At 59.3% G+C, this 53,858-nt stretch carries 40 protein-coding genes and 5 pseudogenes; 24 read left to right on the top strand and 21 right to left on the bottom strand.

Annotation, left to right across the window (positions count from 1 at the left end; genetic code table 11):
• Positions 1-183: 183 nt before the first annotated feature.
• Both metK and AC0L2R_RS28810 read right to left on the bottom strand, forming a co-directional pair.
• On the bottom strand, positions 184-1,359 hold the full coding sequence (gene metK / locus AC0L2R_RS28815) for a methionine adenosyltransferase (protein ID WP_065010977.1): 1,176 nt from the start codon (positions 1,357-1,359) through the stop codon (positions 184-186).
• A gap of 54 nt (positions 1,360-1,413) precedes the next feature.
• A complete protein-coding gene (locus AC0L2R_RS28810) occupies positions 1,414-2,751 on the bottom strand; it encodes a serine hydroxymethyltransferase (RefSeq protein ID WP_473512914.1) in 1,338 nt (445 codons plus the stop codon).
• Positions 2,752-2,853: 102 nt separating this feature from the next.
• Here AC0L2R_RS28810 and AC0L2R_RS28805 point away from each other — a divergent pair, with 102 nt between their 5' ends.
• From AC0L2R_RS28805 to AC0L2R_RS28795, 3 genes and pseudogenes are all read left to right on the top strand, one after another.
• Positions 2,854-3,036 carry a hypothetical protein gene (locus tag AC0L2R_RS28805; RefSeq protein WP_065010976.1) on the top strand — a complete coding sequence of 61 codons (183 nt, stop codon included), beginning with the start codon at positions 2,854-2,856 and terminating at the stop codon, positions 3,034-3,036.
• 669 nt (positions 3,037-3,705) lie between these two features.
• Positions 3,706-4,323 (top strand): annotated as a pseudogene (locus AC0L2R_RS28800) (type IV toxin-antitoxin system AbiEi family antitoxin domain-containing protein).
• Positions 4,316-4,952 (top strand): annotated as a pseudogene (locus AC0L2R_RS28795) (nucleotidyl transferase AbiEii/AbiGii toxin family protein); the annotation flags it as partial. The pseudogenes AC0L2R_RS28800 and AC0L2R_RS28795, both read left to right, overlap by 8 nt.
• Here AC0L2R_RS28795 and AC0L2R_RS28790 read toward each other — a convergent pair.
• The 5 genes and pseudogenes from AC0L2R_RS28790 to AC0L2R_RS28770 all read right to left on the bottom strand — a co-directional run.
• Positions 4,952-5,143 (bottom strand): annotated as a pseudogene (locus AC0L2R_RS28790) (DUF5131 family protein); the annotation flags it as partial. The pseudogenes AC0L2R_RS28795 and AC0L2R_RS28790 overlap by 1 nt on opposite strands.
• A 47-nt stretch (positions 5,144-5,190) precedes the next feature.
• The gene (locus AC0L2R_RS28785) at positions 5,191-5,622 is read right to left on the bottom strand and encodes a PIN domain-containing protein (RefSeq protein ID WP_065010975.1); all 432 of its coding nucleotides are present in this window, start codon (positions 5,620-5,622) and stop codon (positions 5,191-5,193) included.
• Positions 5,619-5,918: a hypothetical protein gene (locus AC0L2R_RS28780; protein WP_082982646.1), complete on the bottom strand. Its 300-nt coding sequence runs from the start codon at positions 5,916-5,918 to the stop codon at positions 5,619-5,621. The genes AC0L2R_RS28785 and AC0L2R_RS28780 overlap by 4 nt, the downstream gene beginning before the upstream one ends.
• 272 nt (positions 5,919-6,190) lie before the next feature.
• Positions 6,191-6,325 (bottom strand): hypothetical protein, encoded by a 135-nt coding sequence (locus AC0L2R_RS28775; RefSeq protein WP_473512908.1) that lies wholly within the window; start codon positions 6,323-6,325, stop codon positions 6,191-6,193.
• A 205-nt stretch (positions 6,326-6,530) separates the two neighbouring features.
• Complete coding sequence (locus tag AC0L2R_RS28770) at positions 6,531-7,439, bottom strand: BRCT domain-containing protein (protein ID WP_473512907.1); 909 nt, start codon at positions 7,437-7,439, stop codon at positions 6,531-6,533.
• A 619-nt stretch (positions 7,440-8,058) separates the two neighbouring features.
• Between AC0L2R_RS28770 and AC0L2R_RS28765 the strand changes: the two genes are divergently transcribed.
• On the top strand, positions 8,059-8,352 hold the full coding sequence (locus AC0L2R_RS28765; RefSeq protein ID WP_065010972.1) for a hypothetical protein: 294 nt from the start codon (positions 8,059-8,061) through the stop codon (positions 8,350-8,352).
• On the opposite strand, the gene AC0L2R_RS28760 is transcribed toward AC0L2R_RS28765, so the two are convergent.
• Both AC0L2R_RS28760 and AC0L2R_RS28755 read right to left on the bottom strand, forming a co-directional pair.
• Complete coding sequence (locus tag AC0L2R_RS28760; RefSeq protein WP_245430183.1) at positions 8,295-8,849, bottom strand: hypothetical protein; 555 nt, start codon at positions 8,847-8,849, stop codon at positions 8,295-8,297. The genes AC0L2R_RS28765 and AC0L2R_RS28760 overlap by 58 nt on opposite strands.
• 282 nt (positions 8,850-9,131) lie before the next feature.
• Positions 9,132-9,653, bottom strand: a complete 522-nt coding sequence (locus AC0L2R_RS28755; protein ID WP_141246647.1) for a helix-turn-helix domain-containing protein — start codon at positions 9,651-9,653, stop codon at positions 9,132-9,134.
• 720 nt (positions 9,654-10,373) lie between these two features.
• Between AC0L2R_RS28755 and AC0L2R_RS28750 the strand changes: the two genes are divergently transcribed.
• The 3 genes from AC0L2R_RS28750 to AC0L2R_RS28740 all read left to right on the top strand — a co-directional run bounded on the left by AC0L2R_RS28750 (position 10,374) and on the right by AC0L2R_RS28740 (position 12,399).
• A complete protein-coding gene (locus tag AC0L2R_RS28750; protein ID WP_245430182.1) occupies positions 10,374-10,667 on the top strand; it encodes a hypothetical protein in 294 nt (97 codons plus the stop codon).
• Positions 10,668-10,775: 108 nt separating this feature from the next.
• Positions 10,776-11,372, top strand: a complete 597-nt coding sequence (locus AC0L2R_RS28745) for a DUF6088 family protein (protein ID WP_065010967.1) — start codon at positions 10,776-10,778, stop codon at positions 11,370-11,372.
• Positions 11,362-12,399: a nucleotidyl transferase AbiEii/AbiGii toxin family protein gene (locus tag AC0L2R_RS28740; RefSeq protein WP_065010966.1), complete on the top strand. Its 1,038-nt coding sequence runs from the start codon at positions 11,362-11,364 to the stop codon at positions 12,397-12,399. The genes AC0L2R_RS28745 and AC0L2R_RS28740 overlap by 11 nt, the downstream gene beginning before the upstream one ends.
• Positions 12,400-12,769: 370 nt before the next feature.
• On the opposite strand, the gene AC0L2R_RS28735 is transcribed toward AC0L2R_RS28740, so the two are convergent.
• Both AC0L2R_RS28735 and AC0L2R_RS28730 read right to left on the bottom strand, forming a co-directional pair.
• Positions 12,770-13,288: a (2Fe-2S)-binding protein gene (locus AC0L2R_RS28735; protein ID WP_082982644.1), complete on the bottom strand. Its 519-nt coding sequence runs from the start codon at positions 13,286-13,288 to the stop codon at positions 12,770-12,772.
• Positions 13,289-13,311: 23 nt separating this feature from the next.
• Positions 13,312-16,140 carry a xanthine dehydrogenase family protein molybdopterin-binding subunit gene (locus AC0L2R_RS28730; protein ID WP_473512904.1) on the bottom strand — a complete coding sequence of 943 codons (2,829 nt, stop codon included), beginning with the start codon at positions 16,138-16,140 and terminating at the stop codon, positions 13,312-13,314.
• 2,682 nt (positions 16,141-18,822) lie between these two features.
• Here AC0L2R_RS28730 and AC0L2R_RS28725 point away from each other — a divergent pair.
• From AC0L2R_RS28725 to AC0L2R_RS28710, 4 genes and pseudogenes are all read left to right on the top strand, one after another.
• A complete protein-coding gene (locus tag AC0L2R_RS28725; protein WP_473512903.1) occupies positions 18,823-19,683 on the top strand; it encodes a hypothetical protein in 861 nt (286 codons plus the stop codon).
• 247 nt (positions 19,684-19,930) lie between these two features.
• Positions 19,931-21,676, top strand: coding sequence for a type IV secretion system ATPase VirD4 (gene virD4, locus AC0L2R_RS28720; protein WP_065010962.1), 1,746 nt, complete (start codon positions 19,931-19,933; stop codon positions 21,674-21,676).
• A 51-nt stretch (positions 21,677-21,727) separates the two neighbouring features.
• The gene (locus tag AC0L2R_RS28715; protein ID WP_473512901.1) at positions 21,728-25,186 is read left to right on the top strand and encodes a Ulp1 family isopeptidase; all 3,459 of its coding nucleotides are present in this window, start codon (positions 21,728-21,730) and stop codon (positions 25,184-25,186) included.
• A 127-nt stretch (positions 25,187-25,313) separates the two neighbouring features.
• Positions 25,314-25,831: pseudogene (locus AC0L2R_RS28710) on the top strand (IS66 family transposase); the annotation flags it as partial.
• A gap of 291 nt (positions 25,832-26,122) precedes the next feature.
• Here AC0L2R_RS28710 and AC0L2R_RS28705 read toward each other — a convergent pair.
• Positions 26,123-27,232, bottom strand: a pseudogene (locus AC0L2R_RS28705) (IS110 family RNA-guided transposase).
• A gap of 148 nt (positions 27,233-27,380) precedes the next feature.
• Positions 27,381-28,106 (bottom strand): two-component system response regulator VirG, encoded by a 726-nt coding sequence (virG, locus tag AC0L2R_RS28700; RefSeq protein WP_082982151.1) that lies wholly within the window; start codon positions 28,104-28,106, stop codon positions 27,381-27,383.
• Between the two features lie 1,300 nt (positions 28,107-29,406).
• Here virG and AC0L2R_RS28695 point away from each other — a divergent pair.
• The 11 genes from AC0L2R_RS28695 to virB11 all read left to right on the top strand — a co-directional run bounded on the left by AC0L2R_RS28695 (position 29,407) and on the right by virB11 (position 38,842).
• Positions 29,407-30,189: a type IV secretion system lytic transglycosylase VirB1 gene (locus tag AC0L2R_RS28695; RefSeq protein WP_065006391.1), complete on the top strand. Its 783-nt coding sequence runs from the start codon at positions 29,407-29,409 to the stop codon at positions 30,187-30,189.
• A 74-nt stretch (positions 30,190-30,263) separates the two neighbouring features.
• Positions 30,264-30,569: a pilin major subunit VirB2 gene (gene virB2, locus AC0L2R_RS28690; protein ID WP_404927828.1), complete on the top strand. Its 306-nt coding sequence runs from the start codon at positions 30,264-30,266 to the stop codon at positions 30,567-30,569.
• Entirely contained in the window at positions 30,569-30,895 is a 327-nt protein-coding gene (locus AC0L2R_RS28685; RefSeq protein ID WP_065006389.1) for a type IV secretion system protein VirB3, read from the top strand. Before virB2 ends, AC0L2R_RS28685 begins: the two co-directional genes overlap by 1 nt.
• The gene (gene virB4, locus AC0L2R_RS28680; RefSeq protein WP_473512899.1) at positions 30,895-33,264 is read left to right on the top strand and encodes a type IV secretion/conjugal transfer ATPase VirB4; all 2,370 of its coding nucleotides are present in this window, start codon (positions 30,895-30,897) and stop codon (positions 33,262-33,264) included. The genes AC0L2R_RS28685 and virB4 overlap by 1 nt, the downstream gene beginning before the upstream one ends.
• Before the next feature lie 13 nt (positions 33,265-33,277).
• The gene (locus AC0L2R_RS28675; protein WP_065010587.1) at positions 33,278-33,961 is read left to right on the top strand and encodes a TrbJ/VirB5 family protein; all 684 of its coding nucleotides are present in this window, start codon (positions 33,278-33,280) and stop codon (positions 33,959-33,961) included.
• Between the two features lie 58 nt (positions 33,962-34,019).
• Entirely contained in the window at positions 34,020-34,907 is an 888-nt protein-coding gene (locus AC0L2R_RS28670; protein WP_065010588.1) for a type IV secretion system protein, read from the top strand.
• A gap of 25 nt (positions 34,908-34,932) precedes the next feature.
• Positions 34,933-35,091, top strand: a complete 159-nt coding sequence (locus AC0L2R_RS28665; protein WP_082982598.1) for a type IV secretion system lipoprotein VirB7 — start codon at positions 34,933-34,935, stop codon at positions 35,089-35,091.
• Positions 35,088-35,801, top strand: coding sequence for a type IV secretion system protein VirB8 (locus tag AC0L2R_RS28660; protein ID WP_065010589.1), 714 nt, complete (start codon positions 35,088-35,090; stop codon positions 35,799-35,801). Before AC0L2R_RS28665 ends, AC0L2R_RS28660 begins: the two co-directional genes overlap by 4 nt.
• Entirely contained in the window at positions 35,798-36,679 is an 882-nt protein-coding gene (locus tag AC0L2R_RS28655) for a TrbG/VirB9 family P-type conjugative transfer protein (protein ID WP_473512898.1), read from the top strand. Before AC0L2R_RS28660 ends, AC0L2R_RS28655 begins: the two co-directional genes overlap by 4 nt.
• Entirely contained in the window at positions 36,676-37,818 is a 1,143-nt protein-coding gene (gene virB10, locus AC0L2R_RS28650) for a type IV secretion system protein VirB10 (protein WP_473512897.1), read from the top strand. The genes AC0L2R_RS28655 and virB10 overlap by 4 nt, the downstream gene beginning before the upstream one ends.
• A complete protein-coding gene (gene virB11, locus AC0L2R_RS28645) occupies positions 37,802-38,842 on the top strand; it encodes a P-type DNA transfer ATPase VirB11 (RefSeq protein WP_065010592.1) in 1,041 nt (346 codons plus the stop codon). Before virB10 ends, virB11 begins: the two co-directional genes overlap by 17 nt.
• A gap of 117 nt (positions 38,843-38,959) precedes the next feature.
• Here the strand turns inward: virB11 and AC0L2R_RS28640 are convergent, their stop codons facing one another.
• Both AC0L2R_RS28640 and AC0L2R_RS28635 read right to left on the bottom strand, forming a co-directional pair.
• Entirely contained in the window at positions 38,960-41,479 is a 2,520-nt protein-coding gene (locus AC0L2R_RS28640; protein WP_473512895.1) for a two-component system VirA-like sensor kinase, read from the bottom strand.
• Between the two features lie 1,058 nt (positions 41,480-42,537).
• A complete protein-coding gene (locus AC0L2R_RS28635; RefSeq protein WP_065010595.1) occupies positions 42,538-43,692 on the bottom strand; it encodes a porin in 1,155 nt (384 codons plus the stop codon).
• Positions 43,693-44,586: 894 nt separating this feature from the next.
• Between AC0L2R_RS28635 and AC0L2R_RS28630 the strand changes: the two genes are divergently transcribed.
• A complete protein-coding gene (locus AC0L2R_RS28630) occupies positions 44,587-44,919 on the top strand; it encodes a helix-turn-helix domain-containing protein (protein ID WP_065010596.1) in 333 nt (110 codons plus the stop codon).
• Positions 44,916-46,208, top strand: a complete 1,293-nt coding sequence (locus AC0L2R_RS28625; protein ID WP_473512894.1) for a type II toxin-antitoxin system HipA family toxin — start codon at positions 44,916-44,918, stop codon at positions 46,206-46,208. Before AC0L2R_RS28630 ends, AC0L2R_RS28625 begins: the two co-directional genes overlap by 4 nt.
• Positions 46,209-46,687: 479 nt before the next feature.
• Here AC0L2R_RS28625 and AC0L2R_RS28620 read toward each other — a convergent pair whose 3' ends face one another.
• The 6 genes from AC0L2R_RS28620 to bioB all read right to left on the bottom strand — a co-directional run bounded on the left by AC0L2R_RS28620 (position 46,688) and on the right by bioB (position 53,643).
• Positions 46,688-48,334, bottom strand: coding sequence for an MFS transporter (locus tag AC0L2R_RS28620; RefSeq protein ID WP_473512892.1), 1,647 nt, complete (start codon positions 48,332-48,334; stop codon positions 46,688-46,690).
• Positions 48,335-48,661: 327 nt separating this feature from the next.
• The gene (locus AC0L2R_RS28615) at positions 48,662-49,645 is read right to left on the bottom strand and encodes a beta-ketoacyl-ACP synthase III (RefSeq protein ID WP_473512891.1); all 984 of its coding nucleotides are present in this window, start codon (positions 49,643-49,645) and stop codon (positions 48,662-48,664) included.
• Positions 49,642-50,907, bottom strand: coding sequence for an adenosylmethionine--8-amino-7-oxononanoate transaminase (locus AC0L2R_RS28610; RefSeq protein WP_473512890.1), 1,266 nt, complete (start codon positions 50,905-50,907; stop codon positions 49,642-49,644). The genes AC0L2R_RS28615 and AC0L2R_RS28610 overlap by 4 nt, the downstream gene beginning before the upstream one ends.
• Positions 50,907-51,542 carry a dethiobiotin synthase gene (gene bioD / locus AC0L2R_RS28605; RefSeq protein WP_473512889.1) on the bottom strand — a complete coding sequence of 212 codons (636 nt, stop codon included), beginning with the start codon at positions 51,540-51,542 and terminating at the stop codon, positions 50,907-50,909. The genes AC0L2R_RS28610 and bioD overlap by 1 nt, the downstream gene beginning before the upstream one ends.
• On the bottom strand, positions 51,539-52,678 hold the full coding sequence (locus tag AC0L2R_RS28600; protein WP_473512888.1) for an 8-amino-7-oxononanoate synthase: 1,140 nt from the start codon (positions 52,676-52,678) through the stop codon (positions 51,539-51,541). Before AC0L2R_RS28600 ends, bioD begins: the two co-directional genes overlap by 4 nt.
• Positions 52,675-53,643 carry a biotin synthase BioB gene (bioB, locus tag AC0L2R_RS28595; protein WP_473512913.1) on the bottom strand — a complete coding sequence of 323 codons (969 nt, stop codon included), beginning with the start codon at positions 53,641-53,643 and terminating at the stop codon, positions 52,675-52,677. The genes AC0L2R_RS28600 and bioB overlap by 4 nt, the downstream gene beginning before the upstream one ends.
• Positions 53,644-53,858: the final 215 nt, after the last annotated feature.

The raw sequence follows: 53,858 nt of genomic DNA, 5'->3' as shown, positions 1-53,858 counted from the left end.
CAAGGAATGCCTCGTCGCACTGGGCGATGATGTCGACAATGGCATTACCGATACAAAGCACGTCATAGTTCGGCATCTATTCATATCTCCGCCAAAAACCCACCCTCTGCCGCGCCGGGCGCGGGCGGGTTTTTGCAGGTGTGGAATGGAGTTGCCGTATGCCGCTGCATCCAACTCGGCGCATCACGCTGCTGCCGGTCCTGCCTCACGCAGCAGGTCCTCAGCTCTGTCCGTCCTTTCCCACGTGAACTCCGGCTCTTCGCGGCCGAAGTGTCCGTATGTCGCGGTCTTGCGGTATATTGGGCGTAAGAGATCAAGCATCTTGATGATGCCTTTCGGTCGGAGATTGAAAAGCTCAAGAACGACGCGCTCGATCCTTTTTTCGTCGATCTTTGCGGTTCCGAAGGTATTGATCAGGATAGACACCGGCGCGGCCACACCGATCGCGTAGGCAAGCTGAACCTCGCAGACATCCGCAAGGCCGCTTGCAACGACATTTTTTGCGACGTACCGCGCCGCATAGGCGGCCGAGCGATCAACCTTGGACGGGTCCTTGCCCGAAAAGGCGCCGCCGCCGTGACGCCCCATCCCACCGTAGGAATCGACGATGATCTTGCGTCCGGTGAGCCCGCAGTCGCCGCGCGGCCCACCGACCACGAACCGGCCTGTTGGATTGACCAGGAACCTTATCCCCGTCGTATCCAAGTCGTGGGGCAAGACCGGCCTTATGATCTCCTCAATGACGCCTTCGCGGACTGTGGCTTGTGAGACCTCCTCGTCATGCTGCGTCGACAGGACTATGGTATCAAGCGCTACCGGGCGCAAACCCTCATAACGGACGGACACTTGAGATTTAACGTCCGGGCGAAGCCAGCCAAGGCGTCCGGTTTGGCGCACCTCTGCCTGTTTTTTTGTCAATTCGTGAGCGAGTTGGATTGGCAACGGCATCAATGTTTCGGTCTCGTTGCACGCGTACCCGAACATGAGACCCTGATCCCCCGCTCCCTGCTCGAGATCCTGCCCTCGTCCCTCGTCGACGCCCTGGCTGATGTCAGGCGACTGCTCGGTCAAGGCCAAGATCACGGCGCAACGCCGGCCGTCAAAGCCGATCGCATCGTCGTCATATCCAATGTCCAAGATGATATCGCGGGCAACTTGGCTGTAGTCGATCTGCGCGTCGCTGGTGATCTCGCCAGCCAGAACGACCATCCCTGACTTCACCAACGCTTCACAAGCAACACGAGCCGTAGGATCCTTGCGGAGGATCGCATCGAGGACGCCATCTGAGATATTGTCGGCCATCTTGTCGGGATGTCCCGCGCCGACGGATTCGGAAGAGAACACGAATTGTCTGGTCATGGAATGTCCTCGCTTCAAACGTTGGAATTGGATGTGACAGTTGATCTGGCCGTCTTACCTGTCGGAGATGCCAGGCACGTCGAACGCAGCGCAGAAGTCGGCAACGTCTCTGCGCACCCTGGCATGCACGTCCGAATCATCGGGCTGGCGACAGACCAGGTCGATGAAAGCGGCAATCTGCACCATTTCCGCCTCGCGCATGCCCACAGACGTCACTGCTGGCGTGCCTAAGCGTATGCCGCTGGTGAGCGCGGGATGGCGCCGGTCGCCCGGCACCATGTTGAAATTCGTAATGATGCCCGCTTGCGACAAGCGCTCGGCATAGGCTTTCCCGGATAGCGGCCGGTCCCGAAGATCAAGGATCAGCATGTGATTGTCAGTGCCCCCCGTGACGAGCTCATAACCTCGCTGTAGAAGCGCCTGGGCCAGCGCCTTGGCATTTTTGACGATCTGCTGACCGTACACACGGAAGGACGGCTTCCCTGCTTCGTGCAGAGCGACAGCTAGCGCGGCAATCGTATTCATGTGCGGTCCGCCCTGGAGGAGAGGGAACACGGCACGGTCTATGCGTTTGGCCAGATTGTGTTTGCTCTTGGAATGATAGAGCGCCTGATAGCGGTCCTCATTCCTTGACAATATGAAGCCACCGCGGGGGCCGCGGATCGACTTGTGAGAGGTGCTGGTGACCACATCGCAATGGCCAACAGGATTCGGATGCACTCCTGCGACAACGAGGCCGGTGATGTGGGCGATGTCGGCCACGAGATAGGAGTTCACCTCGGAAGCAATTTCGGCCATTGCCTCATAGTCAAAGATACGCGGATAAGCAGTTCCGCCGACCCAAATGAGCTTCGGTCGTTCCCGTTTGGCCGTCTCGCGCAAGCGGTCATGGTCAATCTGCTGCGTCTTGTCGTGCAGCCCGTACGGAACTCGCTGATAGTCAGTGCCGGAGAAGTTGACGACCCAACCGTGAGTCAGATGCCCGCCGCCGGGGAGCGTCAAGCCCATCATCTTGTCTCCCGGACACAACAGCGCTCGACAGACAGCCTGATTGGCCGGCGAGCCGGAATAAGGCTGCACGTTGGCGTGTTCACAGCCGAATAGCGCCTTCAATCGCTCGATGGCGAGGTTCTCAAGCTCATCGACGATCTCGTTTCCGGCGTAGTAGCGCGCGCCGGGATATCCCTCGGCATACTTGTTGGTGAAAATAGACCCGGTCGCTTCCAACACCGCCGAGGACGCGAAGTTCTCGGAGGCGATAAGTTTGAGGGTCGTCCGCTCCTGGCGCTCCTGTCTTAAAAGCAGCTCGTGAACGCGAGAATCTACGGCAGCCAGGTGAGGCCACCCGTAAGTGTCAGGCTCCGCGATGGCGCCGCCAGTCGAATTGTTCATATCAGCTTCGTGCTCCATTGGGACTAAGTTTCAGGACAAGCAGGCGGCCACCTTGGACCGCGCCCCCTGTATCGCCTCCAGGCGCTGTAGGTCTTGTGTGTGATGGCCATCGCCGTGGGGCAGGAGATCAACCAGCAATTGAACCAAGCCGCCGTCCGAGCCTCCTGCTTCGAGGTGGTACGAAGGCCAGGGGCGCTGTTCGTTGCCGAGAAGAAAGCCGGCTCTGGCGAGCTGGCGGACGTGTGCGACCACGTGCTCGCGAGACAGACTCAGAACTTCTGCTAGCTCGCAGACGGTTAGGTCCGCATGCGCACAAAGTCCCAGGATTCGAAGTCGATCAAGATGAGCCGCGGCCTTTAGGCGCATGACCAGTGTCACCATCGGCCGGCACTCCTTGTATTGACTTCGTCCATTTGGCGTCCTCCCACTAATTTCAGAGGCAATCTTGCCGTCCGGCGAGGTCAATACGCCCGACCGCATCGCAGATCGTTTCCGATACGCCACGGTCTCGACCCGCGGCCCAAATGACAGGCTCAACGTACATATTCTCAGCGGTTTAGAGTGCTAAAAGTCCGCGATTTTCTTTGAAGGATCTGTTGCGACACGTGCATACCGGCTAGGATGCGCCCCAGCACAACGGCGGCTGCGCGGTAAGGCCGGCTTGCGAAGATGCGGCGAACGGCCGAGGCCTTCATGCGCTGGTCCCCGCGCGATGGGCAGGACGCTCAGCATCGACGGGGATGAAAAATCCATGTTGTCCATGGCTCCGATCTCTATCCCGATGGCCACATCCCAGGGAAACCAATATCCTGCTCGAAGTCGCCGCCGTCCACGGCGAACTCAAAGCATGGCTGCGGCGCAAGGCTCAATGCAGCTGACGATTGGCTTCATTGATTCTCAACAAGTGATACAAATCCTCGGACTGTAACCCCTTAGTCCCGAGATTTCGTATCAATGCCAGAGCCCGCTCCCCAGCGCCAAATCGCCCACGCACTTCTGACAGTGCGCGGAATCGCGCGTCTCGCGGAGCTGCGCAACGCCGGCGTAACAGCGGCCACGATGAGTCGCATGGAACGGGATGGGGAGGTGCTCCGGCTCGCACGCGGCCTCTACCAGCTCTCCGATGCGCCGCTCGACGCCAATCATAGCCTAGCCGAGGCTGCCAAGCGCGTACCCAAAGGCGTTGTCTGCCTTGTGTCAGCCCTGGCATTCCACCAGCTGACCGATTAGCTTCCGAGACAGGTATGGCTGGCCATCGGCCAGAAGGACTGGGCTCCCAAACCCAACGGCACACCCATTCGCATCGTGCGTTTTACCGAAAGTCTGCTCAACGACAGCGTCGAAACTCATGTTGTCGAGGGCGTGACCGTAAAGGTCTTTGGGGTTGTCACAACAATCGCGGACTGTTTCCGATATCGCAACAAGATCGGCCTGTCGGTGGCGATCGAGGGCCTCCAGGAAGCGCTTCGCCAGCGCAAGGCCACGCCCGGCGAAATTGCCAGGCAGTCCGAGCGTGGCGGTGTCGCCACGGTCATCCGGCCGTATATCGAGGCGCTGACTGCCAATGGCTAAAGAGATCAAGAACATCGGCGCCTCGGTGCGCGCACGTCTGCTGCAACTCGCCAAGGTAAGTGGCCAGAGCTTCGATCTGGTTCTGACCCGCTTCGCCCTCGAGCGGCTGCTTTTCCGGCTTAGCCAGTCACCCCACGCCGACCGTTTCGTGCTGAAGGCGCGATGCTGATGATGAGCTGGTTCGATGATCCGCACCGCGGCACCCGCGACCTTGACCTGCTGGATTTTGGCGATCCGAGCGCGGAGCCAATGCTGGCGACCTTTCGGGAGGTCCTGGCGCAGGACGCCGGCGATGGCGTCGAGTTCGACGCTGACGCACTCCGGGTCGACCGCATACGCGAGGAGCTGGAGTATGGTGGGCTCAGGCTGCGGACGACGGCCTCGATCAGCGGCGCCCGGGTCAGCCTGACGATCGACATCGGCTTTGGCGATGCGCTGGAGCCTGGTGCCGAAGAGCTGGACTATCCTTCCATGCTCGACTTCCCATGCCCCGGCTGCGGGCTTATGCGCGGGAAACTGTCATTGCCGAGAAATATCAGGCGATGGTGGCGCTGGGGCGGGCGAATAGCAGGATGAAGGACTTCTACGACATCTGGATTCTCAGCCGGTCCTTCACCTTCGACGACGACGCCTCGCGGTCTTCCCGCACCACGCCATTCCACACCGTGCGCTTTCCCGTTTTACGGGTAAGCCCCGCATATTTCGCGATGCCCATGGCCTCAAGCCGTCTGGCCATCTCCATTGCATAACAATGGGTGCAGCCTGCCGTAACGATCGAGCACCCTGCGACCGGGTTCCAAGTGGAGTCTGTCCACTCTATCTGAGTTCAGTCATCTTACCCTCCCGAGCATTTCTTGACCCGCCGCATCAGACCGCTCCGCGTATCGGATTGACGACCTCGAGCCCGGCAAAGTCTTTTTCGTTATCCGTTACCAGCACGCACTCGTTCGCTCCGGCGACAGCGGCGATGATCATGTCGAGCCCGCTGCGCGGCTTGCCGGCCGCTTTTCCTCCTGCCATCAGCCGCGCCCAGATCAGCCCGGCTTTGTCGTCGAACGAGAGGATGCGGCCCGCAAACAGCGCCGGCGGCCCCTCAGGCCCAGAGAACCACTTTTCAAGTGCGTCGCGTTTTTTCCCGCGCGGCTTCTCCAGAACCCCGCGAAGAATTTCCGCAACGGTCAGCGAAGCGATAAACAAATCCTCGTCACGCTGTCTCGACATCCATGCCAGGAGCGATTCCGACGGCTGCGATTTGACGACATTGCTGATGATGTTGGTATCGAGGAGGTAGCCTGTCACAGGTCGATCTTCCGTCCCTCTTCATGGGGGCGGGAAAGATCGAGGTCAGCTCCCACCAGCGGCGAACGACGCAATGCGGCGAGGATCCCGCCAGGCTTGGGTGGCTCGCCCGCGATGGTCTGGCTGACAGCAGCGCGCAGGCTAGAGGCATCCGGCCCATCTTCGGCCAGGCGGCGAGCCAAAGATCGAATGAGGTCGCGATCAGCATCGCGGCCAAGCACTTCGAAGCGCGCCAAGCCGCGCTCGCTGAGGCGAGATCGATAGTTTTGAATGGCGCGTTTTTGCGAGCTGCCCATAGTTGCCTCCGACATATTTCCAGTAATATAACCAGAACGCAGGGTTTGATCAAGGGGCGGGCAGTCCGGGCGGTGCTCCCTTGCGGTTGGATGGCATCGGTCCAGGATGCGTGATATATGTTGCGCGACGGTATTTAACGAGCGTCAAGCAGCCGCCGGGAGGCCGCGAGGTGCAAAATCGTCCAACTGGTCCCGATAGTTTACGAAACTTCAAAATTCTCTCGTTGCCAGAAAACATTTGGCAGTGAAAGGGCCGTCTGTCTCTGTCACCATCAGATCGATGGGCAAGTGCAGGCGAGAGAGCGGCCGCGATCCGAACGGGTCATCTCGGCTTTGACGGAGAAATAGCAGCCGAGCATCGCCGCACGTCGAGCCTCGCTTTTGCTTCCGGTGAACCAGTGAAGCACGACGGTGCCGCGATCCTGCGGGAGATATTGTTCCTGCAGGTGCCGCCGCTGCTCGCCTTAAAACTGTCAGAAAAGTGTGGCGAGCGCCCAGACACCCGTATCACGATTCACTAAGGCTCAGGTGTTCAGCTCCGCGCTTCCGACGACTAGGCTCTGAAGCCGCACCTCCAAGACAATAGGTTTTCCGTTTGCCGGATGGAGGCGGTCAGAAACCCAACGCTTTGGCCAGCATCGGTTCAAGAACCAGATGCGGCCGACCTCCCTTTTCGCGAAGCTCCATTGCCCTGATGATCTTCGTGCCTTCGTGGCTGTGCTTCCAGTCCCGAGACGCTTCGGCCGCGACGATGAGGTAGTCGGTCTGGCCGCAGACGGTGTCCTTCCAATCACCGCCGCGTTCGCAAATCATCGCAGCGATTACTTTTCGAGGGCCGATGGCGAATTTCCCCGTGAGGACGAACATCCGGCTCGGAATCACGAACTGGCTTGCATCCTCCAAGGCGCCGTCAATGACACCCACATTGCCGAAGGTAGGCAGCCCCGTGTCTGTCGCGCTGTCGCCGACAAGACGGGCAATCCACCCGCATATGTCTTCTGCCTCGTCGGCGGTTATGCGACCGTCAGCAAAAGACCTTCTGGCAGTTTCTCCGAGAGTTGCCACGCGGCTGTCTCTGCGCAGGACCACACTCGAGTCCAACCTGGACAGCAGTTTTTCGACCTCTGCTGGCGTGATGGAGTTGTCGCAGGCGATACCGGCACAGAATCCGTAGAACTCGTTGACTTCGTCCTTGTCGTCAGCTGCGACAAACTCCCGTGAGCGTATGCCGATTATTGTTTCAAGGACGGCGTAGATCTCTTCGGGTGCGTTACCCCAAATATCCAGATCGCGGATGAGCTCGGCAGCATCATCGTCGTGAAGAAGGGACAGGAACTGCTCAGCTTCGACCCTGAGTGGCGGCATCTCCGCCCGCTCGACCCGCTCGCTGGCCATCACGCCCTTCAAGAACCCGAGCCAGTACCCCAACGCCTTGCGGTGATTTGCCTGCGCATGGACTCTACCGAGCGCGGCCCCTTCGTGTTCGAGTTTACCGCTCCTTCCGCGGAACACTTCAACCATTGTCGCCCCCCTCGACTCTACTTTTCGATTGTAGCAGACATCACAACACTCATCTATCCGCCGACTAGACAACGCGTGCCGAAACCGGAAGGCTTAATCCCGTTAGCTCCTTGCTTTCGACAAGGATAGGGCCAGGTTGCCACCCCCAGGAACAGCGTAAGCGGCCGACCAAAGAAGACGCTCTGGACACACCAAGGATCAGGCCGCCTGAACCCGCTCCCGCTCCGCCTCCGACGCGCTCTGTCCCTCGCGCAGCCGTGCTCGTCCTCAAGGGACGCTCCGCTCAAGCCCTTGCGGAGTGCGCGCGCCTGCGCTTGACGGGACGCGCGACGGCGGCTCCGGAGATCAGGCTTGGTTCCAGATCGCTTCGTGCGGGAAGCTAAAGCTCGGAGACCGCCTTTCGCCTACTGCGCCGACACTGTTCTGTCCCTGGCGCTGCCGTGCTCGACGATGTCACCTTGGATTGCATCTGCCGAATTCTCGCGTATCCTGCGGCTGCGCATGTGAGCACAAGGTGGCGCCTGGCGCTTCGACGAGCCACCCCAGCGAGAACCAGCGTCGGCATGGCGACCGAAAATGCTGAGGCAAGAGACCGCCACTCCAGAAGGAAACGTTCGTCATGGATTCCCATGCCGTTATTGCGTCCCTGCCAGTCGCCGGGGCCGACCGTACTGTGCTTATCGAGGCTGCCAACGCCGCGTTCGAAAGGGTCGTTGAGCGGATTGAGCCGGACAACGAGAAGCTGACTCGCACCCTTTGGGACGCCGAGTCCTATATCGATAATGAAATCACGGCAGACATGTTACCGATTTCACGGGACGAGGCTGCGTACCTAGTCGACGTGTTCCTGGTGCATCATGTCATTGGACTAACTGTCGAAGCAGACCAGGAGGCCGCTGAATCCCGGCCGTGAACCTCCCCGGAGGCAGCTGGATCTGCCTGCTGCAATCTCGCGGGCAGCGCGATCAATGCACTGACCTTTGCCGCCACCTCTTCAAGGGTGGCAGTGAGGCGGTTTATCTGCGAGGCGGTGGCGGCCCGTTCCGGGCCGTAGCGGGTGACGAGATATTCCCGGTTCTGGCTAAGGGACTGGAGATGCTTGGCCGTCTTCGCGCGAAGGCGCAGGCCCGCCTCCAGTGCGTGCTCCGTGCGTCTCGACAGGTCGTGCTGCAGTTTGCGGATCTGATTGGGATTGTGCCCACGATGGAGCAAAAGCGCGGTCAGGTGGAGTTCGATCGCATGAATCGCCGCCAATCTGAACGGCGCTCTGGTGAGCGGCTTGCCGGGTCGTCCGAGCTCAAGGAGGTGGTTTGCCGCCTTGCGGTTTTCCTCTGCCAGCTCGTGAACCTGCTGTGGCGACGCTAGCTCGCCGGGATATTTGCGTTCTTCGATAGCCATATAGCGCAACATAAAGATGCTGATTTCCTGTGCATATATTCAGCGCGAAAACAAATCGAGTTTCTTGCTGAGTGACCGGGGCCACTACACGCGTCGGAAGGCGGGGCGGCCCGTTCTGGCACTGCGGCGGTCAGGCGAGAAACGGCTGACGGAAAGGCGCTACAGCAGGCCGGATCCGCTCATCTCGCGGATCCTGACGTTGCCTCCCGTCCGGCGGCCGGCCATCGCGTTGGCTCCCGAGTAGCGGCGCGATGGAGTGGCCGTTCCGACAGTCCTCTACCTAGACTTAGACTACTAGGGAGACGGCGCCGCCACTTCGTCCTCCATGTCGAGCGATTTTTCGACTGCCTCCGGATTCCGGGCGATGGTCCAAAGGAGAGTATTCGCCGCTGCATCCGGTTCCGAGCGACCTTGCTCCCAGTTCCGAAGCGTTGCCAGATCGAGGCCATACCTCACGGAGAACGCCTCCTGGGACAGCTTGGTGCGATCCCGAACTTCGCGAACGCTTATCGGCCGCGGCGCATGAACCTTCGCGATCACTCCTGCGGACGAGAGTTCGTCCTTAAGTGCCCGCAGGTCGTCGACGCAAGGAACAGTTACGAACGCCTTGCCGTGATCGACCATTTCCGTGAGTACCGCATGGGCCGTCCTCAGCGGCAGCTGTCTCCTGACAAGAACCCGAGCAGCCTCAGGAGTATTCGCGCCGTGTAGAAAGCTGAGGCTCAGCCGGACGGGAGAGCCTGACGACACCCGGACGACGTCCCGGGTTCGCACCCGTTGTCCGAACCGCTCCATGAACTTCGATGTAGTCGACATTAAGCTTCTCCGCGATCACTCGACCGAGCTTGCGCAATTTGGATCAACCCCATTGGACCTGGGCATCGCCCCCGATATGCAGGTCACGGACAACCAGATGGTTGCTGCCCATCTCCACGTCCCCCAATAGCTGAAGCACGCCATCGGGCTAGACGACATCAAAGAGGAGGCAGGGTCCTCCGAAATGTCAGCGTCCACAATGAGTTCGATATCATAGCTGCACACGCGATCCCTACGCAAGTTGCTTATAGAAAGCATGTCAGGTGCTGGCGAGGGTCAAGGCCTCACCGATCTTCGAATTGGCGCGATGCTGGCAACACTCGCCGGCTATGTTGTCTAAAATCGATTTTTGTTAATGGGACCTGCGAGGAACCCCGATGACGAAGATAGCTGTACGTATGCGTCGCGGCCAAGGGTCGGTGGGCAAGCGGACGAGAACCTTTCCCAAACTGGCTGAGAAATTGCAGATGCGTCGCTTGGCCAGGATTAACGCCGTCCTGCAGAGGGCGGAAGAATCGGCCTGCGCGCTGAGAAGGACGGCAGGATTGCGGGACGGGTGAGTGCTGATCTAATTAAGAAGGCCAAAGCTCGAAGCGGATTGACATTTGATACCGAGCTCGTTGAATTTGCGTGCAAACGTGGCTCTGGAAGACAACTTCGCCGAGACCTTCAGGAAAACACGGGAAACTGTGGATCCGACGCTGAAGCTCGGATTCTGAATTGACCGATTTCGACTTTGGTGCGGCCGTAAGATGGTCGCGATTTGATTCCCAAAAACCCTTGAGCCGCGGCCCCGAAATGGAGCTGCCGATCATCGGCAACCTCGTCGGGCCTGAAGTTGCGGGCGAGGGCGGCAATGACTCGGGCCATCTTCCGCAGTCGCCTTACCCGGATGCCTCATTCATCCATGCAGGAAGGTCGAAGACCTGCGGCAGCCTGATCCCGTTCCAAAAGCTCAATGCCAGACGTCCCGTTTGGACAGGCAGGCCGCGTCATAATTTGGGTGGGATATAGCGTCCAGATTTGGCCATAGCCTATCTTGATCTGTTTCTTTGCAATTCAATATGATAGGAGCCAATTCGGTCAGAAACTCGAATCTTCTCTCTGACAGGAGCTAATGCCATGGAAGAGGTCACGCGAGCGGTTCAAATGCGTACGAAAAGAGCCAAGGAAGGTGCTTTGCTCACTTCGAAGGAATTCGTTGGCTCTGGAAACCGTGCGGCAGCCGATCAAGCTCTGAGCAGACTTGCGAAAAAGGGCGAACTGGCGCGCGTCTACAGAGGAATGTACACGCCCTCAAGGAAGACGCCGTATGGATATGTGCTGCCGGAAGCGGAAGCCATCGTGAAGTCGTACGCTTCCTTGTCAGGTGAGAAGGTCGTCAATTCCGGTGCTACGGCGGCGAACCAGCTGGGCCTGACGACACAAGTTCCGGTTCAAAAAGTCTTTCTCACGACCGGAAAGTCGAAGAACCTGAAACTTGGCCGCCGCACAATACGCCTCAAGCACGCGCCCGCTTGGATCACGAGCCTGCCAAAGAACAGGTCGGGCGAAGCCATCCGGGCAATCGCGCACCTTGGCCGAGCTAACGGTGTCCACTACGCGAAATTGCTCAAGAACAGACTGACCCCCGAGGAATGGACTCGCGTAGTCGCCCTCAAGGCGAAAGTGCCCGCTTGGCTCCATACGGCGATCTCGAAAGCAGAAAATGAGCGGTGAATCCTTCTTCGATTTGAAACGTGGCCAGCAAAGAGACGCTCTTCTGGCCGCTTCGGCAACATTGGGACGCGAGCCGCATATCCTTGAAAAGGATATCATGGTCGTCGCGACGCTTGACGCTGTCTACACCTCCGCATTTAGGGACCTCCTGTATTTCAAAGGGGGTACTTCGCTTTCCAAAGTCTATCGGCTGATTGACAGATTCTCTGAAGATTTGGATCTGACCTATGACATGACAAAGTTCCTTGATGGTGGGAACTTTGATGAGGACGGCATTCCTCCGAGCGGATCGCAGGCGAGCAAACTAACTGAGATGGTCAGGAAGCGCTTGCCGGAGTGGATTAAGGGCGAATTCGCTCCGATGATGGCGCGAGCCATGGCCGACAAGGGCATCAAGGTGACCTTGGCCTATAATTCCTCGGAAACGCTCAATGTCGACTTTGAGAGTCGTTTCGATGGTCACTCTTACGTTCGCTCATCGGTTCTCTTGGAGTTCGGCGCTCGGTCCACAGGTCGGCCGGCCGAAGAACACGCAATAATTTGCGATGCGGCTCAGGCGAACACAGGTCTCGTGTTTCCGACCGCGTCGGTCCACGCGATGGCGGTGGAGCGCACCTTTTGGGAGAAGGCGACAGCGGCTCACGTTTATTGTCTTCAGCAGAACCTCAAGAAAGACCGCTTCTCGAGGCACTGGCATGATCTCCATTATATCTACAAGTCGAAACATTGGGCATCTGCGCTCGAAGACGCGGAGCTCGCGAGGAAGGTCGCGCGCCACAAGTCATTTTTCTTCAAGGAGAAGGACAAGGACGGCCAGATCGTGGACTACGGCAAGGCGGTCTCCGGCGAGATCGTTATGGTGCCTTCTGGCACCGCCTTGAAAGAACTGGAGAAGGACTACCGCATCATGCAGGAAAGCGGCATCACAGCCGCAGACGCGCCGGATTTCGGGGCGGTCGTGCAGAGCTGCAAGGAGATGGAAGTTGCCATCAACAGTGCCTTGGGTTCGGCGAGGAAGAGGGCGTGAGCTGTGCAGGGCTGCCTGCTGTCCTTTTTGTATGAACGCGCCGGTCACCGTGGCTTTGTCGGGAAAAGCATCTAGCGCGACGCAACTGGAAACGCTGGTCGGCAGTCCTGAAGCGCGGTTTCATCGCGATGATGGATGTGGATGCGCTGTCGCTCAAACAAGGCTTGACCAAGCACACCGACATAGGAAGCGTAATGAACCGCAATGCGAGGCGTGCCGCGCAAGCGCAGGCACGGACGGGAACTATTTGACCGTATCGCGGCGAGCAAAAGGGACACGCCCAGGTGCCGGAAACAGAAACGCCCGTGCTGCACGTCGACCTGATGCGTGCCGCAGGCCAAATATCCAGGAACCGCCTCATCGCCGGACCTCAGCCCTGTACCAGGCCGGGCCTGCTCAGGATCACGTGACGGACCGCCTCATAATAACGGACATAACCGGTGCAACGACAAATGTGCGGCGCAAGCGCCTGCTCGATTGTGCGTTCGACATCCGCCCTGCGGACCGGCTTCTCTTTGAGACGCTCAACCAGCACGGTTGCACCGGTGACAAAGCCCGGCGTGCAATAGCCGCACTGGAACGAAAAACGTTCGACGAAGGCCTGCTGAATCGCGGAGAGCCGAACGACATCGCCATTCGCGTCGCGTTCGGCATGCGCTTCGATGGTGCGGACAGACTTGCCCTTGAAGAAATGCGCTCCGGTGATGCAGCTGCGGATCTCGCGGGAACTTCCTTCCGGCCCATCGAGAATGATCGCGCAGGCGTGGCAGATGCCTTGGCCGCAGCCAAGCCGCGAGCCCGTAAGGTTGAGATATTCGTGCAGGAAGTCGATCATCATGAGATCGTCAGGTACGTCGAACGGACCGACCTTGCGATTGTTGACGGTCATCGAAAGTGGTCGTGTGGCAACGGTCACGGCAGGGCCTGCAGAATCTTCTCTGGCGTGATCGGCGTCTGATAAAAACGCTTGCCGATGGCATGGTTAACGGCATTGACGATCGCCGGAACGATCGCGATCATCACAACCTCGGCCATTCCCTTTGGTGGATCGATATCGGAAAGCGGCGCCAATACCTCCGATGTCTGTGTCCAGACCGCGACATCCCTGGCATGCGGCAGGCGATACCGGTTCCAGTTCCACGTCCCGTCGCCGGGACCGTCCTCATAGAGCGGCAACTCCTCGAGCAAGGCGTGGCCGACGCCCATAGCCATGCCGCCTTGGAGCTGACCCGAGACAAGTTCCGGCACGATCTGAGTGCCGCATTCGAGGATGGAATGATGCGAAAGGAGCTTCACGTCGCCTGAGGCGGTGTCCACTGCGACTTCGGCGATCGTCGCCACGCCCGTGTAACAGGTGCCAGCGGCGTTCTGGCGCTGTACCGGCGGATAGAAGACCTGGCGCCGGTCGAGAAAATGGAAGCCGCCGCAGGTCATCAGCGCCTTCAAACCAGCCGGCGCGCTTTGGCCATAGCAGACCGAAAGCGCGTCGACCGGCAAGCGGACGGCGCCGACGTTCGGCACATCGAACACCGCCTCGGCCCATTGCCCGCGATTGAAGACATGGACGCTGACCCCCGTGACCAGGCCGAGCCTGTGCGCCGCCGCCGCGAGTTGTTCCAGTGCGAGCGGCTCCATCCCTCCAGCCGTCAATTTGCCATCTGCGATCCGCACGTCCGCCATGTCAACAGCGAGCGGCCCCGCCCGCCCGCCGCCCGGTCCACTAGACCAGAGCGCGACCGCAGCCGGCCAGAGCGACAGGTGCAGCAGCGCGCGCGCCGCCATCCGCGTGGCGTGGCCGATGAAATAGGCGCTGTTTGAGGCGCTCATCGGTGAAATAAACGAGGGCGTCCAGCGTGGATTGCGTGCCAGCGCGTCCTCCCTGTCCTGCGGCGTCGTATAGGGCTCCTCGGTGGAGGCGAGAGGCATCTCGGGCCAGTCGACGATCCCAAAGGCATAGTCGTGCGGCACCCGGCCGATGATGTCGGCGACCATCGCCGCCTGCGAGGTGGCCAGGCCCGTGCCAATATCATTGCCGTTCTGGCGCATGGTGAGCCGGCCGGACGGATCGAATGACAGCGTGGTCACCGCTGCCTCGGCTCCGGTGCCGTAATCCTTCTGCACCTGCGCGAAACCGATGCCATAGCGCTCACCCGGATTGGCGGTATCGAACGCCGCTTTGTTCGTATCGCGATCCCTCCACAATGGATGGGCACGAGCCCGCTCCAGGATCTCCTCGGTCCTTAGCGCCCCGCCGGCAATGGCGCCCTGCGAGCTCTTCATGCCGGTCTTGAACGCGTTCTTGAGGCGAAGCTCGATCGGATCGATGCCGAGCAGTTCGGCGGCCTCATCAACCATCATCTCGGTCGCGGCCATGGTCTGCAGCGTTCCGTACCCGCGCGTCGAGCCAGCATCGACAGCGCGCGAAGCGCGGACTTCGACCGAGAAATCGCTCTTCGGCAGATAATAGATGCTCTGCGCCGCGCTGGCCCCGACCTTGCCAACGTCGGGCGAGAAGTTGCGCCGCCCTCCGGCATCCATGCGATACCTGCCTTTCATGATGCGGAAGGCGTGCGTGGAGCGATCCACGACAAGCGTATTCTCCATCCAGAAGGCATGGCGCTTCAACCCCATCTGGAATTGCTCGAGGCGGTCGTTGGCAAGACGCACCGGGCGCCCGTCGCCATAGAGGCCTGCCAGGATAGCGTAGTAGGGAAAGATGGAATGATCCTTGGTACCGTATCCGACCGTGTGACCGATCGAAAGGTCGAGCGCCTTCACCGCGAACCGCGATTTCGACAGCATTTCCAGCGTCGAGGTCGCCACCTCATAAGGCGATTGGGTCGCGATGAGTGCGTGCAGGGTCGAACTGCCCGGCTCGAACCAGGCATTGCCATTGTCGGGTTCCATCGCGCAGGCGTCGGTCGACTGCGAGAAATAGCTTCGCTTCAGGACCAACGCATCGTCGCCGGTTGCTGTGATCTCACGCTCGATCTCGCCCGCCGCCCACAGGGCGCGGGCCGCCGCATCGCCGCTCTGATCCGGCTTCGGCCAGACGACCCGATCGCCGTCGAAACTGCCGTAGATGGTGGTGTCTTCGAGCGGATCGGTTTCATTCGATGTCGCGCCGCCGATGCGCACGAACCGGCTGGCGCTGTAATGGGGTGGCGTGTCGTAGCCGCCGACCGCGCCCCAGCGCACGATGCCCTTGGCGAAACGGACCAGCCGCTTGGCCGCGTCGAACCGCGCGAAATCCTTGTAGATCAAGAGCGCGACCGGCTGACCGAGCAGGCGCGGAATGCGTCCCTTCGGCACCAGGAACATGTCGCCATAGAAGCCGGGAGCCGTCGTTTCTGGCGGCGCAAGACCATCGCGCACAAGGTCTTCGCCGGCTATCAATTGGTCGGGCTTGAGACCTTCGCCCAGCAGTGAGAGGTCCAGCCCGTCCAACGGGGCGTCGGCCCAGGTGCCGCGGATCAGGAAGGCGTGGCTCTGTTGGTGCGGCCAGCCCGTTATGTCCCGGGCGCGAAAATCGCGGGTGAAGGTCTTGTCCCCCGTGACCTTGGCCACGGCGTCGATCCTGAAACGCGGCCGACCGTCCGGTCCGATCCAGTTTGGCGAATGGCCGGGCGAATTGGCAATGGGCGCAGCCGATGCGGGCCGGCCCAGAAAACGGATCTTGACCGCGATCCCCGCGCCAGCCGCCGCTGCGATGAACTGGCGCCGCGAAACCCTGCCGCTCATGCGGTCTCCCCGAAAGGCCGAGAGCCCGACCCTACACCCGGCTGGCTCGCCTCACCTGTATACTGCCGACTCGGGGCCGTTCCGCCATTCCGGCATCGCTGACAAACGGAACGGCCTTGCCCGGTCATGAAAATCGCCGGGCCTGTTGCATCAGTCCGCAATATTGAAGCGCATGACTTCTGCTTCGAATCCGAATGTTTGGATAGCATGTCCTCTGTTGTGAGCCCGTCCGAAGGATCTGGTCGAACTCGATGGGGTCGGGCGACGCAGGCTGGCTTGTGGTGGTGTGTCGCCAGGCGCCCCACGGAATCAACATTGCGAGTATTTTCCTTCCTGCATCGGACTGTCGTGATCGGGCGGCTATTTTCATAACCAAGAGTGGCCGCCCACCGGCAGAGCTCCCGTCATACCCAGTAGCGTTGCGCGGTTTCCGGGACGTCCAGTCACGTTTGCAATGCGCGTGTTGGAATCGGTGAATCTGCGACACATCACCGCCGCGGTTTGGCCACGGAGTTGCCGCAATATCCCACGACATAGCCGGCGTTGCCTGAGACGGTTCGGTCCGGCACCGGCTCAACCAAGCCCCCCCGCTCTAGGGTCAGTGCCGGATCGAACCACTCTCTTCCGACCCCCGAAATGCGCTCAGCAGAAGCAAGCTGATCCGCTTCAACGATGCGTGGTCTCCCAAATCGCATGGGGCGGCAAAGACCTGCACAGCAAAATGGTTTGAGGCGCGCCTCGGCTTCAGGCGAGAGGCAACTCTGGCCGGCTCTACGATGCCTTCGTTGTGAGAGCTCGTTCAAAGTAGCAAACTGTTGCTGGTCGCTAAGCAGGCTTGCATACCCATCGCCTCTGTCGATGCTCCCATCATAGTTGGTGCCTCAACCATGCCTGATGATCCAACGATTTCGTCATGGCGCAGTGATCGTGGTAAATCTCGGTCTCTGTGCCTGGGATCGGCCCCCCGTTCCCCAGGTCGTGGTCGAAATCAATGCTGGAACCGTGTACAGCCGCTTCTCAGGCCTTCACACGTGAAAACACGCTGACCGTCTACGTTGCTCTGCGTATCGGGGTCCCCCAGGACGTGGAATGCCGCTTTGTAGGATCGACCTCTAACGATATCAGGCCTGGGTCCAACCTCTGGCAGCCAGACAAAGTTGACAGCGCAACCGACGCAATGATGCCTGTCATGTTCATTTCCCCTCACTGTGTATCGCGGTTCCGTGCATCGTTTGAGGATCATCTGCTGCACTGAGCGTGCCAAAAAGAAAAAGGTTTCAATTACACGGTTTAGGAGCCGCCCTTGTCCGTCGGACCTCTGACTTTGTTGCAAAGCCGACACTGGTCGTCATGGCTGGCGACAGGGCTTGGGATCTTCGGTCGCGACCACGCAAGCCCAGAGCCGACTCGGCGGTGAGGCGCGGGGGCATAGGCAAAAACGTCACAAGTACGTGCCCATGCTCCCTCTGGCGAATACAACATTGCGGTCGGATCCACTCGAGAAATCTGGCCTGACAGTTAGCGTAGATCGTTTGCTTTGGCATCGCGCAGAAATGTGGGTGGCGAGAGTGTCTAATGCCGATCGCGACGGTAAGCTGAAGCGTATTTGAGCCTTGATAGGGCTTTCAATTCAGGCTGCGCCCATGAACAGGCATGGTGGCGGCCAGGATGGCTGCATTCCGGCAGTAATGCCAATCGCTTCTCACAAGCAGAGCGCGTCGGCGCCACTTGCACCCTCATTCACCCCCTTGCACCCGATCGTGTAGGACCGTGCAAGGTTGGCCCCAGACTGCAGCGTGAAGAACTGAACCCGTCTTTAGGGAATTGAAATTTTCTGTGAGTCCTGCACCGTCGAGGGGCGTGGAAGGCGAGGGATGATGCAGCCAAAGCAAGTTATATCGATGGTGCGCCTGCAAAGATGCGATTGGGGCAGCGCGGCAATTGCAGCCGGTCATGTTGCTGCGGAGGTGGCGCTGAATATATGCCGTCCGTTCCGCGGTGGCTGCCAGGCGACTCCCGTTGAGAAAACCCAGGCCCAAAGGCATTGAAGAAGTCGCGATCGCCCAGGCGTTGGTTGGCTCGCCACCGGCTGGTGCTGACGACCGCGGCACTCATAGACGACACACGGCCGAGTGAAGGACGGGGCGGCATTGCGCGACCGTGCGGCCCGCCCACGCGCGATTTTTCCTCGTCGGACCTTTGCTCCTCGCCTAGCGCCGGCTGGGTCGGGAGATTGCCACGGGCCTCCAGCAGGAATGCCTTAGTCGCGGGCATGGCACAGTGATGCTATTGGCGCGGCGCTGCGCAAATTACCGGTCAGGTCGCGACTGTTTTCCTTGCCGAGGGAGCACGACAACTCGGCCGCGGCTGATCAGCCGGAGTGGGCGATCCTCGTCATGAAATCCTCGAGCATGCAAACCTGCGCTCAAAGGAGAAGCTGCTGCGGCGGACATCATGCCGGGCTCTTGCAAGGACCGGAAGCAGCCAAAGAGTCGGCGACGGCGTGCCATTCATGCGCTCAGGCAGAACTCACTCATCGCATTTGATGCCAGCCTCATCATCTTTGGCTTAGACGGGGCTGGGAACCCTCTGCCAGACTACAACTGTAACATCATATCGGTTCAGCAGGTCAAGCTTCGGTGGTAACCTCATTGCGTAGAATAACGACTTTGGAGACCGAGCATGGATCGCGATAACAAACGCGCACGCGCAGCTGCAAGTTCATCCCAAGGCGGGAGGGAACCCAGTAACATCCTGTCCCTTCCAGAGGGGCCATTAAGCGAGGTAGCAGAACGGCTGGTAACCGCTAACCCACGCGATACAGCGCGAAATCTTGCGGGCTTCAAAGACCTCGGGAGGCAAGCGCGAACAGCCGTTCGGGGCACTCAACCCGGGTCAGAAACTGAACTCGCAAAATTTGAAAGGCGGGGCAATCAGCTCGGACAATCAGCCAGAGAGCTGACCTGGAAATTGACATCCGAATTGGGGTACCGGCCGGATAACGTAGCATTGGAGCAAGTCAGAGCGGTCAGCAACATAGCCAATTACCTAACGCCACATATGCAAGATGCTGTTGTCAATCGCATTGGCAACATGGAGCCGGCCTCGCAAGCTCTCGGAGCTTTTAACGTTGCGCCAAACTTCGGTAAGTTCAATGAGGAAAACAAATCTCGCATTCTTGATCAGGCCGTTGAATTGGCTTCTGATCCGGATGGCAACATCAGGACGGTGGCACGCAATGCTATTATAGCCGCGTATCACCAGTTCGATGCAAATCAACAGGCCCAAGCTCACGCAGTTCCCGGCATGGAAAACGTCTTGCGGCAAATGCCTCCGCCGCAGCATGAGGCAGAGGAACGAAATGCGAATCTGGATGGCCACATAGCAGGTCTTGAGGCTGCAGCCCGTGCGACAGGCGCGCAAATCTCCTATGAACAGCTTCAGCGGGGTGGTTTAATCGGGCAGGCCATAAACCGCAACTACAGTCACGCCCGAGCGGACCTACTGGAGGCCACCAGAAACAGGGATCGCGAGGGCCGTTGAGGTCTCGGCCACGGTATAGGGACGCTTTCTCTCCCGAATTCCGTTTGCGGCCTTGCCGTTTCCAGGTCGCTGGCCGTTGACGTACCTGCTTAGTGTAACTTCAAAAACCACGTCTTCCGGGTGGTGCGATGCAAGCGTCGCACCACCCGCTGCGGCATCGATCTGTCGAGTGGCGACATCGCGCGCGACGTCGGTTCGGTGTCTGAAGCAAGCGCAGCATTAGCTACGGCTAATCGGCAATGGAACAATGCCTTCAACAAAAACGACGCCCCCTAACATAGCCGTTAGCATCGCCTGCTCACTCGCCTTGGGCTTCTGTGCGGCAAGTCTGTACGCAACCTTCCGCCACGGCGGTGGCGGCGAGGCTCTGATGACGTTTGATGTCCGTGCCTTTTGGTTTGAGACGCCCTTCTATCTGGGTTTCGCAACCCCCGTTTTCTATCGGGGCGCGGCTATCGTGCTCTCGACATCCGCGGTCGTCTTGCTGATTCAGCAGATCGTATTGCGCCGCAAGCTCGAACACCACGGGACGGCTCGTTGGGCTCGAGTGGATGAAATGCGACGCACCGGATATCTGCGACGATACCGTGGCGTGACAGGCCCGGTATTTGGGAAGACGAGTGGCCCTTTCTGGCCTGGCTACTACCTGACCAATGGCGAGCAGCCTCACAGCCTCATCGTTGCACCGACCCGCGCTGGCAAGGGCGTCGGCATAGTCATTCCAACGCTACTTACATTCAAAGGCTCAGTGATAGCTCTGGATGTCAAAGGGGAGCTCTTTGAGCTCACCTCGAGGGCGCGCAAAGCCGCAGGCGACGACGTGTTCAAATTCGCCCCGCTGGATTCGGAGCGGCGCACAAACTGCTACAATCCGCTGTTGGATCTTATAGCGCTGCCGCCACAGCAGCAATTCACCGAAGCCCGCCGCTTGGCCGCAAACCTGATTACGGCCAAGGGGGAGGGCGCGGAAGGTTTCGTCAGCGGCGCGCGAGATATCTTTGTCGCGGGGATCCTTGCCTGCATCGAGCGGGGCACGCCAACAATCGGCGCCGTCTATGATCTCTTCGCCCAGCCGGGGGAGAAGTTTAAGCTCTTCGCGCGACTCGCCATGGAGACCCAGAACAAAGAGGCACAACGCATATTCGACGACATGGCGGGGAACGACACGAAAATCCTGACCTCCTACACTTCCGTGCTCGGCGATGGCGGGCTCAACCTGTGGGCGGATCCCGCTGTAAAGGCAGCTACAAGTCGCTCGGACTTTTCGGTCTATGATCTTCGCCGTCGCAGAACGTGCATCTATCTTTGTGTTGGTCCGAACGACCTTGAGGTGATCGCGCCTTTGATACGCTTGTTTTTTCAGCAAATCGTTTCAATTCTGCAGCGGTCGCTGCCCCGCCGGGATGAAAAGAACGAGGTTCTCTTTCTGCTCGATGAGTTCAAGCACTTGGGTAAGCTGGAGGCGATCGAGACCGCAATTACGACCATCGCGGGCTACAAGGGTCGCTTCATGCTCATCATCCAGAGCCTCTCCGCACTGACGGGGGCCTATGGCGAGGCTGGCAAGCAGAATTTTCTCAGCAATACCGGACTGCAAGTGTTCATGGCCACTGCCGATGACGAGACTCCGAACTACATTTCCAAAGCTATCGGTGAATACACATTTCAAGCCCAATCGATTTCCTACAGCCAGGCGCGAACGTTCGATTGGAACATCCAGAATTCACATCAGGGTGCACCGCTGTTGCGTCCCGAACAGGTGCGGCTACTTAATGACGAGTACGAGATCGTTCTCATCAAAGGTCTGCCACCATTGCAGTTGAGGAAGGTGCGATATTTTTCGGATCGCATCCTGAAACGCATCTTTGAAAGCCAGACAGGCGCCCTCCCGGAGCCGGTACCCTTGACGATAGCAGACGAGGGGCTCTCCGCAGAATCTCAACTCGATGACCCGCTGCGTGGATCGGCGCAAGACTTTGACGATACAGTTTGATGTGAGGCTAGTGTGGACCCGCGAAATAGTAATCCATCCCGTGTAACAGCTTTGTCGCAGGTGCAGGACGCCGGGTTGGAAGAGGGGCAAGCGGACCAGGCCCGGCAAGTGGGCGATGAGCAGCACCTTGCCGAGGCCCGGAGGCTGTTCGATCAAGCTGACGAGTCGCCAACCAATCCAGAGGAGGTTCTGCGACTGGAACAGGGGTTGAGCGAAGTGCTTCAGCGACGGCAGGATAATCTCGCCGCCTCGTCTTTTTTCAGCGACCCAGGGATGCCCGCTGGACCGGGTGACCACAACAGCATCGTGGCGGACGCTTTCGTAGCGGCCGGCTCTGGGCACGCCGGAGTTGAGGCCGCCGCCCCGCCAGCGTTAGCTGCCAGCCAACAGCAGATCCGGCCCTGGCCGGATGCGCTTGACCAGGGCAACCATCTGCCACCCGGGTGGGTCATCATCAACAATGAACATTCCACAGCGCTATTGAGGCCAGCGGAGAGGCAGAGGGCCCTGAATACGCCGCAAGCCGCCGCCATTCAGCAGCCGCTGAGCGAAATCGGCCATTCAGGCGGCCGCGTGCCGATGCAGCCCCCCATGCAGCAGTTGGGTGAATTGCCATTGGAAGGGGTACCCGTTCAAGGGACTGGGTCCGAACACATCGGAAGGCTGCATGCGGAGGCCGCGCCCTCCGCAAGGTTTGAGGCACCCCCCGCTGCGATCGAGAACTCCATAAACATCTCATTCGCCATCCCCGAAGGCTTCTCCCATGTGACTCAACGCGTCCCAGACGCAATGCTCTCTTTTCAACGCGTCCCAGACGCGATGCTCTCTTTTCAACGCGTCCCAGACGCGATGCTCTCTTTTCAACGCGTCCCAGACGCGATGCTCTCTTTCTTGGGCCGCCATGACCCCTTGCCGGATGCGGGCCAGGCCCGGCACGTGAGCTTTGAGCAGCACGTGGCCGAGCCGCGCCGAGCCGAACCTGTCGCGAGTGGCGCCCGTGCTACCCGCTATCGCCATCTGTCCGGCGAACACCGGGACGTGATTGATAAGGCGATCGCCCACGCTGCGGCTCAGCAACACCATAGCGCGGCGACGCTCCGAATATACTCGCATGCGCTTCGCCGATTGGCGAATGATCTCGGCGCTCGCGGCCAAGCGACTGATCTAAAAAATCACCAATCCCTGGTCGATCACCTAGATACTTTCTTTCCGCAAAACGTTGATATAAAGACGGCGTTGAACGTCCTGCGTGCGTATCATGAGCCGGGCTATTCAGCGACTGGCCGGTGGCCAGTGCCGGTGCCCTCAAAGGCAGACGCGCATGTCTTAGAACAAGTGACCAGTGACAGCAGCTTGGCCTCAAGCACCCGTGCTATCTATGGTCGTAATCTTCGCAAATTTTCTGAGGCGCTTGAGAGTCGGGGCCAGACGATCTCTGGGCTGGATCACTATTCGCGGATCGAATTCGCCGAGAGGTTGTTTCCAGGCAACCGCTATCTCCGCTTAGCGCTGGAACGGGTTCGCGATGCGGAGCCCGCGTCAGACGTTTCCGAGGCTCGGAGGCTGTTCGCTCAAGCTGACGAGTCGCCAACCAATCCGGAGGAGCTTCTGCGACTGGAACAGGGGTTCCGCGAAGTGCTTCAGCGACGGCAGGATGATCAAGCCGATTCGTCTTTTTTCGGCGACCCAGGAAATCTCGCTGGACCGGATAACCTCAACAGCAGCGTGGCCGACGCTTTCGCAGCGGCCGGCTCTGGGCACGCCGGAGTTGAGGCCGCCGCCCCGCCAGCGTTAGCTGCCAGCCAACAGCAGATCCGGCCCTGGCCGGATGCGCTTGACCAGGGCAACCATCTGCCACCCGGGTGGGTCATCATCAACAATGAACATTCCACAGCGCTATTGAGGCCAGCGGAGAGGCAGAGGGCCCTGAATACGCCGCAAGCCGCCGCCATTCAGCAGCCGCTGAGCGAAATCGGCCATTCAGGCGGCCGCGTGCCGATGCAGCCCCCCATGCAGCAGTTGGGTGAATTGCCATTGGAAGGGGTACCCGTTCAAGGGACTGGGTCCGAACACATCGGAAGGCTGCATGCGGAGGCCGCGCCCTCAGCAAGGTTTGAGGCACCCCCCGCTGCGATCGAGAACTCCATAAACGTCTCATTCGCCGTCCCCAAAGGCTTCTCCCATGGGACTCAGCCCGTCCCAGACGCGATGCTCCCTTTCTTGGACCACCATGGCCTCTTGCCGGATGCGGAAAACCCGAAATGGAACTACGAGATTAAAGGTCACGGCTACACCGCCGAGAGGCCAGAAGGGGGCAACGACTTTTGGCTCGTCGATCGCGGTCCGATGAGGGAAGCTGCAGCGGCAGCAGTACTGGCAAAGGCCCCAGAACCCGCCTCGCCAGCGAACGCCAGGCTGTCAGACACCTATCGCGGTGTTCCATTAGTCAATCTGACCACCTCCTCCGATGCACGGATCGCAGCGCTTCCGTCAGGTTCGTCCAACCTCCCCGAGGGGGTGGTGCTCGGTGCCGACCTGCTGAGCGACGCCCATATCCACAGGGATTACCGGTTGCTGGAGCAGGACCTGCAGGAGGCCCACCCAGCGCTCGCCGCCCGAACGCGGCTGGTGGATCCCTTGGTCTCCCAGCAACTGCGCCGTCACGACCGGGAACCGCAACTTACATTGCTGTCCATCTATCATCACAACGACGTCGCAGCCGACTTCGTGTTCCTGCCGGTGAACAGTGGCAACCCTTTGGCTACGGTGGCAACTGATGGACGCAACGAGCATTGGTCGCTGCTGCTCGTTGATCGCCGCGACCCGGAAAGAGCGGTCGCCTATCACTACGATTCCATCCATCAGAGCTATGGACGGGGATACAATGACGCGCCTGCACGAGAGCTCGCAACAACACTGGGCGCGACCACCCTGGTGACACCCGCCATGGCCCGGCAGAACAACGGTGTTGATTGCGGAGTCTTTGTGGTGGACGGCACGCGCGCGCTGGTTCAGAGATTGGCGAACCAAGAGTTTCCGGAACGGCTGCGGCCGCTGCACCTCGACGACCTCGTCGCCGATCGGCAGGCGCTGCAAAACCGACTGAGGCAGGGCCGCTTGCCGCACGAGCTTGCCGCAATCCCCCCGGAAGCTTTTGGAGCCGCGTCGCAGGTGCAACAAGCCGTGTTGCAAGAGCAGCAAGCCCGACAAGTCGCGCCAGCGCCGTTTGAACGGCGCTTGGGCAGGACTCGCGAGGCCCAGGACGAGCTGACGAGTACACTCGACAGGAGCAACCTCGTGAACAGCGGGGGCGTCGTCATAAACAATGAACACTACACAGCGCTATTGAGACCGGGGAAGAGGCAGAGGACTGATAATCCGCAAAGCCTCGCCATGGGGCGGCAGCCGAGCGAAGCAACCACGACGTCCATCAACCAAGCCTCCGATCAAGCCCGAGCCGACCTAATGGCTTCCTTCAGAAGCAGAGAGCGCTCCGACGCGGGGCGTTGAGCTCCATGGCTGGGGTCAAACAGAACGGCTCTTTTGACGACAGAGGCGCTGATCCGATCTCCGGACCGGTAGCTCTCGCCGTAATTGATCAGGCTGGCACTGCTGGAAGGCGATGTAGGCCTGGAACTCGCCGATCGCCCAGACGCTGAGACGGATCGCCGACCTCTATAAAGATCGAGGACGATATCCGCGGCCGATCGGCCGATGAACGCCGCGCGATGCGTCAGGAAAATAGCCGCGCTATTGTCGCCGATTTTGAACCTTGGCTGCGCGAAAAGCTCGGCCTGATCAGTCAGAAGACCAAGCTCGCCGAGGCAATCCGCTACACGCTCTCACGCTGGGAAGGCCTCTCGCGCTTCCTTGACGACGGCCGCATCGAGATCGACAGCAACACCGTCGAGCGCTCAAGCCGTCCGATGGCGCTCAACCGCAAGAACGCGCTCTTTGCAGGTTCAGACGGCGGTGCCGAAAACTGGGCAGTCATCGCGTCGCTGATTCGAAACCTGCAAGCTCAATGGTGTCGAGCCACTCGGCTATCTCGCCGACGTCCTCACCAGGATCGTCAACAGCCATCCGAACAGCCAGATCAACGACCTGCTGCCTTGGGCCTGCATCCGGGCGCCCGAGCTCAAAGCCGTGGCCTGAGAACAGCGCTCTGATGACCGCTGTCAACGCTGTGGGCGCACAAAATCATCCGATCCGGGGAGCGGCTGTCGTGCTGATGATCGCGTATGGGAGGAGGCGGAACTGAAGGACGTCGGTGATCAAGCTCTGATGCGCGGGTTGGCTACCGCATTCCCGATTGTGCGTCCGGGGCTGTTCCTATCTTACTGCGGGCGTCGGTCAATTTGCCGGCCACAAAGCGTCTGACGGGCATTCCCCTGCCGTGGTCCCGCCTCCGCCCATGCGCGAGGTGTACACTGCCGCGGCGAGCGATCAGGTGGAGCGTGCCTCCCTGGCGACGGCCCACATGAAGCCGACTAGTTCGCGGGCGATCGCCGTGCAGACCACCGTCGTTCGCTTGCCTCGCCCGACCAGCTTTCGATAGCGGGTCGTCAGGCGGGCTTGAGCCTTCCATGCGATCTCACCGACTTTCGGCGGCGCCTGCTCCAGCCGGTACAGCTTCGCTTTGCCGATCCGGGGAGGGTGTCGATACGTCCAGGCGCTCTCGACCAGCATGTGGCGAACGCGGCCATTGCCTGCCTTGGTGATGCCGCCACGCCTGATTGTCTCTCCAGTCGATCGCTCGCCGGGAACGAGGCCGAGATACCCCATGAGTTGGCGAGGGCTCTCAAAACGGCTTACGTCGCCGATCTCGGTAGCGAACGTTACGGCGACGATCAGATCGACCCCACGCAATGTCTGGAGCGCTCGCACGATCGGCGCCAGCGACCAGTTCGGGATGAACTCTTCGATCACGCGCTCAAGCCGTTCCACACGCTCTTTCGAGACGCGCACCGCTTCGACCATCTCCTGGAGTGCGATCTGATGTGCAGGATAATCGAACCGCTGCTCCTGCAACCAACGCAGCTAGCGCATGGTCCAGTTCTTCCTGCGTGGATAGGCACGACCATGCTTGAGCATGAAAGCGCCCACCTGCTGGCGATGGACCCGCAGCCTCTCGACCGCGGCGGCCCGGGCGCGAACGAGATCGTGCATGGCTTCGTGGTCTTCATCGGGGACCCACACCGCGGTCAGCTCGCCGGCGCGCAGCAGCCTTGCCAATGAAAGAGCATCCCGGCGGTTCGTCTTCACCCGATCGCCAGGTTTCCTTGGAATCAGCGATGGCGCGACTACGGTGCATTCATGGCCAAGGGAACGGATCAGTCGGTAGAGGCCATAGCCGGTTGGGCCCGCCTCGTAGCAGAGGTGGATCCGATCGAACTTGGCGGCGATCCGTTGGATAACGCGGCGCATGCTCGTATCCGATGCATCGACCTCGCCGAAGAAGCGAACCTCGCCCTCCCGGCCGGCTTCCGCAATCGCGACGGCATTCCTCTGCTTCGCAACATCGATTCCGACAAATGCTTCCCTATAATCTGCCACGGCTCGTCCTCCTGTGATGAGGATCGGCTCGGCCCGCCCGAGCAACCCTCGGACGCGCAGTGTAGGGCGAGCCACCTCACCGGCAGAAGCGGACATACGGTCTTACGCTTGAACAGCCTCGTCAGCCAATCTCCAGCATAACTACCTGTCACGCGGCCAGGGTGCCTCCGTAGCTAACGTCTACGTCAGCGTTGAAGAAGTACCCTGCACCACGGCATGTCTTGACTAGGCGAGGATTGGCCGCATCAGCCTCCAGCTTTCGGCGCAAGCGCATGATTAGGACATCGATACTTCGATCGTACACCTCTTCTCCACGCACACGGCTCGCGAGCAAAAGCCGTTCTCTGGATAGCACGTTGCGGGGGTTCTCCAGAAATGCGATCAAGAGATTGAACTCACATGCGGTAAGCTTGACCTCGCCACGCTCCGTACAGATCAGTCGCCGCTGCTTGACGCTGAGCTTCCAGGCCCCAAAGCGAAATGAGCGCTGATCTTTGGTTCGCGGACTGGAAATGCGCTCGCGTAACGCTACTCGAATGCGGGCCAAGAATTCGCGCATCCCGAAAGGCTTGGGAATGAAATCGGTTGCGCCGAGCTCCAGTGCAACCACTTTTTCCGCCTCATCAAGCCGGTCGCCGCTGATCACTATGATAGGAACATCCGATCTTGTCGCCAGATTGCGGACAATCGCAAGTCCATCCTCCCGGCCTAGGTTAAGGTCAACAACCACGAGATCGACTGCCTCATGTGAAAGAACATAGTCAAACTGCTTGCTATCGTGGACTGCGGTTACCTTCAGGGCATGCATCGTGAGATACCCGGCGATGAGGCGCCGCATTGCGGCATCATCGTCAATGACAAGAACATGTTTCAACGGCACACCTTCAATCTTGAATCCCCTTGTCTAAACCTGTTTCTGAGCAACCCTGGGGCACCGACGCAGAACAGCTGCCCCTTGATATCACTCGCCGTTGCCTGCGGCCAATGTGAGGCCGTGCTCGTCCTGGTCTTTTCATCCGTGGCGAATTGACCGCACCCAGGCAGCCCGTGGCCACCAGACAGGTCCAAGCGCCGAGATGACCCTGCCGTGTGGTCCTTCGCTTTTTCGCTTCGAGCTCCCCCGTTGGTGCAGGCCTGCCAATACCATTCGAGTTCGACCTCATGGATGCCAAGTTTCCTGCTATGCCCTTGCATCCTTGTCATCCTGGAGTTTGCGGACCTGGATCATCTCGACATCCTCCGGCTCGTGGATCCAGCTCGGACATGGTTGAGCAGCGCGGCGTTTGGTTGATCGGAAAGGCGGTCGGCGGAAGAAGACCGTGATTCGCTGCAGCGGCCTTGTGCCAAATAGTATGTCTCCTGCCAAGCCGGCTTCGTCCAAGGTGGCCGGCGGCCCAAATGCTGTTTCGGGCGACCGGCAGGTCGCCGATTGCGGTGAACGTCCGGGCTAACATTTCTCAGTTACTGCAACTCCTCCATCTGGAGGGTGTCACTATGCTTGTCCATTGCGCCGTCGGACTCCGTTAATGGCGTGCGGTTTTCTGCCGATGGGACTGTGCATGATCCACCCGTTGGCGGCGCGACCGATCAGCTGAACCAGGCTCGCACCAGGTGGGCTGCGCCGCCACGTATTCCCAGTTGACCCTCGCCCCCGCGGATTTGCCCCTTCGAGCCAGCTTCGCGGACGAGCTCGCGGTCTCAAACAATGATCTGAGTGTGCAGGGCCGCGCATGGCTGTCTCTTAAAGCACCGGCAGCATATCGGCAAAGTTGGGCTGCTTTAGCGCCTTCGTCGATTCCCCACGGTGATCCCGAGCCTGAACAAACCCGCCAAGCTTCCCATTTTGTCCTTGGCTTAGCGCTGACAAAAGGTCCCATCACCATCCATGACGCCGAAGTCGCGGGCCACGGTCCAGGAGCAACGGACGGCCGGGACGAGCAATCCCGCACAGGAGTCATCGTACCAAGATGCTCCAGATGTCGCTGGCTGATCGGGCCGGCGCCACCCCACGCATGCGCAAGCTGCTCCACCCACGCTGACACCAACACGGTCTTTGCTTCAGTTGAAACCGAAAAGCTGAAATTGAACATCACAGAGTAACAAACCTCCCCGATAAGCGCGTGCCGGACAGGGGCAGAACTCGTGCGGCGGCTTGGAAAGGCAGGTAATAGGGAATGTTTATTGCAGCTTGGCCCCTGGCCATCGTCCTGTTGACATCCATGTCACTCCCAGCCGAGCCCGCGCCACTTTCTCCCCGTGAGTTCCACAGCCTGTCGCGCAAATGCGCTCCATGGGTTGCGCCGTCCACCCTCGCCGCGATTGCCAAGATTGAAAGTGGCTTTGAAACGCTGGTGGCTCATGACAACACCACAGGTGAGCAGCTTCGCTGGATAGATCACCTGGAAGCCACGCGGGGCATCAAGCACCGCCTCGAAGCACAACATTCTGTCGATGTTGGATTGATGCAGATAAACAGCAACAACTTTCCCATGCTCAATCTCACGCCGGAAAAAGCTTTCGAGCCCTGCGCCTCGCTTTCGGCTGCCGCCCACTTACTTGAAAGCCGGTATGCCGGCGGCACGACTGCTGTGGCACAGCAACTGGCGCTTCGCCGTGCCATCTCGGCCTATAACACGGGCGACGTCACGCGTGGCTTCACCAACGGTTATGTACGCAAGGTCGAGTCGGCCGCAAAGGACATGTCAAGTCTCCTTGAGCGAACGCTGGAGCCGACCGCTCAAGATGTGCCAGGCCTTGAGGCAGCCGGTCCGAAAACCGTGCCCCCTCTGCTCGAACAGAGCCAACAGACTAATGAAAAGCAGCCCGCACAAGATTCGTGGGACGTTTGGGGCTCCTATCAGCGAAACCGCTCCGGGGCCGATCCCTCCGGTCCGACAGGCAGCCAGGCTGCGGACGAGCGGGAACCCTCGAACCCGAACAAACTCGTATTCGATTGAAACATGGAGATACAATGATGAAGCCACTCAAAATACTTCGTGCACTTAAAACGCGTGTTCCTTCGCCTTTTTCCATGCTGCGCATGGCGGCTGAATATGTACCGGCCGCTGCTGCGGGCGTCGCGTGGACGGTCTTCTCCAGCGGGCCGGCCGCGGCCCAGGTGACCGGAGGGACGGATCCTGCCAAGATGGTCCAGAATATCTGCGCCTTCATACTTGGTCCCTTCGGACAATCACTGGCCGTGCTCGGACTCGTGGCCATCGGCATCTCCTGGATGTTCGGTCGTGCTTCACTTGGCCTGGTTGCGGGTGTTGTTGGAGGAATTGTCATCATGTTTGGCGCCAGCTTCCTGGGCAAGGCGCTCATAGGCGGTGGCTGATGAGCGACCGGTTGGAAGTGAGCACCCTCTATGTGGCGGCGACACGCCCCGCACTGTTTCTGGGGGTGCCGCTGACACTGGCCGGAGCGCTCATGATGCTGGCGGGGCTCATCATCATTATCCTTAAGAACCCGCTTTATGAAGTCGTGCTCGTGCCACTCTGGTTCGGAGCACGGCTGATTGTTGAGCGTGACTATAACGCCGCAAGCGTCGCGTTCCTCTATTTGCAAACGGCCGGCAGAAGCGTGGACGGGCCGGTCTGGGGCGGCGCGAGCGTCAGCGCCAATCCGATCAGAGTGCCGAAACGCGGAAGAGGAATGGTGTAATGTTTGGCGCCAGTGGCCGGACCGAGAGATCTGGCGAGATCTACCTTCCGTATGTCGGTCATCTAAGCGATCAGGTTGTCCTTTTGGAAGACGGATCGATCATGGCCATGGCACATGTGAACGGGCTGCCGTTTGATTTGGAAGACGCTGAGATGCGCAACTCGCGCTGCCGCGCGTTCAACACTCTCTTGCGCAACATCGCAGATGACAATGTCTCGATATACGCTCACCTTGTGCGACACAATGATGTGCCGGCGCCAGCGCCGCGCCAGTTTCAAAGTGCATTCGCTGGCAGTCTGAGCGAGGCCTACGAGCGCCGTGTGCTGTCGGGAAAGCTCTTTCGCAACGATCACTTCCTCACTGTCGTCGTGTTCCCCCGCAGCGCAATCGGCAAGATCGGCTTGCGGCTTTTCAAGTCCCCCAGCCGGAATGACAATGATCTAGCCGCCCAAATTCGAAGCCTGGAAGACCTCTGGCAGATCATTGCTGGCTCACTGGGCGGTTACGGTCTGCGCCGGTTGGGTATTCGTGAGAAAGGCAACGTGCTCTTCACCGAAATCGGTGAGGCGCTTCGGCTGATAATGACGTGCCGGTTTCTTCCGGTTCCGATGGTTACCGGCTCACTCGGCGCCTCGATCTACACTGACCAGGTCATCTGCGGGAAGCGGGCGCTTGAGATTCGAAGACCTGGGGATAGCTCCGTGGGATCATTGTTTTCATTCCGTGAATATCCGGCGACGACGCGGCCAGGCATGCTAAATCCCTTGCTGTCGGCCAACTTCCCGCTTGTGCTCAGCCAGAGCTTTTCCTTCCTCACACGGCCACAAGCTCATGCGAAGCTTAGCCTTAAGTCCAGCCAGATGACGAGCGCCGGCGACAAGGCTCTCACCCAGATCAATGAACTTGCCGAGGCAGAGGACGCACTGGCAAGCAACGAGTTCGTCATGGGTTCGCATCATCTGAGCCTGTGCGTCCATGCCGAGAGCCTCAACAGCCTTGCAGATCGCGCAGCCAATGCGCGCGCAAGGCTGGCCGATGCGGGCGCCGTTATCGTCCAGGAGGGTATCGGCATGGAGGCCGCATACTGGTCCCAACTTCCGGGCAACAACAGGTGGCGCACACGCCCCGGGGCGATCACCTCGCACAATTTTGCCGGGCTTGTGTCATTTGAAAACTTCCCAAGCGGTTCCACTTCCGGCCACTGGGGCAAAGCGGTTGCGCGCTTTCGCACGAACGGTGGAACTTCATTCGACTACATCCCCCATGAGAATGACGTCGGCATGACGGCGATATTCGGACCCGTCGGCAAAGGCAAGACGACGCTGATGACGTTTATCCTCGCGATGCTTGAGCAAAGCGTGGTCGATCGCGATGGTGCCATCGTATTTTTCGATAAGGACCGGGGTGGTGAACTGCTGGTTCGAGCCACGGGAGGGACATATCTGGCGTTGCGCAGAGGCACTCCGAGCGGCTTGGCCCCCCTGCGTGGACTGGACAACACCTCCGCCTCGTTGGATTTTCTGCGCGAATGGTTGATGGCCCTGATCGAGAGTGACGGCCGTGGTCCGATCTCGCCGGAGGAAAGCCGTCGATTGGAACGTGGCATTGTTCGTCAACTTTCGTTCGACCCCGTCATGCGCTCACTTGCGGGCCTACGCGAATTTCTGCTGCACAGCCCCTCCGAGGGCGCAGGAGCACGGCTGCAGCGGTGGTGTAGAGGGAATGCGCTTGGATGGGCGTTTGACGGCGATGTGGACGAAGTAAGGCTGGATGCCTCCATTACAGGCTTCGACATGACGCAGCTCCTGGAATTTGAGGAGGTCTGTGCGCCGGCCGCCGCATATCTTCTGCATCGCGTGGGCGCTGTTGTCGATGGCCGTCGGTTTGTCATGAGCTGCGACGAATTTCGTTTCTATCTGCTCAACCCCCAGTTCTCGGCTGTTATTGACAAGTTCTTGCTCACCGTCCGCAAAAACAACGGGATGTTGATACTCGCAACGCAGCAGCCTGAACACGTGCTTGAATCGCCCCTCGGAGCTAGTCTCGTTGCACAATGCATGACGAAGATTTTCTACCCATCACCGACGGCGGACCGAGCGGCGTATGTCGATGGCTTGAAGTGCACTACGCAGGAGTTCGAGGCAATCCGCCACGGAATGGCAATTGGCAGCCGCAAGTTTTTGCTCAAGCGCGACAGCGGGAGTGTTGTTTGCGAATTCGATCTTGGGCAGATGCGCGAATATGTAGCCGTACTCTCGGGGCGGGCCAACACCGTGCGCTTTGCCGACCAGCTTCGTGACCAGTACGGAGATGCCCCAAGTGGGTGGCTCGACAAGTTCATGGCTCGTTACCACGAAATTCAAGACTGACGGAGGAATATTCATGAGATTTGCCAAGCTTGCAGCAACAACGCTTGCTGCTTCCTTTCTGCTTAGCACACAGGCCCGGTCGCAATTTGTCGTCAGCGACCCGGTAACAGAAACACAAGTGACCTTAACAGCGATTTCCAATGCGGCGATCCTTGAGAGGTCAATCACGACGCTCGCTACCACGATCGAAATGGTGGATATGCTAAAGTCGTCATTCGGTGTCACGGGACTGCTGGGCACACTGAACCAAGGAAATCACTACCCGTCGAGCAATACGCTGGAGGGGCAGATGTTTGATGCTCGGGCGCCAGTTTCGACCATGGCGCGTAACATTGCGCAGGACCCGACTCGGAGAGTCACCGGCACCGATGCAGAAGCGAAACTGTTAGAGGGGCAAATCGCTGGTGCCGCCAATGCCGCAGCTCTTGCAGCCGACACTCTGGGCGTAATGGACAAGCGCCTTAAGGCTAACGACAACACGCTTGGTCAGCTTTCCAGCTCGAGAAATATTGTGCAGGCCACCGTGACCAACGGTCTGGTCCTCAAGCAGATTCATGATGCGATTATCCAAAATGCCCAGGCCACGAGTCTGCTGACGATGGCCACTGCACAAGGCAGCCTTCACGCCGCGGAGGAGGCCGCCACGCAGCGTCGCGAACGCCAGGACACCGCCAAGATGTTTAGCATCCTCCCGTAAACCACGCAGAGTTCATTCGGCTCAGCTGCGCTGATCAGGGACAAATCAGGCTCACGCCATGAATTTCAAAATTCCCGCGCCATTCACGGCTATACACACGATCTTTCATGAGGCCTTTACGTTAGGGCTGCACGAAGTGCTTGAAAAGATCCAAGAGGCGGTCAGTGCGCCTCTGGTTGCGTGTGTCACGCTTTGGATAATAATCCAAGGCTGTCTGGTCATGCGTGGTCAAGTCGATGCGCGCGGGGGTATCTCGCGCGTAATCATGGTATCGATTGTCGTTGCTCTTATCTTAGGGCAGGCCAACTACCAGCAGTACATTGAAGCGGTCTTCGACGACACGATCCCGAGGTTGGCTCACCACATCAGTGGCAGCGACTTGCCCTTCATGGCGATCCCCCAGAAGCTCGACTTCATGTTTGCTTCAAGTCAGTATGTCTTTCAGGTGATTGCTTCCGAAATTGGGCCTATGAACGGCCAGGACATACTTGCTTTCCAGGGAGCGCAATGGATTTTCTACGGCGCGCTGTGGACAGCGTTCGAGATTTACGATGCCGTTGGAATCCTGACGAAGGTGCTCTTGGCGATCGGCCCCCTGGTCCTTGTAGGCTACCTTTTTGATCACACTCGAGACATAGCCACCAGATGGATCGGCCAACTGCTCTCGTACGGGCTGCTGCTTCTCCTCCTCAATATCGTTGCAACGATAGTTATCGCTGCCGAAGCAGCCTCGCTGGTATTCATGCTGGGGGTGATCAAATTCTCGGGCACGACAGCAGCCAAGATCATCGGGCTTTACGAGCTCGACATGCTTTTCCTGGCTGGTGACGCTCTGATCGTCGCGCTTCCGACGATCGCCAGCAGCATCGCCGGCGGCTCTTGGGCAGGTGCGAACCAACCTCTTAACAACCTCAATCGCCACTTTGCCAAAACGGCGGGTGGTTAACCAATCGACAAGCGCGGTGCCAAAAATGAAACTTTATCTACTTTTGTCAATCCTCGCTTTGGCGGCCTGCAAGACAACCGACCGGCTTGCGACCTGCACGGGTGCGCCATTCCAACTGAACGTGGGACAATGGGAAACCACCCCTGAGGATCTTCAGGTCGAATGTGCGGAAGAGCCCAAGTGAAATTTCCTGAACATGCCCTTCTGGTGGAGAGAGAAACGCTAGCCGCCCACTACAAGAAGGTGGAAGCGTTTCAAACTTCACGAGCGAAGTCTGCGCGGCGCCTGTCAAAGGCCCTGATAGCCTTTGCCGCAGCGGCGGTCCTAGGAAATGTTGCCCAGGCATTTACCATCGCTGCCATGGTCCCGTTGGCCAAGCTCGTACCTGTGTTCCTCTGGGTACGGCCGGATGGGACCGTTGACAGCGAAGTGTCAATCTCTCGACTGCCGGCAACCCAAGATCGAGCCGTCATAAATGCTTCGCTGTGGGAATATGTACGCCTGCGCGAGGGCTACACAGCAGATACAGCCCAATATGCCTATGACCTCGTGTCCAGTTTCAGCGCACCGGCTGTGCAACAGCAATATCAAGATTTCTTCAACTATCCGAATCCCACCTCACCGCAAGTCACGGTCGGCAAGCGCGGCAAGCTCGAGGTCGGGCATATTTCCTCAAACGACATCAGTCCGGACGTTCAACAGATCCGATACAAGCGTACGCTTGTTGTCGATGGGCAGATGCCGATAGTGACCACCTGGACAGCTACCATCCGCTACGAGCGCTTGACGGGTCTGCCTGGCCAATCGAGACTCACCAATCCGGGAGGTCTACTCGTCACGTCCTATCAAGCCTCGGAAGATAGCGTATCGAACCTGGGCTATGCGCAGCCATGACAAAAAGAGCATTTCTCGCGCTGGCCTGTTCACTTTTCCTAACCATGGAAGCGTGCGCGGAAGACACGCCACTTGCCGGCAAGCATGATGCGCGAATGCGCTACCTGGCTTACCGTCCCGACGAAGTGGTGCGCCTATCGACCGCAGTGGGGGCAACGCTGGTTGTCACATTCGCGGCCAACGAGACCGTCGCAGCCGTGGCCGTTTCCAACAGCAAAGACCTGGCTGCGCTCCCGCGCGCCAACTATCTCTTTTTTAAGGCTAGCCGGATGCTCCCGCCGCAGCCGGTCGTCGTGCTGGCCGAGAGTGAGTCCGGTACACGGAGATACGTCTTCAGTATTTCAACGAAAGCGATGCCAAAACTCGATGAGCAGCAACCTGACCTATATTACAGTGTGCAGTTCACCTATCCTGCTGATGAGGCTGCTGCTCAGAGAAAGGAAGCAGAAAGGCGCTCGATTCTTGGTCAGGCCCGGGCGAAAGTGCTGCAAGACGAGAGAGTTCAGGATCTGTTGAATCGGCCCGCCGCAACTGCCAGTCCGGACGAAAGCAATTTCCACTACGTCGCAAAGGGCGATCGATCGCTGGCGCCGCTGGAAGTTTTCGATAATGGCTTTACGACCGTATTTGGCTTCGCAAGCAATTCCCGCATACCCTCCCTCTACGTTATCAATCCCGACGGCAAAGAAGCCGCTGCCAATTACACGGTCAAAGGGGACTATGTTGAAGTATCCGCAGTCGCCCGGGAATGGCGTCTGAGAGATGGCAATACGGTCTTGTCCATTTTCAACAGGGCTTATGATCCTGTGGGACGAGCGCCAGTGACCGGTACAGTGACACCCGACGTGTGGCGCGTTTTGAAAGGCTCGGGCCGATGAATGAAACCGGCCCACAGTCGGGACATGATGTCCATGCATCCGGATCGATGGTCTCGGAGCCGGCCCGCCGGCATGTTTCGGGATTGCAGAAGTTGGCCGTCGCTGCTCTTGTTCTCGTCTCATCTCTATCGCTCATCTGGCTCGGAGGTCGTCCCGGCACACAAGACGATCCGTCTCAGCCAAAACCGCCAATTGTCGCCAACGCCGAGCCATTCCGCCCTGTGCCAATTGAGATTGCTCCTGAACCTCCAGCACCCGTACAGGCGGCCCAGGCGGCAGATGCTGCGCCATCCACGCCGCCCCCACCGGCGCCAGCTGATCCGCCGCCCGAGGAAACGCCAATTTTCGCCTACAGTAGCAGCAGTCAAATGCCCAATGACGGTCAGCGGAACGAAGACAACCATAAGGATACTCCCGCGACCGCGGATGAGATTTCAAACGGTGGCGATCTGTCAGGCCGATTGAAGCCAGATATACAGGAGCCGAGCCGGGCCACACTTATGCCGCACCCTGATCTCGTGATTACTCAAGGAACGATCATTCCCTGCATTTTGCAAACGGCAGTCGACACAAATTTACCCGGCTATGTGAAGTGCGTCTTACCAAAAGACGTCCGCGGCGCCACCAACAATGTCGTGCTCTTGGATCGCGGGACGACCGTGATTGGCGAGATCCAGCGCGGTCTCCAGCAGGGGGATGCGCGTGTCTTCGTGCTGTGGACGCGCATCGAAACACCTGACCATGCCCTCGTTTCGATAGCATCGCCGGGCGCTGACGAGCTCGGCCGCTCCGGAATGCCTGGCACGGTGGACAATCACTTCTGGCAACGCTTTGGCGGAGCGATGCTCATGAGCGTCATCCAAGGCGCGTTTCAGGCGGCCGGTCAATACGCGGCCAGCTCTGGCGGAGGAAGCGGCATCAACAGCTTCCAGAGCAATGGTGGACAAGCCGTCGAGACGACACTGAGAGCGACGATCAACGTTCCGCCAACCCTGAAGAAAAACCAGGGAGATGCCGTATCCATCTTTGTGGCTCGGGACCTCGATTTCTCAGATGTATACGATCTTAGAGCGACTGCCGTGGCGCCAGCCCCCCAATATCGCAAACGCCGGAGAGACAACAATGCAATCGGAGGCTGATCCTCAATTGCGTTTGCTTCTCGAGCCCGTTCTGAAATGGCTTGAGGAGCCAAGGACCGAAGAGGTCGCTATCAACCGGCCTGGGGAAGCCTTTGTCCGACAGGCCGGCGTTTTCACGAAACATCCGCTGCCGCTGTCTTATGACGATCTGGAGGACATCGCGATCCTCGCTGGAGCGCTGCGCAAGCAAGATGTCGGACCGCAAAGCCCCCTCTGTGCGACTGAGCTGCCGAACGGAGAGCGGTTGCAGATCTGTTTGCCGCCCGCCGTTCCCTCAGGAACAATAAGCCTGACGATACGGCGTCCCTCAAGTCGTGTGACTGAACTCAAGGAAGTTTCTTCTCGCTACGAACACTCGCGTTGGAATCAATGGCGGTCACGAAAAGAGCGCCAGGAGCGGCAGGACGAAACGATTCTTCAGCACTACGACCATGGTGACTTGGAGCAATTTTTGCGGGCCTGCGTCTGCGGGCGGCTCACGATGCTGCTTTGCGGACCTACTGGAAGCGGCAAAACGACAATGAGCAAGACTTTGATCGATGCTATACCCCCCCAAGAGAGGTTGATCAGTATCGAGGACACGCTCGAGCTTGCAATCCCGCACGAGAATCATGTCCGGTTACTCTATCCGAAGGACCGAACAGGCTTAGGTGCGGTGACAGCCGAGCAACTGTTGCAGGCCAGCTTGCGCATGCGCCCTGATCGAATATTGCTCGGCGAGATGCGCGATGATGCTGCTTGGGCTTACCTTAGCGAAGTCGTCTCCGGCCATGCGGGATCAATATCAACCATCCACGGGGCTGATCCGGTCCAAGGCTTCAAGAAGCTCTTTTCACTCGTCAAGAGCAGCGCGCAAGGAGCCGCTGTGGAAGACCGCACGCTTCTTGACATGCTGTCGGCTGCCGTTGACGTCATTGTCCCGTTCAGTACCCAAGGCGAAGTGTATGAGGTGGGAGAAGTATGGCTCGCCGCTGATGCCCGGCGACGGGGAGAGACAGTAGCCGACCTTCTCAACAAGCACTAAGGTTGAAACAACGTCTCGGGATCGATAAGTCGGTGATGTGACGCGTCATTTTATTCTGCTTCGATGTCTTTTGAGAGGCCTTCCCGGATTGCTTGAGGCCCGAGCGAGCCGGCGGCATCATGCCATGATCATTGTACGAATTGCATGCTCCATTGTCCTGGACGAGACCGGCTTCGCTAGCCAAAGGACGAAGGCCTGATTATCAGATGTGACCGGCATGGGGTCGATTTCACCGACGACTATGACAGGCACCGTCATGAGGGTGGGGCATACGGATTCGGCCTGTCCTCGCTCGAGGAAAGGCATTTTACCCAAGATTAGCAGGTCAGCTGCTTTCCCGCTCTCGATCCAGCCGCAAAGACTTTCGAAGGTCGCGAAGCCGACCGGCTTATAACCCAGCGCGGCGACCTTGTCCTTGTAGATCTCCAACTCTGCTGGATCGGGCTCCACGACTGCAATGATTTCTCCGTTGCCGAGTGATCCCTCGTAGGGACCGAAAGCGATGTCAGCGCTGACTGGCTCCTCCTCGGAGGCCGGTAAGTAAATATCAAAGCGCGTACCTCGGCCAACAGCCGAGGTGACGTCAAGGCATCCTGCGAGCGCGCTCACGTGCCTGTCAACCGCGGCAAGACCCAGCCCGGTCCCGCCGACGCAAGAGCGCGTGGTAAAAAAGGGCTCAAAGACATGCGGAAGTATCGAACTTGCGATTCCTGGGCCATTGTCGCTGATGGAGATGAGAACGTAATCTCCAGGTCTCAAGGTTCCCTGAGCCAGCGGCTTGGTTTGGCACACCTGGGCGCGAGAAACGCTAACCTCGACACGGCCCTCGTTCAAGACAGCCTCCGACGCGTTCTTGCACAGGTTCATGAGAATCTGCTGTATCTCGGTTGGGCTGCCCTCGACCACCGTTTGCCACTCGTTGATCTTGAAGTTCAACTGAACATCGGCACGAACTGTGACCCGCAGCAATGGCGCAAGATCCATAAGAATTTCAGAGACATTGAAAGGCACTGCCACGCGCTGTCGGTTTCGGCTGAGTGACAAAATCTGGTCAACGATCAGCTTGGCTCGGTGTCCAGCTAAGATGATTTGATCGATGTGGTTACGAAGTCTTGAGGGACGACGCACAAGACTTTGGGCAATCTCTGAGTATCCAATTATTGCTCCTAAAATATTGTTGAATTCGTGTGTGGCGCCGCTTGCGATTGTGCCGACAGTCCTCAGCCTTTCCACATGCTCCCATCGACTCACCAGAAGGTCGCATTCCGCATTTACACGTTGCATTTCAAGATGGTTGCTTAAACGCACAATAGCATTGGCAAGAACCCGGAGGTCGTCTGCTGAGGGGAGTGAGCGATCTCCTTCAAAAACAAGGATGCAAACCACAGCCTGCTGATCGGAGGCCCGGCATCCAACAATTTGACACACACCGGAAGTGCCTATGGCGGTCCGAACCATTTCCGCCGCCGGAATGACGCGAAACACTGGCCGTCCGGGGCGGACAAGTGAAACGACTTGATCAATATGCGCGACGTTCCAGACGGGTATGCACGTGTTGGCCATAAAGCACTCGGTATGCCTGCTGAGACTCGGATCCACCAGAGCAAGCGCGCATTGATCCGCATCGAAAACGCGTTGAACGAGTCTAAGCGCTGCTTCGGCGGAAAAGCCCGCCGAGGCGTTCTTTGCTTTACTATCGTTGAAGCGAGCTTCGATCTCATTCAACGCCTCTTCAAGCTCCAACCGCCTTTTCAACCGGTTCGTCCGCAGATGCTGCCTGGAGGACCGAATGATCGCAAACAAGCAAAGGCATATGGACACCAAGCCAAAGAAAAGTCGCGTACGCTGCGCTTGCGCGTTGGCCAAGCTGTAGCCTTTCAGATGCTCTCGCTCCAGTTCGGCTGCCATGGAGAACGTGTCGAGGGATGCGATCTGATTGGCAGCTTCGTCCAACCTCCATAAAGAAGACAGGAAATTACCCAAAGCATCCGCGGCAGCTCGGGCCTGGTTCGGAGCAAATCGGTCGAGAGGCTGATCCATCTGTGATGCGAGGGTGAGCCCCGGTTCAGCCGAAAACACGATCAGCTTCGAAAGTTCAACCCTGCCCAAGGGTGCCCCCCCGAGGCGACCAATCGAGCGAGCAAGATCTGCGAGAGAGCTTTGCATAAGCTGATTTTGCTTGATCAAGGCTGAGATGGCAGCCTCTTTGTTTTCGATCGAGTTTATGAGCTGCGCGAGCAATTTGGATTGCCCGGAGCTCTCATCGGGCGAAACGTCGAGAGGGCGTTGCAAGTATTCACGATTCCTTTGCAATGCCTGTCCGGTAGAAGCAACCGAACGGTAGTCCAATGCCATATCGGTCCGAGCGCGGGCGACGTCGCGCCGGAGCAATGCATCGTTGATCTGAATCGTTCGCAGCTGGCTTAGGACCGCGTCGTTGATCTGGGGCCCCTGCGTCCCGACCAAGAGCGCAATCGAGGCAGCTAGGGCGATTACAATTGCTTTGTCGGAACTGAGCCATGTTCCCCAAGGAAACGGCGTTTGATCCGTGGTGCACGCCTTGCGAAGGTCCGACCTGAATTCCAGCTCCTTATAGGTTCGGTATGCGGCCGGATTTTGCTGGAACAGGAAAGCCACGCCTACCTCTCCCCTTATGAGGACGGTTTAACACCGTTGCCAAACTTGGTCTTGGTCCGCTTCCAGGACGAGATGAGCTCCCAAAGCCTCCGCGACGCGGAGCACATCCTCACGATCTTGGAAGCAGATGAATATAGCTCGCAGGCGGTGCTTCGACCCCTCACGACGGCAGGGGCCTCAGCTGAGCCGTGCTCGCCGACCACATGCGGTTTGTAGCAGCTATAATCAGGTAGATGGTCCCAGCTATCTGGCTGAATCCGTGCTCATTGTCTCCACGACCGCCGATTGCCGTTCGATTGCTGATCACATGGTCGACCTCACCGGAGATCGCCTCGGCACCCGGGCCACACTGGACAAACATTCCATGCAACTACTCCGATGGCGCCCACCACGCCAAGTGACGCTTCATATTCATCATCGGACAGCCAGAAAAATCGATTGCTTCGATAAAGAACATCCACGACATGGATGCAATCACGCACAATTTGCGGTGCTGCTGAGGACGCCGGCTCGATCCGCCATATCTCGGCGTCAAATCACGCGCCGGAGAACTAGGCAACGTAGCACCACCGTGGACTAAAGATCGAGCTTATGCTGTCACGCGTTCCGTTCGATCAGGACCAAAGGCTTGCGCGCCTCTGGACGGTCCGCTGCGACTCAGACACTAGTCCTTCAAGATGACCCAAACAGAACAAGAATCTTACTGAACCGAACTGATTTTGCAATGACGGTCGTTCTGAACCACTGAGGAAACTTGACGAATGCCTGGACGAAGCTTCCAGGCATTTCTCAGCCGTTCTTGCCGTGCCTCCGAAGCTCTCGATCTCGAGCGCTCATCGCAATGAGGGTAGCACAACAGGGATGCAGATGGGGCCGAGAGACATGTCCTGGACGAGTTATTCAGTGGAATTGCTAAGCGCTCTATGGAAGCCTCGCTGATCAGGCTATGAAGTCCGGCAACCAATGTCCGGGCATGATCGTCCGGAACCACATCTTGAACATCGTAAAGCCAGACACCGAGGCCTCCAGTCGGGCCTCCGACATTCAGGTTCGCTCCGTTAGAACGAGCTTTGGAATCGCAGCACGCCGCCGAGGCTGTTCCTTTTGCCGACATGAGCCGGGTTCATTCCGGAACGGTCGACGGCAGCGAACTTGGCGTAATGGGCATAATCGACTTCGGCTGTGACTGTGAAACCTGGAATGACCATATAGGCGACGTTTGCAGCCAGTCCTGAGTCCCTGAGCTGATCACCCGAGACCTGAAGGTTGAACGAAGTTTTCTCGGTTAACGTGTAAGTGGCGCCCGCCCAGAAAGCCCAATTGCCGCTCCAAATTTTGTAGATGCCGCGACCGTGAGCGGCGACCGCGTTGGTTGGGTCATCGTTGAGATTGCCAATGGAGCCGTAGCCGAACATTCCGAATAGCGACAGGTCATCTGTGACATTGACATCGACTCGGAGCTTGCCGGCCAAAGCTTCGTAGTCGCTGTCACGAGCGATTACGCCGGTGATCGCGCCCCAGCCCTGCGTCTGTTTCACGCCGAAGACGACGTGCGGAACATGGCTGTCGATAGTACCGACTACACCCGACCCTTGTTCAAGTGAAACCAGAGCCGAAAAGCCGTTATCGGCATCGAAGTAATACTGAGCCACGTTGGTATCGAAATCGCCGTACGGAACGAGTACGTTATTGAGCACGTTTCCGGCGTAGCCTGTAAACGTGTCGAAGGCCGAATCGTCCTTGCCAACTCGGAGGCCACCAAGCTGGATCCAGGCGGAAGTCAACTTGACGCCGCTGTTGAAGATATAGTTGTGAGGGCTTTCCGGACCCGGATAAGCGTTGTGGTTGCCGAAGTTCACGCGAGTTTCAGTATAGGTCTTCAGTGCGCCTAGTTCGGTCTCCTGGCGCGTCCAAGTTTTGAACGTGAAACGCGTGTTGTTTCGCCAGGTGCCCTGAGCCTCGCCAGTTCTCACATCGGAGGTTCTTATCCCGTCATACGATCGGACATCGCTGAGGCCGACGTCGTAACGGATGTAGCCGCCGATGCGCACGCAGGTCTCGGTGTCGGGGATATGGAAGTAGCCCGAACCGTAGACGTCGCAGATCTTGACGTATTCGGTCGGAGCCGGCGCGGAGACTTCGTCCGTCGCGCGAGCGACGGAAACGGAGATCAGGGCCGCAACTGAGCCGAGAAGAAGGCTGCTTACGTTCATTCTGGATCTCCAGTTCAAAGAATAAAAGGCGGACGCGTCAAAGGGCGAACCGGCGGCCTATCCCAGGACCAAAAACATGTGCATCTCGCTTCTCTTTGAGGAATGCGCGATACTAAGTTGACTAGAGGAGTTCCGGTGTGAGTAAGCCAAGTGATACTTGTACTGTGCTTTATCGCAGTTCGATTTATGGAAGAAACAACTGTGGTTGGCTACCAACTGCCCGAACGAGGTGAGATTCGACCTCCGTCCGGATCCAAGAAAGGCAAAATCGCCTATTGCCTTGCCGCGCTTCCCACAACCGTTCCTCAAATTCTTTCAGTACACCGGGGGTTCAGCATTTCTGAACCAATATTCATCTCCGTTAGTTGTGGGTTGGCCGTCGGCGTTCGATGCGGAGCAGCAAGCGACGTGCCATCCTGAAGAGGTAGCTCCGCGCTGACACTTGAATTGGCCGGCGCAACTTCGTCGCGCTCCCTTCTTTTTGCTTTTTGGGGGTCAGGCTGAGCACCGAGCAGACGTTTTGGGACAGGCTCGTATGTTCGATATGTGACACTTTCGTGCGATACCGACAGCACCTGTTTGTTGTGAAGCTCGGGTCGAGACAGCATGCGGCGGCGCCGCTCGGTACGTCAGGCGGGAGCCCCGCTGCAGCACACATCTGGATCGTGCCAAGGATGGCCCGTTTCGTTTTGCAGCGGCGCAATCGTTCACACCCCCGTGCGACTCACCTAGCGCCCATTGCGGATCGGATGGATGCTGCTCACGAGAGTAGTGTGGTTGGTTGCAGGGCCACCGCCTTGTCGATCGGTCAAACAGGCAAACTCTCGACAGATCACGGTTTAGGTCTTATACAAGCGCCCTAGAATGAGTTAAGGTCGTTTGTATGAGACAAACATGCGCTCAACAGTGACAGATACATTGCCTCCCAGAGTCAAGAGGGCGCTTGGCAAGCTCGGCGCCGACATTGCGCTCGCCCGTAAGAAGCGCAGCCTGACCGTGATGATGATGGCGGAACGACTGGGTGTCGCAAAGAGCACCTATCTGAAGATCGAAAAAGGAGACCCGACTGTCGCTATGGGGGCCTACGCCATGACCTTTTTCGTTTTGGGCTTTGATGAGGCTTTGGCGCAGATCATCGACGCACATCGCGATGAGCAAGGCCTGCTCCTCGACGCCGAACGTTTGCCCAAGAGGGTAAGGGTGCGGAAGCCACCGGGTGCAATATGAGACGTTCTATTGCTGTTCACATTGGCGAAGAAGCGATGCCACTGGGTACGTTGCGCTATGATCAGCAGGGTGCGCGCGAGAGCGCTGCCTTTGAATATGATGGAGGTTGGCTGAGAGCAGCGGAAGGCTTCTCGATCGAACCCGGTCTGCCACTCGTTACTGGCCCTCAATTCCATCGAAAGACCGGCGACGGATCCGTGTTCCACAACGCGATCGCTGACACGGAGCCGGACGGATGGGGCCGGCGTGTCATCCAGCGCGACCACGCCAAGCGTCGCCAAGAGGTGCGCCGGGCGGGAAATGTCGCCGAAACGCGGCCTCTGAACGCGATGGATTACCTCTTGGCAGTGGACGACATGAGCCGCATTGGTGCGCTCCGGTTGAAGGACGAAGAAGGGCGTTACCAAAGAACGACCGAGGAGGGTCGACGCACTACGCCGCCGCTCATTGAAATCGGTCAACTCCTCGCAGCCACGCACGCCGTCGAGACGAACACCGAGACGGCAACGGATCTCGCCTATTTGCGTGGACGTGGCACGTCTCTTGGGGGCCTTCGTCCGAAATGCTCTGTCGTCGACGATGACGGACGCCTCGCTATCGGTAAGTTTCCGAGCGTTGCCGATGATCGATCTGTCACAAAAGGCGAAGTGCTCGCTATGAATTTGGCCAGAAAAGCCGGCGTGGATGCTGCTGAGACACGTCTGCTCGACAGCGACGGCGCCCCTGTCGCGCTCATACGGCGTTTCGATAGGACTCCGAACGGCAATCGACTCATGTATATCTCGGCCGCCACGATGATCGGCGCAGAGTCAGGGGACGTTGGCGAGCATAGCTATACTGAACTCGTGGATGTGCTTCGTCAGCACGGCAGCCAGCCAGCAGCCAACATCGAAGAGCTTTGGCGGCGCATCGCGTTCTCGATCCTTATCACCAATGTCGATGACCACCTCCACAATCACGGCTTTCTCCATGTGCATCGCGGGCAATGGCGCCTGGCGCCTGCATTCGACATCAACCCGTTCCCTGAGCGCGTGCGAGAGCTGAAAACCTGGATATCCGAAGAAACTGGGCCCGAAGCGACTGTCGACGCACTGATGTCGGTAATCGCTTATTTCCGGATCAGGAGCGATCGAGCGAAGACGATACTCGCAGAAGTCGAAAAGGCGGTCGCGTCATGGCGGGAGGAGGGGCGGGCGCTTGGGATGACCCCCCAAGAACTCGATAGCTTCACCGACGCGTTCGAACATCGGGAACGGCAAGCCGCCCAAAGGCGCAGCAATGATCCCTGAAAGCTCGCCGTTCGCGGTTAAGATGGCGTCCTGCAAGGGCGTCAAGGCGACTGGTGCTCCGTCGCCCACCCTCACTCCATGTCCGGCGCCGAAAGGTCGAGCGCCAGCGCCGTCTTCGAACAGGCCTGGTTCCGGCTGGCCCAGCGCCAGCCGGTAGCGAGTCAGATCCTCCTCTGCCAGTCTCTGAGCCGCACAGCGCTGCTCAAGCGCACGTCGAACGTGATGCTGATCGGCTTGTGCGCAGGCGCGACCACCAGCGCTCGAAACCGATGCCCTCCTTCTTGCCGTCGCGCGCCGCATCGAAGATGGCCCAGAACGGACCGTTCCTGCCCCCGGCCTCGAGCCCCGCGGCGGCATGGGTATTCGCGAGAGAGCGCCGGACGCATAGGCTCCGCGTACTGGGATGCGGCCTTCGCGCTGCTTCAAGTCGACCGGCGCGGCAGATCCCAATGCGCGATGCGATCGCTTTCGTGATCACGTCACCTCGGAGGACGAGAAAAGATTGTCGAGGCACGGGTACGAGCTGCCTCAGTCGTTCGTTCGATCGAAAGCACTGTTTGCGGAGGACGCTCTCCATCATGCAGTGCCAGGAGACGCTGGCCGACTTCCTTGTCCGCTGCCGTGAGCCGATGATTCAGGCGAAGAAAGTCCATCCAGGTTGGCGTGCGGAATGTCTCTGTCCAAATCGAAGGCGTTTGAAGATTTCGCTGGAGTGTCCAGTTTCGCGCACCGGCACGGCTCTGAACATGGCGCCTTGCGCGCATGTAGCCCAGAAAGGTCTCGATATTCTCTTCGGCTATAAGATACTCGACCTTGACGACTATGGGGCCACTCCTCGGCTTCAACTCGAGTGCCAGCTCCGGCGGGTGAAAATCCGAACTTTCCTGATCCGCTTCTTCCCATGGACGGACCGGGAACAGTATACCCGCAGCTGCAACCAGCAACAGAGCGCCTGCGGCGCCCTCCAGAGCCCAGGCTAAGGAGTAGTCCTGTGCGACAGTACCCCAGATCCAGCTGCCGGCCGCCATACCCCCTGCGCTCAGGGCGTAGTATATCGACAGTGTGCGGCCGACGACCCACCTTGGGCTTGCCAGCTGCACCGACACGTCGATGCCGGTCCAGGTGATAAGCCAACCCGCGCCACCAAGTGCCAGCGAAATGGCCGCCACGGCGACCGAGGATGTGAGTGCAAGGGAAAGGCAACATGCTGCACAAGCAACAGAGGCGAACGATACCAGCCTGTTTTGAGACGTGATCCGCCTTAAAAAGCTATTGCTCATGCCCGCGACGAAAGCACCCATGCCGAAGCCGGCCAGCAAGATGCCGTAGACGATTGGGCCGCTTTTCAGCTGATCCCGGACGACTAGTGGGAGTAGCGCAAGTATGGAGATGCTTGCCAGCCCGAAAAAGGTTGCACGGGCAATCGCTGCCCTGATCTCCAAGGACAATACCGTGAAGCGCACTCCGTCATGAATTGCCATCGTCATTCGCTCACGAGGGAGAGGCGAAGTGCGAACCTTCCATTTGGTACGCCATATCGCGCCGAGAGGGACCAGATCGCTCAGCGCGGCCAGGGCGAAAGCGGCGAGCGGCCCAAAGAAGGCCAGCATCGTCCCACCCAAAGCGGGTCCTATGCTGCGTATGATGTTATATCCGACAGACATCAGCGTCACTGCGGCCGGAATGTCGCGCTTGTCCAAGATATCGCCGACCGAGGCATGCCAGGCCGGATCATTCAGAGCGAAGCCGCAGCCAGCCAGAAAGCCCAATCCAAGTAGGAGCCAGGGATCGACAAATCCCAGGCCCACCGAAATCATCAGCGTCGTCGATGCCAAGGCTATCAGGAAGTGCCCCGCAAACATCACCCATCGGCGGCTGAAGTTGTCGGCGATGGCTCCGGCAAGAATTGAGAGGAAGAATACCGGCAATGTGGATGCGGCCTGCACGAGTGCAACCATCAGATCCGAAGCGGAAATCGTGGCCATCAGCCAACTGATGGCCACCGTTTGCACGAGCCACCCGAGGCTGGATATTTGTGTGGCCGTCCAGATCGAGCGAAACACCGGGTTCCGAAATGGAGCCAGCGTTGTTGAGACAGGCAGATGAGCATTTTTTTCGGACTGCATGACGGTTGATGCCTTCGAGGGGCCGGTTATTCAATTCACGGCTGCCACTACTGCCGTTACGATGTTGGCCAATAAGGGCCGACATATCGAGGATGACTTCATCGCAATGAGGAGTTGGATACCTCCGCTCTCTAGACTGGCGCAAACCACTCCTCGCCCAGCAAGGTAGCCTTGCCGATCGTCCTGCTCGAGAAAATCGTCTGCAGGGTTTTCGCTCTCGCGTCACCGAACCAGCGCCCATGCAGCTTGCCGGCGACTATTTTTTTCGCATTGGGCCCGTTTTGCTAGTGTCATTCGTGACAAATCCTGTGCATGGCCGTCGTACCGCTAAATTCCGAGGATGAGGGCGCCTCCGGTGAGACCGGCACCCGCCGCCGCAAGGAGAACCTTTTCGCCCGGCCGAAACGGCTGCGCCCGATGCGAAAGCGAGAGCGAGAGCGGGATGGTCGCGGCGGAAGAGTTGCCGTACTCGGCGATCGTCTTGACGATTGCTTCATCGGCGATTCCGAGGTTCCTCCCGACCACATCGAAAATGCGGGCATTGGCCTGGTGTGGCACGAACCTGTCGATGTCTTGCGACCGCATTCGGGCAGCAGAGAGCGCGTCCTGCGAGCAGCGAGACATCATCTCCACGGCCTTGGCGAACACTTCGCGGCCGTTGGCGATCGTCATCCGGGTCTGCCCGAGGTCCATGCCGCCGTGGAACGGTGTGTTGCTTCCTCCGGCGGGAATCTGGATCAGCCCATAGCGCGAGCCGTCCGAAGCCAACGCGGCACCGAGAATGCCCCGATCCGGCTCTTCGCACGGGGCAATCACCACGGCGCCGGCGGCATCGGCAAACAGCACCGCGCTTGCGCGCTCGACTGGATTGATGCGGCGACTGAGGATGTTGGCGGCGATGACCAAGGTCGCTTTGCCATGGAGGCGGGTGAATCCGTCCGCAAACATCAGGGCATAGATGAAGCCGGCGCAGGCGCCTGTGAGATCAATCGCACCGGCGCGGCCTAAGCCCAGGCGATGTGCTATCAGCGGCGCGCTGGGCGGCAGAAGGTGATCGGGCGTCGAGGTGGCGAGTAACAGCAGGCCGATGTCGCCACGGTCGAGGCCGGAATTCGCCAGTGCCATGTCACCGGCGTGCGCGGCAAGGCCCGACAGCGTATCCTGGTCGGTTGCCCAGAAGCGCGAGCGAATTCCGGTGCGCTGCTCGATCCAGCCGGGTTCGAGCCCGAGACGATCTTCGATTTCCTGGTTCTCCACCTTTCGCGCCGGCGCATGATCTCCAAACCCGAGAAAGCGCGACGATCTGCTCATGCGCTCGGACCGAAGCGTTCGCCGGCCTCCTCGATGGCGTCATAGAGCCGGTCGAGCTCCTCGCCGGTGATGCAATAGGGCGGAAGGAGATAGAGCACATTGCCGAGCGGGCGCACGAGCAGGCCGCGCTCGAGGAAGAAAGCGCGCAGCTTTGGTCCGATCTCGGCCAGATAGCCGGCCGAGCCGGCGCGCAGATCGAGAGCTGCGATCGTGCCGGTCGCCCGGCAATCTGTGAAGTTGGCATTGTTGCGAAAGCGTCGAAGCCCGACGGCCTGCCCGGCGCTCAAGGCCGCAATCCGCTCGGCCACCGGCTCGTCCCGCCAGATCTCGACATTGGCGAGTGCTGCCGCGCAAGCGATCGGATTGGCGGTGTAGGAGCTCGAGTGGAAAAAGGTCTTCTGCCGATCTTCGGAGTAATGGGCCTGGAAGATGGCTTCGGTCGCGAGTGTGGCCGCCAGTGGGATCGCGCCTCCGCTCAAGCCCTTCGAGGTGCATAGTATGTCCGGAGAGATCAGCGCCTGCTCGCAGGCGAACGTGCTTCCGGTGCGCCCCCAGCCGGTCATCACCTCGTCGGCGATCAGCAGGGTGCCGGAGGCCTCAGTGATCTTTTTCAATTCGGCCAGAACCCAGGCCGGATACATCAACATGCCGCCGGCGCCGAGCACCAGCGGCTCGACGATCAGCGCGGCGGCGCGGCGGTCGCGCGAGAAAGCCTCGAATCTATCCAGCGTTTCCTGCTCGCGCCCTGCGGCCGGAAACGGAATGGTGTCGACCTCGAACAGCAGGGGTTCGTAGGCGGCGTTAAACACGCCGCGGGCTCCGACGCTCATCGTGCCGATCGTGTCGCCATGATAGCTGTGTTCCATGACGACGATGCGCGAACGCGGCGCGCCGATGTTGCGGTGATAGCCGAGCGCCATCTTCAGCGCGACTTCGACGGACATGGATCCGCTGTCGGAATAGAAGACCCAGTCGAGGCCTGCCGGCACTATTTCGATCAGGGCGGAGGCCAATTGCTCTGCCGGCTGATGGGTGAGACCGGCGAAGATCACCTGGTCGAGCATCTCAGTCGCATTCCGGATTGCTTCCATGATCCGTGGATGGCGGTGTCCGTGGGTGACCACCCACCAGGAGGAGATTGCATCGAGGATATGCCTTCCGTCATTCGTCTCTAGCCAAGCCCCTTCCGTGCGGACAACGGACGGCATGGCCGGCTCGATCGCGTGCTGGGTGAATGGATGCCAGACCGGCGACCGCGACATCATTCGCCTCCGGCAATCTTGGCGAGGTCGAAGCCGGCAAACATCGCCTTCCGCAGAGTTTCGCGCGTCAACGGAACGAGGTGTGGCAGCCTGCCGAGCTGACCCACCGCGCCGAATTCGGTGATTGTCCTTTGCGTATCGGCTACCTCTTCGCCGATGAAGGCGATGCCGATCAGCGGGATGGAGCGAGCCCGCAGGGCTTCGATCGACAGCAGAGTGTGGTTGATCGTGCCGAGCTCGGTGCGGGCGCACAGAATGACCGGCAGTTGCCATTCAGCGAAGATGTCAATAAATCTTGTCTGTCGGTTGATCGGCACCATCAGTCCGCCAGCGCCTTCGATGACGAGCGGTGTCGGCAGGACCGGATATGCAAGATCGGCAGCGTCAATCGAGACGCCGTCAATTTCGGCTGAACGATGCGGCGACAGCGGGCTCTTCAAGCGGTGAGCTTCCGGCAGCACGCGCCCTGACGGCAGGCCGGCGAGCCGTTCAACCGCCTCACTGTCGGTCTCCTCATCGAGACCCGATTGCACCGGCTTCCAGTAAAAGCCGTCGAGCAGCCCGGCGAGCCCAGCCGAAAACACGGTCTTCCCTATTCCCGTGTCCGTTCCGGTGACGACGATACGCGTGGTCATCCCGTGCCTAACACCTCGACGAGCGTCTCGACCATGGCCGAAATGTCAGGCTTGCCGACATTCAGCGTCAGCGAAATGCGCAGCCGCGACGTGCCCTCCGGCACGGTCGGCGGGCGAATGCCGCGTATGTCGAAGCCGCGGGCCTGCAGTGCCGCCGCTATCACCATGGTGCGGCTGACATCGCCAATGACAAGTGGCTGGATCTGCGAGCCGCTGCGCGCCACGCCACAGCGCTCGGCCAGTTGGCGGCCCGCGAAGGCAATGTACTCATGCAGCTGAACGCGGCGAATCGGCTCGTCGATCAGGATTGCGAGCGCTTCGCGCGCCGCCACCGCCATTAGCGGCGATGGCGCGGTGGCGTAGATAAAGGGCCGGCAGCGGTTGACAATATAGTCGCACAGCACTCCCGGCCCAGTGACGAGTGCGCCGGATGCGCCGAGCGCCTTGCCGCATGTGTGGAGCGCGACAATGTTGTCGCGGCCCTCGAAAGCGGCGGCCAGCCCCCGGCCGTCCGGACCCCAGACGCCGGTGGCATGTGCCTCGTCGACCACTATGAATGCCTCGTACCGATCGGCAAGCCCGACCAGGCTCTCCATCGGCGCCCAGTCGCCATCCATGCTATACAGGCTTTCGACTGCGATCCAGATATGCCCCATGCCACCTTCGGCGCGCCAGCGCCTGATCGCGTCCTCAAAAGCATCTATGTCGTTGTGCGTGGCCGGCCTGAACTCGGCGCGTCCAGCCCGCGCCCCTTCATGCATGCTGGCATGCGCGAGTTCGTCGAGGATCAGCAGGTCGCCCTTCTGCGGCAGGGCGCTCAGCAGGGCGAAGTTGGCGATGTAGCCGCTGCCGAAGAACAGCGCCCGTTCGGCCCCGAAGAACGCCGCCGCATCTGCCTCCAACGCCTCATGCTCCGGCGCGTTGCCGCGCAGGAGCCGCGATCCGGTAGCGCCGACCGGGGTGCCCCCCTCGATTGCCGCCCCGACTGCATCGCCAAGTCTCTTCGACGCAGCAAGCCCGAGATAATCGTTGGACGAGAAGTCGAGCCCGGCGCGCGGCGCCAGCGTCCGCAGCCGGCCCTTGCGTGCCAGACCCTGCAAGGTTGCTTCATAGCGGGCAAGCGGCGGCTCGTTCATCTTGCCTCGCCTGGCATCGGCTCTATGCCGAGACGCCTAAATAGACGATTATCCTTGTCCTCGCCCGGATTGTCCGCCGTCAGCAGCATGTCGCCGACAAAGATCGAATTGGCGCCGGCAAAGAAGCACAGCGCCTGCGTTTCATCGCTCATCGCCGTCCTGCCGGCGGAGAGCCTTACATAGGACTTCGGCATCATTATGCGGGCGAGCGCAATGATGCGGACGAATTCGATAGGATCGATGGGCTCGGCCTCGGCAAGCGGCGTGCCTTCGATGGGGATGAGCATGTTGATCGGCACGCTTTCCGGCGGCTCGGGCAGGTTCGCGAGTGTGACCAGCATGTCGATGCGATCGGCCTTTTCCTCTCCCATCCCGACAATGCCGCCGCAGCAGACCTTCATGCCAACCTCGCGCACGTGCCCAAGTGTTTCCAGCCGGTCGGCAAAGGTCCTGGTTGAAACAACCTCGCCGTAATAGCGCTCGGACGTGTCGATGTTGTGGTTGTAGTAGTCGAGACCGGCCGCCTTCAGGCGCTGCGCCTGACTGAGGTCCAGCATTCCAAGCGTCATGCAGGTCTCCATGCCGAGCGCCTTCACGCCTTCGATCATGGCGACCACGGAGCCCATGTCGCGTTCCTTCGGACTGCGCCATGCGGCGCCCATGCAATAGCGGGTGGCGCCGGCGTCCCGCGCCTTGATCGCTTCGGCAATGACACGCTCCACCTCCATCAGCTTGGATGCCTTCAGGCCGGTTTTGTTATGCGTAGACTGGCTGCAATAGCCGCAATCCTCCGGGCATCCGCCGGTCTTGATGCTGAGCAGCCGGGACAGCTGCACCCGGTTGCGATCGAAGTTCTGGCGGTGGATTGTCTGAGCCAGGAAGAGCAGGTCATTGAACGGCATCCCGTGGATAGCCTCGGCCTCTTTGCGGTTCCATCGGGATAGTGCCCCCTCGATCGATTGCATCGCTTGCTTCACGTCGCACTCCGAGTTCGTTCCAATCGTCGTCGTCAAAAGCTTTGTCGCTGGTCCGACAGCACATGCAGGAGTCTGTCGACCCTCCTCGGGTTCGCTACGATCGTCGATCAGCCCGATGAGCCTGAACCAGTTGAAGGGTGCGCCGCACAAAGATGCAGGCTCGCATGGAGCAGTTCCTGCGTCGGCGCGCTCCATCGGAGGTG

The organism is Mesorhizobium sp. WSM4820, assembly GCF_055811075.1.
This window is presented reverse-complemented; position numbering and strand designations above follow the sequence as displayed.

Excerpts from the sequence above, each read along its gene's own strand:
- AC0L2R_RS28780 (WP_082982646.1), bottom strand. The coding sequence starts at position 5,918 with ATGGGCAGCTCGCAAAAACGCGCCATTCAAAACTATCGATCTCGCCTC.
- AC0L2R_RS28620 (WP_473512892.1), bottom strand. The coding sequence starts at position 48,334 with ATGCAGTCCGAAAAAAATGCTCATCTGCCTGTCTCAACAACGCTGGCT.
- AC0L2R_RS28745 (WP_065010967.1), top strand. The coding sequence starts at position 10,776 with ATGGAAGAGGTCACGCGAGCGGTTCAAATGCGTACGAAAAGAGCCAAG.
- AC0L2R_RS28675 (WP_065010587.1), top strand. The coding sequence starts at position 33,278 with ATGAGATTTGCCAAGCTTGCAGCAACAACGCTTGCTGCTTCCTTTCTG.
- AC0L2R_RS28600 (WP_473512888.1), bottom strand. The coding sequence starts at position 52,678 with ATGAACGAGCCGCCGCTTGCCCGCTATGAAGCAACCTTGCAGGGTCTG.
- AC0L2R_RS28625 (WP_473512894.1), top strand. The coding sequence starts at position 44,916 with ATGAGACGTTCTATTGCTGTTCACATTGGCGAAGAAGCGATGCCACTG.
- AC0L2R_RS28805 (WP_065010976.1), top strand. The coding sequence starts at position 2,854 with ATGGCCATCGCCGTGGGGCAGGAGATCAACCAGCAATTGAACCAAGCC.
- AC0L2R_RS28630 (WP_065010596.1), top strand. The coding sequence starts at position 44,587 with ATGCGCTCAACAGTGACAGATACATTGCCTCCCAGAGTCAAGAGGGCG.
- AC0L2R_RS28740 (WP_065010966.1), top strand. The coding sequence starts at position 11,362 with ATGAGCGGTGAATCCTTCTTCGATTTGAAACGTGGCCAGCAAAGAGAC.
- metK (WP_065010977.1), bottom strand. The coding sequence starts at position 1,359 with ATGACCAGACAATTCGTGTTCTCTTCCGAATCCGTCGGCGCGGGACAT.
- virD4 (WP_065010962.1), top strand. The coding sequence starts at position 19,931 with ATGCCTTCAACAAAAACGACGCCCCCTAACATAGCCGTTAGCATCGCC.
- virB11 (WP_065010592.1), top strand. The coding sequence starts at position 37,802 with ATGCAATCGGAGGCTGATCCTCAATTGCGTTTGCTTCTCGAGCCCGTT.
- AC0L2R_RS28615 (WP_473512891.1), bottom strand. The coding sequence starts at position 49,645 with ATGAGCAGATCGTCGCGCTTTCTCGGGTTTGGAGATCATGCGCCGGCG.
- AC0L2R_RS28730 (WP_473512904.1), bottom strand. The coding sequence starts at position 16,140 with ATGAGCGGCAGGGTTTCGCGGCGCCAGTTCATCGCAGCGGCGGCTGGC.
- AC0L2R_RS28655 (WP_473512898.1), top strand. The coding sequence starts at position 35,798 with ATGACAAAAAGAGCATTTCTCGCGCTGGCCTGTTCACTTTTCCTAACC.
- AC0L2R_RS28685 (WP_065006389.1), top strand. The coding sequence starts at position 30,569 with ATGAGCGACCGGTTGGAAGTGAGCACCCTCTATGTGGCGGCGACACGC.
- AC0L2R_RS28635 (WP_065010595.1), bottom strand. The coding sequence starts at position 43,692 with ATGAACGTAAGCAGCCTTCTTCTCGGCTCAGTTGCGGCCCTGATCTCC.
- AC0L2R_RS28755 (WP_141246647.1), bottom strand. The coding sequence starts at position 9,653 with ATGTCGACTACATCGAAGTTCATGGAGCGGTTCGGACAACGGGTGCGA.
- AC0L2R_RS28725 (WP_473512903.1), top strand. The coding sequence starts at position 18,823 with ATGGATCGCGATAACAAACGCGCACGCGCAGCTGCAAGTTCATCCCAA.
- AC0L2R_RS28670 (WP_065010588.1), top strand. The coding sequence starts at position 34,020 with ATGAATTTCAAAATTCCCGCGCCATTCACGGCTATACACACGATCTTT.
- AC0L2R_RS28760 (WP_245430183.1), bottom strand. The coding sequence starts at position 8,849 with ATGTTGCGCTATATGGCTATCGAAGAACGCAAATATCCCGGCGAGCTA.
- bioB (WP_473512913.1), bottom strand. The coding sequence starts at position 53,643 with ATGCAATCGATCGAGGGGGCACTATCCCGATGGAACCGCAAAGAGGCC.
- AC0L2R_RS28770 (WP_473512907.1), bottom strand. The coding sequence starts at position 7,439 with ATGGTTGAAGTGTTCCGCGGAAGGAGCGGTAAACTCGAACACGAAGGG.
- AC0L2R_RS28665 (WP_082982598.1), top strand. The coding sequence starts at position 34,933 with ATGAAACTTTATCTACTTTTGTCAATCCTCGCTTTGGCGGCCTGCAAG.
- bioD (WP_473512889.1), bottom strand. The coding sequence starts at position 51,542 with ATGACCACGCGTATCGTCGTCACCGGAACGGACACGGGAATAGGGAAG.
- AC0L2R_RS28695 (WP_065006391.1), top strand. The coding sequence starts at position 29,407 with ATGTTTATTGCAGCTTGGCCCCTGGCCATCGTCCTGTTGACATCCATG.
- AC0L2R_RS28610 (WP_473512890.1), bottom strand. The coding sequence starts at position 50,907 with ATGTCGCGGTCGCCGGTCTGGCATCCATTCACCCAGCACGCGATCGAG.
- AC0L2R_RS28765 (WP_065010972.1), top strand. The coding sequence starts at position 8,059 with ATGGATTCCCATGCCGTTATTGCGTCCCTGCCAGTCGCCGGGGCCGAC.
- virB10 (WP_473512897.1), top strand. The coding sequence starts at position 36,676 with ATGAATGAAACCGGCCCACAGTCGGGACATGATGTCCATGCATCCGGA.
- virB4 (WP_473512899.1), top strand. The coding sequence starts at position 30,895 with ATGTTTGGCGCCAGTGGCCGGACCGAGAGATCTGGCGAGATCTACCTT.
- AC0L2R_RS28735 (WP_082982644.1), bottom strand. The coding sequence starts at position 13,288 with ATGACCGTCAACAATCGCAAGGTCGGTCCGTTCGACGTACCTGACGAT.
- virB2 (WP_404927828.1), top strand. The coding sequence starts at position 30,264 with ATGCTGCGCATGGCGGCTGAATATGTACCGGCCGCTGCTGCGGGCGTC.
- AC0L2R_RS28810 (WP_473512914.1), bottom strand. The coding sequence starts at position 2,751 with ATGAACAATTCGACTGGCGGCGCCATCGCGGAGCCTGACACTTACGGG.